Below are 55,731 nucleotides of genomic sequence, written 5' to 3'. Positions count from 1 at the left end.
AGCGACGGCGACGGCACGGTCAAGCTGGAGGAGTTCGTCGCCCTGGTGGGCCACGGCCGCCACGAGAAGGCTTGACCGCCGCCCACCCTGGGTAGGCCACCCGGCATTCCCCCTGATCACACGAGGGGGAATGCCGGTGCTCGACCGACTCTTCGAGCTGAGCGGCCGGGGCAGCGCCGTCGGCCGTGAGGTGCGCGGCGGAGTGACCACGTTCGTGGCGATGGCCTACATCATCCTGCTCAACCCGATCATCCTGGCCGGCGCCAAGGACGTCACCGGCGCCCGGCTCTCGATCGGCGAGCTGACCACCTCCACCGCGCTGGCCGCGGCGATCTCCACGCTGCTCATGGCCTTCGTCGGCAACGCCCCCTTCGGGCTGGCCGCGGGGCTCGGGCTGAACGCGGTCGTCGCCTACCAGGCCGCCCCGCACATGACGTGGGCGCAGGCCATGGGCCTGGTGGTGCTCGAAGGCGCCGTGATCATCCTGCTCGCGGTCACCGGCCTGCGCACGCTGATCATGAACGCGATCCCGCTGGCGCTCAAGCACGCGATCAGCGTCGGCATCGGGCTGTTCATCGCGCTGATCGGCCTGGTGGACGCCGGCTTCGTGGCGCGGGGCTCGGGCACGCCGGTGCAGCTCGGCGCGACCGGGCACCTCACCGGCTGGCCGGTCGCGGTGTTCTGCTTCGGCCTGCTGCTGATGATCCTCCTGTACGTCCGCGGGATCCCCGCCGCCATCCTCATCAGCATCGCCGTCACCGCGCTCCTGGCCATCCTGGTGAACTCGCTGACCGCCGTCGACCCCGCCGACTGGGGCGTGGTGGCCCCGCGCGTGCCCGAGTCGCTGGTCGCGGCGCCGGACTTCGGGCTGGTCGGCCAGTTCGACCTGTTCGGCGGCTTCGTGACGGCGGGGGCGCTGACGGCCACCGTGGTGCTGTTCACGCTGGTGCTGTCGGGCTTCTTCGACGCCATGGGCACGATCATCGGCGTCAGCGACGAGGCCGGTCTCGTGGATCAGGAGGGCCGGGTGCCCCGGCTGGGCCGGATCCTGACCGTGGACGGCGTGGCCGGCATGGTGGGCGGCGCGACGAGCTCCTCGGCCAACACCGTCTTCGTGGAGTCGGCCGCAGGCGTGGGCGAGGGCGCGCGTACCGGCCTGGCCAGCGTCGTGACGGGGGCGCTGCTGGGGCTGACGCTGCTGTTCACGCCGCTGGCGGCGGTGGTGCCCGCCGCCGCGGCCGCGCCCGCGCTGGTGCTGGTGGGGGCGCTGATGATGACGCAGAGCAAGAACGTGCCATGGAACGACCTGGACCTGGCCGTGCCGGCCTTCCTGACCATCTCGCTGATGCCGTTCACGTACTCGATCACGAACGGGGTGGGCGCGGGCGTGATCGTCTACACGCTGATCAAGGCGGTCAAGGGGCGCTTCGCGGAGATCCCCTGGCTGCTGTGGGTGGTCACGCTGGTCTTCCTGGCCTACTTCGGCATCGACTGGCTGGAGGAACTGTTCGCCTGACGGATGCCTCTAGCGGATGTCGGCGCTGTTGCAGGCCACGCCGTTGGCGTCGGCGTCGACGTACCAGGTGTACTCCTCGTGCGTGCCCCGGTAGTAGGGGCCGTCGCCGGCCGCCACGGCCTCCTTGCAGGAGGCGTAGCGCTTGTCGAGGGCGCGGCCGCCCGTCGCGGGCGAGGTGGTGCCGCCGGGCTGACCGGTCGCGGCCGGGCCGGTCGTCGCGGGGCCGGTCGGCTGCTGGGGCGTGCCGGTGCCGGGGGTGCCCACGTCGGGGCTGCCCGTGCCGGGGGTGCCCTGGTCGGGAGTGCCCTGGCTGGGGGTGCCCGCGTCGGCCGGGCTCGTGCCGGTCGGGTTCGCGCTCGGCGTGCCGCCCATCAGGCGGGTGACCAGCGCGTCGGCGTCCTCCTTGGTGAGGCCGGAGATGCTCACGCTGTCGCCGTTCATCTGCTGGGTGACGATGGGCGCGGCCAGCACGACCTTGGGCCGGTCAGCCTGCTCGGGCGCCAGCACGATCGCCACCGCCCGCTGGTCGGGCACCAGCTCGTCGATGAGCTCGACCAGCCGGTCCTTGAACGCGGGCGCGATCGCGATGCGCACGGAGTATTGGCCGTCGTTGCCGCGCACGGCCTCGATCCGCTGCACGGCGCCGACCGTGACGCCGTCTTCGAGCAGGTAACAGGTGCGCTGCTGCTCGTCGAGCACGGCCGGGTCGCCGGGGCAGGGCGCGACCTTGGTCTCCCTGACCGGCGCGAAGTGGATGGGCACGGCCAGGTGCTGCGGGGGTGTGCCGCCGAGCAGCGGCGTGTCAGGGCTCCTGGTCATGAGGACGGCGACCGTGCCGAGCACGCCTGCGACGAGCACGACGAGGACGAGCGAGACGATCAGCACGATGGTGGTGAGTCTGCTGGCCTTCGGCTCCCCCGGGTCCGCCAGCGGCGGCTCTTCCGGCTTGTCCATCGATGACGAATCCCATCCTGATGTTCGGGCTGCCGGTGAGCCTATCGAGGAGAAGCCGCACCGGGGTAATCAGCCGGGCAATCCTCACTGATCTGTGAGCTGAGGGGAAGAAACACAGCAGGAAGGCACGTCCGGCGAGAAGAGCTGTCCCATGAAGGTCGGAGTACCGCGCGAGGTCAAGAACAGCGAATATCGGGTGGCGCTCACGCCGGCCGGCGTGCACGAGCTCGTCCGGCACGGCCACCGCGTCTTCGTCGAGGCGGACGCCGGCGCGGGCTCCGCGATCCCCGACGCCGACTTCGCCGGGGCGGGCGCCGTCCTGGTCCCCGGCGCCGACGAGCTCTGGGGCACGGCCGACCTGGTGATGAAGGTCAAGGAGCCGGTCGCCGAGGAGTACCACCGGCTGCGCAAGGGCCAGGTGCTGTTCACCTACCTGCATCTGGCCGCCTCCGCCGCCTGTACGCGGGCGCTGCTGGATTCGGGCTGCACCGCGGTGGCCTACGAGACCGTCCAGACGCCCGGCGGCGCGCTGCCGCTGCTCGCGCCCATGTCGGAGGTGGCCGGGCGGCTGGCGGCGCAGGTGGGCGCCTACCACCTGATGCGTTCGCAGGGCGGCAGGGGCGTGCTGATGGGCGGCGTGTCGGGGGTGCGCGCGGCGCACGTCGTGGTGATCGGGGCCGGGGTGTCCGGCATGAACGCCGCCGCCATCGCGCTCGGCATGCAGGCCGAGGTGATGCTGCTGGACAGGAACATCGACAAGCTGCGCCAGGCCGACCTGATCTACCAGGGCCACTGCCAGACGATCGCCTCCAACATGCTGGAGATCGAGCGCGCGGTGCTGGAGGCCGACCTGGTCATCGGCGCGGTGCTGGTGCCCGGCGCCAAGGCTCCTGAGCTGGTGAGCAACGACCTGGTCAGCCGGATGAAGCCGGGCTCGGTGCTGGTGGACATCTCGATCGACCAGGGCGGCTGCTTCGCCGACTCGCGGCCGACCACGCACGAGCGGCCGACGTACCGGGTGCACGACTCGCTGTTCTACTGCGTGGCCAACATGCCCGGCGCCGTGCCGCACACCTCGACGTTCGCGCTGACGAACGTGACACTGCCGTACGCGCTGGCCATCGCCGACCTGGGCTGGCGGCGCGCCATGCGCGAGGACGCCAGCCTGGCCGCCGGCCTGAACACGCACGAGGGGCGGCTGACCAGCCGCCCCGTGGCCCAGGCGCACGATCTGGAGTGGACGCCGCCGCGGGAGATCCTCGGCTGAGCGACCGGTTCCCCCTGGGGTCTGTTCATCGAGCGCCCGAACAGTTACCGTAAGTAGTGATCAGCTACTTACGGTGACAACTCGGCATGAGAGCCGCGCAGGGCCCTGCGGGGGCGGGGCCCTGCGCTCAGGCCCGGCTACTGCTGGCTCTGGCTGGGCGACGGGGAGAGGGTCTCCATCGGCGTCTGCTGCTGGCCCGTGGGCTGCGGCGGGAGCGGCGCCTGGTCGGCCGTGGTGGTGATCGCGTCCTGGCCGCCGCAGGTGGCGCCGGGCTCAGGCGTGTCGGCGCCGTTCTGGTAGCGCTTGATGAACGCCCCGAGCTTCGGGTCGGCCGGGTCGGTCAGCTTGAGCTGGTGGCCCCAGGAGGAGACCACGATCGGGGCCGGCAGGTTGGGGAAGGGGCTCATCAGCATGTAGTCCTGCTGGCCGGTCGAGCCGGCGACCTCCTTCAGCTTGTCGACCTGCGCCTTGGCCAGATCGGGCCGGTAGGTGATCCAGACGGCGCCGTGTTCCAGCGAGTGCACGGCGTGCTCGCTGTGGATCGGCTTGTCGTAGATGGCGCACTGCTGCCAGTAGTTGTTGTGCTCACCGCCGACCGGCGGCGTCTCCTTGTACGAGACCGCGTTCCACACGTGCTGACCGGCGTCGTACTTGGCGCTCGTCACCGCGTCGAGCGAGGTCTGCCTGGCCTCGTTGATCAGATAGAAGCCGACCACGCCGACGAGCACCACGATGATGAGCCCTCCCGTGCCCCACATCAGCAGTGCGGCGCGGCGTTGTTTGCGCTGCTGCTCGGCCCGCATCTTCTGCAGATGCTCGCGCCGCGCCTGCGCCTTCTCCTTCGTCATCGTTCCTCCATCGGCGTGCCAACTCCGGGGTCACCCTATGCCCTCTGGGCGTATGCAGAGAATAAGAGCGACATAAGCGTCCGATCACGAGTCCGGCCGCAGGTGGGTACGCTGGACGGGCGATGGAAAAGCCCGTGAGAAAACCTCTTCTGCTCATCTGCGGCGTGCTGGTGCTCGCCGCGGCCGCGTTCCTGGTGTTCGGCCGCGACGGCACGCCCGGCGACGCCTCGCCCGAGGCCGGGTTCGCCCGCGACATGGCCACGCACCACGCGCAGGCCGTCGACATGGCGTTCATCGTCAGGGACAAGGGCCCCGCCAAAGAGATCAGGAGCCTGGCCTTCGACATCATCAACACCCAGGCCAACCAGCGCGGCATGTTCCAGGGCTGGCTGCAGCAGTGGCAGCTCACCCAGGCGACCGACCAGCGGCCGATGGCGTGGATGAGCGGCCACGGCCACGGCGCCGCCCCGGCCGCGACGGTCCCGGCGGGGACGATGCCCGGCATGGCCACCCCGGAGGAGCTGACCAAGCTCAAACAGGCCGAGGGCACGCAGGCCGAGGTGCTGTTCCTGCAGCTGATGATCCGCCATCATGAGGGCGGCGTGGAGATGGCCGAGGGGCTGCTCAAACTGTCCACCCGCAGCGAGGTGGTCAGCATGGCGCAGAAGATCGTCGACGGCCAGACCGGGGAGATCAAGCTCATGACGGAGTTGCTGAAGCAGCGGGGCGCCCAGCCCTACCCGTCGATACTGAAGACCTCATAGGGGCAGAACAGGGGCAGAGCGATGCGCGCCGACGCGGTCGTCGTGGGGTCGGGGCCCAACGGACTGGTCGCCGCCGTCACGCTGGCCCGCGCCGGGCGCGAGGTGCTGCTGCTGGAGGCGGCCGAACGGTTCGGCGGCGGGCTGAGGTCGGCCGAGCTGACCCTGCCCGGCCACGTGCACGATCTCGGCGCCACGGTGATGGCCATGGCGCTGGCCTCCCCCGCCTTTCGCGGGCTGGAGCTGAAGGGTGTCGAGTTCGCCCACTCCCCCGTGGCCGCGGCCCATCCGCTCGACGACCGGCCGGCCGTGCTCGTCCACCGCGACGTACGGCGCACCGCCGAAGGGCTCGGGCCCGACGCGGGCGCCTGGCTGGCCAGCGTCGGGGCACTGGTCAAGGCCGGATTGCCGCTGGTCGAACTGCTGCTCAAGCCGCTGGGCCCGTGGCCGGTCGCGCCGCGTGCCTTCGCGGGGGCGGCCTGGTTCGGGCCCATGGCGGCGCTGCCCGCGACGACCTTCGCCAAGGCCCTGCGGACCGTGGAGGCGCGGGCGCTGCTCGCCGGCATGGCCGCGCACTCGATGCTCGACCTGCGCTCCCCCCTCACCGCCGGCTACGGGCTGACGCTGGCGGGCCTGGCCCACCTGGTGGGCTGGCCGGTCGTGCGGGGCGGGTCGCAGGTGCTGGCCGACGCGCTGGTGGCCGAGCTGAGGTCGCTGGGCGGGCAGGCCGTGGCCGGGCATCGGGTACGCCGCCTGGCGGAGCTCGACGCGCCGATCGTCGTGCTCGACGTGACGCCCCGGCAGCTGCTCGCCCTGGCCGACCTGCCCGCGGGTTACCGCCGGCGGCTGGAGCGCTACCGCTACGGGCCCGGGGTGTTCAAGCTGGACTGGGCGCTCGACGGGCCGGTGCCGTGGCGCGATCCCGCGGTCGCCGGGGCGGCCACGGTGCACCTGGGCGGGACGTTCGAGGAGATCGTGCTCAGTGAGGCGGAGATGGCCGCCGGGCGGCACTCGCCCCGGCCGTACGTGCTGCTCGTGCAGCCGTACGCGGCCGATCCGACGCGGGGCGGGCACACGTTGTGGGCCTACTGCCACGTGCCCAACGGCTCGGCGTTCGACATGAGCGACGCGGTGGAGACCCAGATCGAGCGGTACGCGCCCGGCTTCCGCGATCGGGTGCTGGCCCGGCACGTGTCGGGGCCCGCCGAGTTGGAGGCGGGCAACCCCAACCTGGTGGGCGGCGACATCGGGGGCGGGCTGGCGAGTCTGGGGCAGTTCCTGCGCCGCCCGGTCTGGTCGCCCGCGCCGTGGCGGACGCCGCTGCCGGGGGTGTTCCTCTGCTCGTCCTCGACGCCGCCGGGGCCCGGTGCCCACGGGATGGGCGGCTGGCAGGCCGCCCGCCTGGCCCTGCGCACGTAGGCGGTCAGTGGTCGCCGTCGGTGGCCTGGAGTTCTTCGGCCAGGGCGGTGGCGAAGGCGTCCACGTCCTCCTCCGTCGTGTCGAACGCGCACATCCACCGCACCTCACCGGTGGACTCGTCCCAGGTGTAGAAGCGGAACCGCTTGCGCAGCCGCTCGGCGGCGTCGCGCGGCAGCACGGCGAAGACGGCGTTGGCCTCGACCGGCCGGGCCAGCTCCACGCCGGGGATCTCGCGCACGGCCTCGGCCAGCCGCCGCGCCATGGCGTTGGCCCGCCGGGCGTTGCGCAGCCACAGGTCGCCCGACAGCAGCGCCTCGAACTGCACGGAGACGAACCGCATCTTCGACGACAGCTGCATGAACGTCTTGCGCAGGTAGTCGACCCCGGTGGCCGCGTCCGGGTTGAGCACGACGACGGCCTCGCCGTACAGCAGGCCGATCTTCGTGCCGCCGAAGGAGAGCACGTCCACGCCCGCGTCGGTGCTCAGCGCGCGCAGCGGGACGTCGAGCGCGGCGGCGGCGTTGGTCAGCCGGGAGCCGTCGAGGTGGACGAGCAGGCCCAGGTCGTGGGCGTGCGCGCAGATCGCGGCGATCTCGGCGGCGGTGTAGAGGGTGCCCAGCTCGGTGGTGTTGGAGATCGACACCACCTTCGGCTGGGCGCGGTGCACGTCGCCGAAGCCCCACGCCTGCCGGTCGATCAGCTCGGGGGTGAGCTTGCCGTCCGGCGTGGGGACGGTCAGCAGCTTGATGCCGCCGGCCACCTCGGGGGCGCCGCCCTCGTCGGTGTTGATGTGGGCGCTCTCGGCGCAGATCACCGCTTCCCACTGGGCGGTCATGGAGCGCAGGGAGACGACGTTGGCGGCGGTGCCGTTGAACACCGGCCAAGCCCGCGCCGCCTGGCCGAAGTGCCGCTGGAAGACCTCCTGCATGGCCTCGGTGTAGACGTCCTCGCCGTAGGCGATCTGGTGGCCGCCGTTGGCCGCGGCGACGGCCTGGAGGATCTCGGGGTGCACCCCCGCGTAGTTGTCGCTGGCGAAGGCCTTGAGGCGGGGGTCGTGCCGGGGAGTCAAGAAGTGAGGTCCAATCTGGTGCCGTTGATCTCGGCGGCCGGGCGGTCGTAGAGGCCGCCGACGGCCGCCGCCAGGTCGTCGACGTGGGTGAAGCCGGGAAATTCCGCGTCGGGGTCGGCGGCGCGCATGGCGTCGTTGACCAGGGCCTTGACCACGAGGATGGCCGCGGCGGAGCCGGTGCCCCTGAGCGCGTCGGCCAGGGAGAGCGTCCAGGACTCCGCCGCCGCCTTGGCCGCCGCGTAGGGGGCGCCCTTGGCGCTCGGGGCCTCGGCGGCCTTGGCCGAGACGATCACGAAGCGGCCGTTGTCGCTGCGGCGCAGCAGCGGCTCGAAGGCCAGCGAGACGTGCTGGAGGGTGCGGATCAGCAGGTCGTGCAGGAGGTCCCAGTCGCCGAGGTCGGTCTCGGCGAATGAACGGGAGCCGCGCCAGCCGCCCACCAGGTGCACCACGCCGTCCACCCGGCCGTGCTCGCGCTCGACGCGGGCCGCCAGCTCGGCGACGGCCCCGCGGTCGAGCAGGTCGACGTCGTCCTTGTCGACGCCGATCACGGTGTCACCCTTTTTGCCGAAATATCCGCACACGGCGGCACCGGTGGGCCCGCCGGCCCCGGTCACCAGAATGATCATGCTCGGAGTCCCTTAGTCGATTCGACCACGTCGGCCAGCTTACGGCGCAGCGCCTCGTAGAACATGCTGAGGGGGAACTCGTCCGGCAGGACCGCGTCCACCTTGGCCTTCTGCTCCTCGGGCAGCGCCTGCACGCCCTCGGCCCAGACCGAGGCCGGATGCGGCGCCACGTACGCGCTGACCAGCTCGTGCGCCGCCAGCCAGTGGGCCAGCTTGGAGCGGTCGATGCTGTCGCGGTAGAGCTTCTCGACCTCCCCGCGCAGGTCGGCGACCCCGTCGGCGACCCGCTGCCAGTCGATCGTGAGCCGGTTGTCGGTCCAGCGCACGATGTCGTTGCGGTGCAGGTAGGCGAAGAGCAACTGCCCGCCGAGCCCGTCGTAGTTGCGCACCCGCTCGCCGGTGATCGGGAACCTGAACAGCCGGTCGAACAGGATCGCGTGCTGGACGTAGCGGGCGTGCGGCACCCCCTGGGCCTCCAGCTTCACGGCCTCGCCGAACGCGGTCAGGTCGCAGCGCAGCTCCTCCAGCGAGTACAGCCAGTACGGCATCCGCTGCTTGATCATGAACGGGTCGAACGGCAGGTCTCCGTGGCTGTGCGTCCGGTCGTGCACCAGGTCCCACAGCACGAACGTGTCCTGGGCCAGCCCCTGCGAGCGCAGCAGCCGGTCGGCGTCCGGCGGCAGGTCCAGCCTGAGCGTCTCGACGGCGGCCCTGGACACCCGCCTGAACCTGGCGGCCTCGCGGTCGGCGAAGATCCCGCCCCAGGTGAACCGCTCGGGCGCGCGGCGCACCGCGACCGTCTCGGGGAACAGCACGGCGGAGTGCGTGTCGTAGCCGGAGGTGAAGTCCTCGAACGCGATCGGCACGAACATCGGGTTGTCGTAGCCGCCCGCCTCCAGCTCGGCCAGCCAGCCGGGCCAGATGGTCCTGATCCAGACGGCCTCCAGGTTGCGGCTGGGATTGCCGTTCTGCGTGTACATGGGGAAGACCACGACGTGCTCCAGCCCGTCCACGCGCTGGGTGTCGGGGTGGAACAGGTCGAGCGAGTCGAGGAAGTCGGGCACGCCGAGGTCCTGGGCGGCCCACTTGAGCAGGTCGGCGCGGACGGCCGCGAGGTAGGCGGCGTCGTGCGGGAAGTGCGCCGGCAGCTCGCCCACGTGCCCGGCGATCTCCGCGACCAGCTCCCCGGCCCGCGCCCTGGACTCCTCCGGCACCGAGCCGTCCTTGGCCTGCAGCGGCCGCAGCTCCTCCACCGACGTCTTGAGCTTGGCGAACAGGGCGGCCTTCGCCTCGTCCCTGGCCCGGCCGCCCGTCTCGGCGTCGGGGACCCTGGCCGCCCAGGTGATCACGTTGCCCCAGAGCGTCCGGTGGTCGTGGTCGTCGATCGAGTCGTCGCCGAACAGGTCGGAGTCGGCGAACACGGCCACCCGCCCGCGCCCGTGACGCAGCGCGACGGCCAGCGGCGCGCCCGCCGGGTCGGCCGCCGCCGACGTGGCGAACAGCACCTCGGGCGCCTCGCGCGGCTCACCTTCCGTCGTGAGCGTGCCCGCGCGGTAGAAGCAGGCCGACCGGACCCCGGCCAGCAACCCCGAGTCGCTGGAACGTTCCCCCATCACCCAGGTGGCCACGCCCCTGAACGCGTGCGCCGGATCGCGTACGGTGCCGTGCACGACCCGCACCCCGAACCGGGCGAGCAGCTCGTTCAGGTTGTTGCCGTACTTGTCCTGCTCCTCCTCGGCCAGCACCACCAGCCCGCCGCCCCCGGCGACGAAGTCCTCGACGGCGTCCAGTTCGGCCGCGGAGAACAGGGGGCTGCCCTGCCCCGTGGTGCGCTCCCAGCGCTCACCCGACGGGTGCGCGATCACCAGGACGTCCTGGTCCGCGAGGGCTCCGGCGTCGAGCGGGCCCCGCGTGCGGGCCGTGACCGTGTGCCCCAGGTGCCGCAGCAGCCCGGCCGCGCGGGCGTAGCTGTTGTCGTCGGGATGGGCGGGGTTGATGGCCTCGGCCACCTCGCGCCGGACGGTCCACGACTCGCTGTGCGCTTCGTCGAACAGCACCCGAGGAAACGATGACATGAAAGATCTCCTGTATCTACCGCCTTATGACGGAAAATATACACACAAAGCGGGCATGCTCCGCCAAACCCTTCCGCATGGTGAGACGGCTCAGGCCGCGCCGGGGCTCACGACGCCGGTCTCGTACGCGAAGACCACGGCCTGCGCCCGGTCGCGCAGCGACAGTTTCATCAGCACCCTGGCCACGTGCGTCTTGACCGTGGCCTCGCCCACGTACAGCTCTCTGGCGATCTCCGCGTTGGTGCGGCCGCGCGCCAGCAGCCGCAGCACCTCCAGCTCGCGCGGCGTCAGCTCGGCCAGCGCGGGCGACGGCCTCGGCTCGGCCCGCCCGGCGAACGAGGCGATCACCCGCCTGGTCACGGCCGGGTCGAGCAGCGCGTCGCCGGCGTGCACCACCTTGATCGCCTCGATGAGCTGCTCCGGCGGCGAGACCTTGAGCAGGAACCCGCTGGTGCCGGCGCGCAGCGCGGCGTAGAGGTTCTCGTCGGTGTCGAACGTGGTCAGCGTGATGACCTTGGGCGGCGAGGGGACGCCGAGCAGCTCCCTGGCCGCCGCCAGGCCGTCGAGCCTGGGCATCGAGATGTCCATGAGGACGATGTCCGGCCGCGTGCGCCGGGCCACGGCGACCGCCTCACGGCCGTCGGCCGCCTCGCCGACGACCTCCATGCCGGGGTCGCTCTCGACGACCATGCGCAGCCCGGCCCTGACCATCGCCTGATCGTCGGCGATGACTATGCGAATGCCCACACGCCGGAGGGTAGACGCCGCGCGCCCGGCTGAACACCGCCGGGAGGCGGCGGCCAAGCCGGGCGCAAGTGAGTTCCAAGTCAGGACACGCGCACGCTCTGCCTGATCCTGGTCTGGGTGGCGTCGTCGCAGGTGGATTTGGCGCAGAAGTACATGACGAGCATGGTCTTGGGCTCGCGGTCGATCACGTAGCTGACGAACGCCAGCGTGGTGCCGCTGTCGGGGTCGTGCAGGTTGCCGTCGAAGCGGGTGGCCGGGCTGTCGCCCGCCTGGTCCTGGACGGGTTTGCCGACGTTGACCTGTCCGGGCAGGAGCACCTCCATCTTGGCCTTCATCAGTTCCGAGGTGCCGTTGGCGTCGAGGGTGTCGGAGACCTGGACGTAGACGCCGGAGGCGGCCTCGGGGTCGTCGGCGACGATCTGGGTGATCTTCGACCAGTCGGCGCCAGGACCGGCCACGAACAGCTGCTCGAAGTCGGTGGCGTGCGGGGAGACCACGGCGAAGAGGTCCTGGTGGGTGCGGACGGTCCAGTCGCCCGGATACTCGAACGTGAGCGGCGCGGCGGCGCTGGTCTTGTAGCGGGTCCAGGTCTCGCCCTGGTTGCTGAGGATGACGAACGCGACCAGCGCGAGCGCCGCGACGGCGGCCACCAGCGTGGCGGCCACGATCGGCAGCCGCCCCGGCCGCTTGGCCGCTCCCCTTCCCGCCGCACCGAACGGCGCGGCATGCCGGGGCCCCGTGCCAGGACCCGCGGAAGAGCCGGCAGAGCCTGCGGAAGGGCCCGCAGCAGGTCCGGCGGCAGGTCCCGCGGCGAGCCCCGGGACGGGCGCCGCGTGCGGCAGCGAGTGCGGCCCCGAGGACGGGCCGGGGGGCGGCTGCTGTACGGGGTACGGCCCCGAGTGCGGGCTCGCCCCTGGCGGGGGCACCAGGTGCGGCCCCGAGCCAGGCCCGCCGAACGGGTCGTACCTCGGCCCGCTGATCGCGTCGCGCAGCGCGGTCACGAACTCGGCGCAACTCGCGTAGCGCTGCTCGGGCGACTTGGCCAGCGCCCGCATCATCACGGCGTCGACCTGCGGCGGCAGCTCGGGCCTGATCTGCGACAGCGGTGTGGGCTGCTCGGCCAGGTGCGCCCAGAGCAGCGCGATGTCGTTCTCCCGCTGGAACGGCAGCCGCGCCGACAGCCCCTCGTAGACCACGCAGGCCAGGGCGTACTGGTCGCAGCGGCCGTCGATGTGCTCCTTGTTGATCTGCTCGGGCGACATGTAGCGGGGCGTGCCGATGAACTGGTCGGTCTGCGTCAGCCCGGAGATCGACGAGCGGTGCTTGGTGATGCCGAAGTCGGTCAGGTAGACGTGGTCGCCGGCCAGCAGGATGTTGGCCGGCTTGACGTCGCGGTGGATCAGGTCGTGGGCGTGGGCGGCGTCGAGCGCGGCGGCCACCTGGGCGAAGATCTGGTTCGCCTGGCCGATCGGCAGCGGCCCCCGGTCGTAGATGAGCCGGCGCATGTCGAGGCCGTCGACGTAGCGCATGGCGATGTAGAGGACGCCGTCGGCGTCGGCGTTGGCCTCGTAGATCGGGATGATGTTGGGGTGCTCGATGCTGGCGACCGTCCTGGACTCCAGGATGAAGCGCTGCCTGAACCGGTCGTCGACGCTCAGCACCGGGTTGAGGATCTTCAGCGCCACCCGGCGGCTCAACCTCGGGTCGAGTGCCAGGTAGACGACGGCCATGCCGCCCTTGCCGACGATGTCCTCGATGTAGTACCCGGCCACCTCCTGGCCGATGAGCGATCTTTCGTTCAATGGCATCACGTCTCGATGGGGTGGCCGCAGTAGCCGCAGAAGCGGTGTGCCGGTCCGAGCCTCATGCCGCACGACGTGCAGTACTTGATCGCCGGGTCCGGCGCGGTCATCACCTGCTGCTGCTGCGGGACCACTTGGAACGACTGGGACCGCCGGACGACCACGGTCTGGTTGGCGCCGTCGTCGAGCGGAGGACCGGCCGCCAGCGGCTCTGGCAGTTCTGTCGGTGTTTCAGGAGAGCGGCGACGCCACAGCAGATACGCTCCACCGGCCGCGGCTATGAAAAGTATCGCGGCCGCCAGGATGAAGGGCCACAGCGGCGTGGAGCGCACGGGCTCGCTCGCCGGCTGCTTGGTGCCCTGGTCCTCAGGCCCGCCGCGCTTGGCCAGCGAGGTCTTGAGCAGCCCGGCCGCGACCACGTTGCCGGGGTAGAGCTCCAGCACGCGCTGGAAGCCCGGCGCGGCCTCGGTGTAGTACTTGGTGTGGTAGCGGGTCAGCGCCGCCTCGAACGCCGTGTCGATCGCGCCTCTGCGCGGCACCACCTTGGCGGCGGCCAGGATGCCGGTGATCTCCCTGACCCCGATCATCCTGCCTTCCTTGCCGCCGCCGACGAGCATGCCGATGACGTGGCCGTCCTTGTCGCCGATGACGGGCGCGCCGACCAGGCCCTTGTCCGCGAGGCCGCCGAGCTTGACCGGCTCGTCCACCTTCTTCTCCGGGTCGGCGAACGGCCGGCCGCCCGATCCGGCCCCGCCGCCCGCGGCCAGGTGGGCGATCTCGACGCTGTGCGCGACGTTCGGGCCTGGACGGCCCAGGAAGCCGGCCACGTTCGTGGGTGAGCCCGCCTGCTCGGGCACCTTGCCGGCCAGCGGCGCGGTCGGCATGCCGACGCTGCCGGCGGCGGGGGTCAGCGGCACCAGCACGGCCGGGCTGTCGGGGTCGGGGCCGGCCTTGATGCACTTGACCTTGAACCCTTCCGCGCTGGCCGGCGAGACGTTGGGGAAGGCCGTGATCTCGGTGGTGACGTTGATGATGCAGGTGGCGGTGCTGCTCTTGGGCGGGTAGCAGTCCTGGAGGTGGCGGTTGAGCAGGTCGTCGGAGAGCTTGTGCTTCTTGTCGTCGTCGGGGATCTTGACGTCGTGGTGCTCGGCGAAGATCTTGTTGGCCGCGCGGACGGCCACGTCGTCCGGGTTCACCGCCAGCCGTCTCAGGGCGACGATCGTGCCGTCGGGGCTGACGACCGTACCGGTGCCCTGGGCGAACGGGAAGTCATAGGACCGCTCCACATGCTTCAGCTCGCTGACGTGATCGAGCAGCGTGATCTCCACGTGGGACACGGCTTCGAGTCGTACGACGGCGGGGCTCACCAGGTCGGTGATCCCGCTCGGGTGTTCGTGCGCCGCGACCGGCAGCGCGGTGAGCGCCAGTGCCGCCGCGACGCCGGTGACAAGAGCTGTGAGGCGCGCCATCTCTCCGCTCCAAACGCAGGACCTAGGACCAGCGTCCCAATCACCTGCCGTAAGTCAATAGACCACTTCATAGACAAGCGCTTGCTCGGGGACATAACGTACGTGAATGGGTTACACGATCGGCGTGGACGTCGGCGGTACCTTCACCGACGTCGTCGTTCGGGACACGTCCGGCGCGATCTCCGTGGCCAAATGTCTGAGCACCCACTACGACCCCATCGCGGGGATCGTCACCGGCGTTACGCGGGCGCTCGGCGGCCGGGACCCGGCGCAGGTCACGCGGGTGGTGCACGCGACGACGCTGGCCACCAACGCGGTGCTCGAACGTACCGGAGTACGTGTCGCCTATGTCACGACTCGGGGCTTTCGGGCGGCCATTCCGCTCGGCCGCTACGCCCGGGTCGAGGAGGACCGCTACGACCTGCGCTTCACCCCGCCCCCTCCTCCCGTGGCGCCCGGCGACTGCTTCGAGGTGGTGGAGCGCGTCTCGGCCCGCGGTGAGGTGCTGACCCCGCTCGACCCCGCCTCCGTGCGCCGGGCCGCCGCCGAGATCGCCGCCCGGGGCATCGGCTCGGCCGCGGTGTGCCTGCTGCACGCGTACGCCAACCCGGCCCACGAACGGCAGGTGGCCGCGATCCTGCGCGAGCGGATCCCCGATGTGGTGACCTCCTCGGAGATCTGGCCGGAGATCCGCGAGTACGAGCGCGCCACCACCACGATCATGTCCGCCTACATCGGCCCCCTGATGGCGTCCTACCTCACCCGGTTGCGCGAACGCCTCGCCGATGTCGGGATCCGCGCGCCCGTGCACGTCATGGAGTCCGGCGGCGGCGTCGTCTCCGCAGAACGGGCCGCCAGGCGGGCCGTGGCCACGATCGAGTCGGGCCCGGCCGCCGGGGTGCTGGCGGCGGCCTCGCTCGCGGCGTCGGCCGGGTTCGCGGACGCGATCTCGTTCGACATGGGCGGCACCACCGCCAAGGCGTGCGTCGTGCGCGGCGGGCGGCCGGAGATCACCCACGAGTTCCACGTGGGCGGCAAGGGCAGCTTCGGCGGGCGCAGGGCGGGCACCGGCGTGCCGGTCAAGACGCCCGCGATCGACCTGGCGGAGGTGGGCGCCGGCGGCGGCAGCGTGGCCTGGCTCGACCCGGCCGGCGCGCTGCGGGTCGGCCCGCGCTCGGCCGGCTCCTCCCCCGGGCCCGCCTGTTACTGCCTGGGCGGCTCCGAGCCGACCGTGACGGACGCGAACCTGGTGCTGGGCTACCTCTCCTCGGCCTCGATCCCGCTGTCGCCCGCGCTGGCGGACAAGGCGCTGGACCGGCTGGCGGGGCCGCTCGGGGTGACGCGCGAGGAGGCCGCGTACGCGGTGCACTCGATCGTCAGCGCCTCCATGGCCTCGGCCGTGCACGTGGTGACGGTGCAGCGGGGCATCGACCCCCGCGGCTTCGTCCTGGTGGCCTTCGGCGGGGCCGGGCCGATGCACGCGGCGCGGGTGGCGGAGCGGTTCGGGATCTCGACCGTGGTCGTGCCGCCGTACTGCGGGGTGGCCTCGGCGGCCGGGCTGCTGGCGGGCGAGCTGTGCGCGGACCGCGTCCTGTCCCGCCTGGACGCCCCCGACCCGGCCGCCCTGCTCGCCGGCCTGGCCTCGGACGCCGCCGCCGACCTCGGCGTCTCGCTCTCCGCGCCGGAGGTCCGGGTGCTGCGGTCGGTGGACGTGCGGTTCAAGGGGCAGTCGCACGATCTGACCGTGGAGTGGACGCCCGATCGGGGGGAGCTGGAGTCGCGGTTCTTCCTGCGGTACGCGCGGGTGTACGGGATCGAGCAGCGGGGGGAGATCGAGCTGGTGAGCTACCGCGTCCGCGTCACCACCCCGGCCGGCCAGCCGGAACCCACGCCCGGGATCGGCCGGTCCGACGCGCCGCAACCGGCTTCTGGCCCGCCACAACCCCGCGCGTCCGGCACGCCGCGGCCCACGCCGCCCGACGCGCCGCAGGCCGCTCCAGAGCCCGGCCTGTCCGGAGTGCCGCGCCCTGGTCCGGACCCGCGCCCGCCGGCCCCGGCTACGCGCCGGGCGTACTTCCCCGAGTGCGGTGGTTACGCCGAGGTGCCCGTGCACACCAGGGACACCCTGACCGGCGAGCTGCGCGGCCCGGCTGTGGTCGAGGACGCCGAGTCCACGATCGTCGTCCCGCCCGGCTGGACCGCGACGCTCGCCCCTGACCTGGCCGTCCACCTCACCAGGAGCGGAGGCGGCCGATGACCGATCCCCTGACCGCGGAGGTGCTGCGCAACGCGCTGGTCGTGGCGGCGGAGGAGGCCAGCATCGTGGTGGTGCGCTCGGCGTACTCGACGTTCATCGTGGAGGGCTCCGACGCCTCGGCCGCCGTGCTGGACGCGCGCGGCCGTCTGATCGCGCAGTCCATGGCCACGACGCTGATGAACAGCATGGCGCTCAGGGTCGCCCTGCCCGAGCTGCTCGCGGACTTCCCGCTCGGCACGATGCGCCCGGGCGAGGTGTACGCGCTCAACGACGCCTACCGCGGCGGCGTCCACACCAACGACCTGCTCGTCTTCCGCCCCGTCTTCGCGGAGTCCGGCGACGAGCCCGCGTACTTCACCGCCACCATGATCCACGTCTCCGACCTCGGCGGCCTGTCGGCGGGCGGCATGGCCCCGCTGGCCACCGACATCTTCCTGGAGGGCCTGCAACTGCCGCCGGTACTCCTGGCCACCGAACGAGGGCTCGAACCGGCCGTCGAGGCGATACTCAAGGCCAACAGCCGCACTCCCGACAAGGTGATGGGCGACGTCAGGGCCCTCGTGGCGGGCACGGCGGTGGCCGCCGCCCGGATGGAGGCGCTGATCGCCGAGTACGGCGTGCGCGGCCTGGCCGAAGGCGTCGACGACTACCTCGATCACACCGAGGCCAGGACCCGCGCCGCGCTGGCCGAGCTGCCCGAGGGCAGGTTCGCGGCGGCGTACCCGATCGACGACGACGGGATCGACCAGGACAGGGCGCACCACGTCCGGGTGGCCGTCACGCTCGGCGGCCGGTCGGCGGTGCTCGACTTCGCCGGCACGGACCCGCAGGTCCCGGCGGCGATCAACGCCTCGGCGTCGCAGTCGCTGGCCGCCGCCGTCTTCGCGATCCGCTGCTTCCTCGATCCGGCGATCCCCATGAACGAGGGCTGCCTGCGCGCCATCGACGTGCGCCTGCCGGAGGGCTCGCTGCTCAACGCCCGCTCCCCCTACCCGTGCGGCGGCCGGTACGTGCCCATCTACGCCGCCATGGAGGCCGTCTTCCAGGCCCTGTCGGACGCCGTGCCCGAGCGGGCCATCGCGGCCAGCGGGATCCTGCAGCCGTTCTCGATCGCGGCGGTGGGGGCGCCGTACTGGATCCACCTGTCGTACGACTTCGGCGGCGTCGGCGCCCGCAGGGACCTGGACGGGCCCGACGCGACGGGCGTGCACTTCGGCATCGGCCGCAACTCGGTGCCGCAGGTGGAGCCGGTGGAGAGCCGCTGCCCGCTGATCGTGGAGTCGATCGAGACGATCCAGGACTCCGGCGGGCCCGGGCGGCGGCGGGGCGGGCTGGGCTCGCGGACGGTCTACCGCTTCCTGGCGGACTGCCACGTCACGACCCGCGGCGACCGGCTGCGGCTGGCGCCTCCTGGGCGGGAGGGCGGCCTGCCGGGGCGGCTGGGCGGCTTCTACCGGCGGCGGCTCGACGGGACGGTGGAGCGGCTGGCGTCGAAGGTGAACAACGTGCGGTTCGCGGCCGGGGAGGCGTTCATCGTGGAGACGACGGGCGGGGGCGGGCTCGGGCCGCCCGGGGAACGGGAGCCCGAGGCGCTGCTGGCCGATCTCGACGCCGGCCACGTGTCAGCGGACGGCGCGGCCCGCGACTACGGGTAGGCGATCAAATCGGCGGGATCGAAGATGACCGGAAAGGGCCGTGAAAGACTGACCTTGGTCCCGGCCTCGTGGGCGCTAGGCCCCCGGTAGGAGTCGTCTTCGAGCTCGTAGACGTAGAGCTGCGGCCCCTCGTCGAGTTCTATCCGCCAGTAGGAGGGGATCCCCGCCGCGGCGTACGCGGCGGCCTTCGTCGCCCGGTCGCGGATCCTCGTGCTCGGGCTGACCACCTCCACCGCCAGGCACACGTCCTCGGGAGCGAACATGAGCTGCACCGACTGGCCCCTCTCCGTCGGCACCACCACAAGGTCGGGGATGTAGAAATCGCGGTCGGAGGCACGCACATTGACGGCGGAGTACACCAACAAGTGCGGCGGCGACGCACGATGGAGGATCATCTGCAGCTGGAAGATCGCGTGTTGGTGCAGGGGGGTTGGGGCAGGGCTCACCAGCAGGCTCCCGTTGAAGAGCTCGTAACGGTTCCCGTCGTCCGGGAACTCGAGCAGGTCGTCGACGGTGAACGACGCGCGGGAGGGAACCGTGCGCCTCGTCAGCGTCTCGTCGGCTTCCGTTCCGGTCTTCGGTTCGATCGTCGCCATTGCGGTCACCCACTCATCATCGGGAGTCTCGCTCTCGCCCACATGCTACTTCCCCGAAAAAACTCACTTTAAGTGGCCGGGCCGCCACGCCTCGGCTCCGCGGCGCACGGCGGTGTGCACCGCTCGTGCCACCCTGGCGCCCCACTCCGAGCGGGGGCCGCCGAAGACCTCCTGCGGGCCGGCCTCGGGGACGGCCACGCAGACCGCGTCGGACGCCGTGCCCGTGCCGGGGAAGCCGGTCTCGATCATGGCCTGGGATTTCGCCTCGGTGACCGTCATGACCGTGTTCACCAGCGCCGCGTCCGTCATGGCCACCGGCAGGACCACGACGATGTTGATCGTCCCGACCCTGATCGGGGCCAGCTCGGGATCGGTGTGCCCCTCGGGGGCGGCGGCCCAGGTGGGGACGCGCAGGCCCACGGTGGCGTACGCCTCGACGCCGCCGTCCGCGGCCCGTACGTACCGGTCCACGGAGGCGGCGGTCATCATCCCGACCCCTTCGCCGTGCGCCGGCCCGAGGGAGGCGAGGTGGTCGGCCGGGTCCATCCGCGCGTAGCCGGCCACCACCTGCGCGTTCAGCACCCACTCCCGCGCGCCGATGCCGCCGCCCAGCATCGCCGAGGAGATCATCCGCCAGCCGGGCCCGAACTCCCAGAGCAGCGACCCGAGCCGGGCCCCTTCCTCCGTCCGGTAGGTGAGCTTCACGGTCCTCCTCTGACCAGGTGCACGACGGGCCGCCCGTCGGGCCCGGGCTCGATCTTCACCCGCGCGTCGAAGTGCCGTCCCACGAGGTCCTCGGTCAGCACCTGGGCAGGCTCGCCGGCGGCGGCGGCGCGACCCTCGGCGAGCAGCAGGAGGCGGTCGGCGTACAGGCCGGCCACGGTGAGGTCGTGCAGGGTGGTGACGACGGTGAGGCCGTCGGCCCGCCGCAGGCGGTCGATCAGCTCCAGTGCCTGCTGCTGGTGCCCGAGGTCGAGCGCGGTGGTGGGCTCGTCGAGCAGCAGCACGGGCGCCTCCTGGGAGAGCGCCCTGGCGAGCACGACGCGCTGCCGTTCGCCGCCGGACAGTTCGCCCGCGCGGCGCATGGCCAGCTCCGTCAGGTCCAGCCGCTCCAGCACCGACTCCGTCACGGCCCGGTCGTGCCGGCTCTCCCGCCCCAGATAGGGGATGTACGGGGTGCGTCCCAGCAACGCGTAGTCGAAGACCGTCATGTCGGGCGGCAGGGCGGGCGTCTGCGGCGCGTACGCCACCAGCCTGGCCCGCTCGCGCGGCTTGAGCGCGGCGGCAGGCCGCGAGCCGAGCACGACCTCGCCCCGCCGCGCGACGAGCCCCATGACGGCCTTGAGCAGGGTGGACTTGCCGGCCCCGTTGGGCCCGATGACGGCGCACCACTCGCCGCGGCGCACGTCGAGGTCCACACCCGACAGCACCTCGCGCCCCCCGAGCCGTACGGACAGTCCATGAGCGCTGATCATGTGGCCGCCCGCCTGGTCACGCGCAGGACGGCGACGAAGAACGGCGCGCCGACGAACATCGTCACCACGCCGATAGGCAGCTCGGCCGGCGCGATCACGGTGCGGGCGACGAGGTCGCCCAGCACCAGGAACGCCGCCCCGCCGATCATCGACAGCGGCAGCACGACCCGGTACGAGCCGCCGGCCAGCCGCCGCACGACGTGCGGGATGACGATGCCGACGAACCCGATCAATCCACTCACCGCCACGGCGGCGGCGGTGGCCAGGGAGGCGGCCAGCAGCACGGTGAGGCGTACGCGGGCGGCCCGCACGCCGAGGCTGCCGGCCTCCTCGTCGCCCACGGACAGCACGTCGAGCATGCGCCCGTGCAGCAGGAGCAGCACGGAGGAGACGGCGGCGTACGGCAGGACCAGCCAGAGCTGGTCCCACCCGCCGCCGACGTCGCCGAGGATCCAGGAGTAGACCCGCTGGAGCTCCTCGACCTTGAACTGCTGGATGAACGTCTGGATCGCGGTCAGGAAGGACGTGACCGCGACCCCCGCGAGCACGAGGGTGGCCGTGCCGCCGGCCCGCCCGGCGGTGCTGCCCAGCGTGTACGCCAGGAACACGCCCCCCACCGCCCCGATGAAGGCGGCCACGGGGATGCTGCCCGACACGGACGGCAGCAGCACGATGGCCGCGGTCGTCGCGAGCCCGGCGCCGGCGGCGGCGCCGAGCAGGTAGGGGTCGGCCAGCGGGTTGCGGAAGACGCCCTGGTAGCCGGCGCCCGCCATGGCCAGCAACCCGCCGACCACGGCGGCGACCAGCACCCTGGGCAGGCGCAGCTCGAACAGCAGCCCCTGCTCGACCGGCGCCAGCCCCGAGTCCACGTGAACGAACGGCAGCCAGTCCGCCATCTGCAGCACGACCTGCCAGGGCGAGATGTCGGCCGCCCCGTCGAGCAGGCCGGCGATCATCGAGACGGCCAGCAGGCCCAGGGCGCACACCACCCACAGGGGTCTGGCCCTGGCCGGGCCCGCCTGCCTCACCACGTCAGTTCGAGCCCGCCTTGGAGGCGGCGGCCACGGACGCGCCGATGGACTCGGCGAGCTGGACCACGCGCGGGCCCCACCGGGAGGCGAGATCGTCGTCGAGCTGGACGACCCGGTCGTTCTTGATCGCGGACAGATTCTTCCAGCCGGGCCTGGCTGCGAGGGTCTCCTTGCTCTGCTGGCAGCACTTGACGTCGGCCAGGAAGATCAGGTCGGGGTCGGCCTGGGCCACGAACTCGGCCGACAGCTTGGGGTAGCCGCCGGCCGCGTCGGGCGCCTCGTCGGCGATGTTGGTCAGGCCGAACATGGCGTAGACCTGGCCGATGAAGGTCTTGGACGTGACGGCGTAGGGGGTCTGGTCGAGCTCGTGGTAGTAGCTGAGCTTGCCGTCCTTGGGCGCCTCGGCGGCCAGCTTGTCCAGGGCCGTCCTCATCCCGGAGACGACCTCGCCGGCCTTGGCCTGGTTGCCGGTGGCGGCGCCGATCTCGGTGATCTCCTCGTACGCCTCGTCCAGGTTCGTCGCGGCCGGCTGGTGCAGCACGGGCACGTTGAGCTTGCCCAGCTCGGCGACGACCTTGTCGAGGTCGTCGGAGACGATGACCAGGTCGGGCTTCTGGGCGACGATGGCCTCGATGTTCGGCTTGAAGCCGGACAGCGCGGTCTTGGGCGCCTCCGGCGGGTAGTTCGACCGGTCGTCCACCGCGACGACCTGGGGGCCGGCGCCGATGGCGAAGAGCGTCTCGGTGTGGGTGGCCGACAGCGAGACGATCCGCTTCGGCTTCCCGGCGATGGTGACCTTGCCGTTGGCCGCTTCGACGGTGACGGGGAAACCGGCGGCGGCGTCGGAGGTGGCGGAGGAGGTGGGGGCGGCGCTGGAGGGGGACGCGGACGGGGAGGCTGTGGTGCCGCCGCCCTGGCCGCAACCGGCCAGGAGGAGCGTTCCCAGCAGCGCGCCCGCGAAGGCCGTGCGTACGGGCCTCACGAGTGGTCCTTTCACACTGTTCGGAACCGAGAGACCCGCGATGAGCGACGGATCACCCTTTTCCACGAGGGTTGATGACGTCAGCGCGGAGGCAGGCGACCTGGCTATGACAGTTGCGGGACAGCGCCGGACTCGCACCGGACTTCGCTGCGCTCTGCGCGTCGGACGTACGCTATCAATCCTCCTGAAGCCGCCCGCGTCAAGGGGTGAGTTGGGCCTCCGCCTCGGCGATGATCCGCTGGATGCGCAGCCCGTGGGCGGCGTCGAGGGGGTGTCCGCCCTGGCGTACGGTCCTGGCGAACTCCTCGGCGACCGTCTCCAGGGGGTCCTCCTCGAAGTGCGGCAGGACGGCGCTGCCGGTGCGGCCGTAGACGGCGATGGTCTGCGGGGGCGCCTCGCCGGGCGTGGTCATGCACAGCGACACCTCGCTGACGGCCCCGCCCTCGTGTTCGAGCAGCAGGCCGGTCCAGCCGAGCGAGCGGCCGTGCGCGCGCACGCCGGTGACCCGGCCGAGCGCGGCGTCCAGCACGTCGATCACGTGCGGGCCGACGTCGAGCAGCGCGCCGCGCTCCAGCCGCCAGGGGGTGGCGAACGGGTGGTCGCCGAGGAGGGTGCCGGAGATGTTCACGGCGTGGCCGCCGAACGGCTCGATCTCGGCGCAGCGGGCCAGGAAGTCGCGGGTCTGGGCGGCGTAGCGCAGGGTGAGCACCATCTGGGAGGGCACGCCCGTCTCGGCGATGACGTCGGCCAGGCGGCGGGCGTTGTCGAGGGAGTCGGCCAGCGGCTTCTCCAGCAGCAGGGCCTTGCCCGCGCGGGCGGCGAGGGCGGCGTACTCGGCCTGGACGGCGGGCGGGACGCAGAAGGCCACGGCCTCGCAGTGGTCGAACAGCTCCTCGATCCTGGTGAACACGGGCGCGCCGAGCTCGGCCGCGCTCTCGGGGCGCCTGGCCCACACCCCGGCCAGCCGCGTGTGCGGCCCCTTGGCCAGCATCGGCCCGTGTGCCATCCGTGCCCACGGCCCCGCTCCGACCAGCCCGACCGCCACCGGCTCCATACGTCCTCCTAGATCAGCTCAAAGCCACCATAGGGGACGTTCCGGACGGGAGGCGCCGCCGGGTCACTGGTGGTCGCGCCACTGCTGGACGGCGTGCTGCGGCCGGTGCGCGAGGGTGCCCGAGTCGAGGACGAGGGTCTGGCCGGTGAGGCAGCGGGACTCGGCGCAGGCCAGGAAGGACACCAGGTCGGCCACGTCCTCGACCGTGCAGGCCCACGGCAGCAGGCGCTCGGCCGCCTTGTCGGCGAGCTGGGCGGGCGTCATCGCGCGCCGAGCGGTGTCGGTGAGGACCAGGGCGGGGGCCACCGCGTTGCAGCGGACGCCGCGTGGGCCGTACATCGTCGCCACGTAGCGGGTGAAACCGATCAGGGCCGCCTTCGAGGCGCCGTACGCGGCGTGCGCGACGTCCCCCACCAGCGCCGACACCGACGAGGTCAGCACGATGGCGCTGCCTTCGCCCATGGCGGGCACCGTGTGCTTGACCATGAGCATGGCCCCGCGCAGGTTGACCTCCATGGTGCGGTCCCAGACGGCGGTGTCGAGGTCCTCCAGGGCGCCGTCGCGGCCGTACACGTCGGGGTCGAGCGCGGCTGCGTTGGCGTGCAGCACGTCCAGCCGCCCGAACGAGGCCACCAGCGTCGCGACGGCCTCCTCCACCTGCTTCTCGTCGGAGACGTCGCAGGTCAGCGCCATCGCGGTGCCGCCGTGGGCGCGGATGGCGGCGGCGCAGGCCCGCGCGGCGGCGGCGCGCAGGTCGAGCACCCCGACGCAGGCCCCCTCGGCGGCCAGGCGGGCCGCGCAGGCCGCACCGATGCCGGACCCGGCGCCGGTCACGAGCGCCACGCGCCCGTCGAAGCGCCCGTTCACCACTCCACCGCCAGGGACGACAGGCCGCGGCCCACGATGGACCTGCGGTAGGCGATGTCCTGGCCGGGCACGAGCCGCAGGCCGGGCAGGCGGCGGCCGAGCACCTCCAGCGCCGTGCGCAGCTGCAGCCGGGCCAGCGCGGCCCCGACGCAGAAGTGGATGCCGTAGCCGAAGACCAGGTGCTCGGCGGCGTTCGGCCGGTCGATGACGAACCGCTCGGGATCGGGGAAGACGCTCTCGTCGTGGCCGGCCGAATCGGTGGACAGCAGCACCAGGGCGCCGGCCGGGATCGTCACGCCGCGCAGGGTGAGCTCGCGCGCCGCGTACCTGAACGAGCCCAGCGACGCGCCGTCGATGCGCATGCACTCCTCGGAGGCGTTCGCGAGGAGCGCGTCCGGCACCGGCCAGACCCCCTCGCGCAGCAGCCGCAGGACGGTGTTGCCGAGCTGGTTCGGGACGGTGTCGTTGCCGCCGAGCAGGATCGTGGAGATCAGCTCCACCACCTCGCGGTGGGTCAGCTCCGCGCCGATGAGCGCGGTCATCAGGGAGGTGAAGTCGTCGCGCGGGTCCTTGGCGCGGGCGGCGACCAGCCGGTCCACGTAGTCGAGGTAGTCCAGGAAGCTGCCGGCCAGCTCCAGTTGCCGTTCCGGCGGCTGGGGCGACAGGAAGAGCTGGAACCAGTCCTTGACGTGCGCCTGCACGAACGCCTCGTCCGCCTCGGGCACTCCGATGAAGCGGGCGGTCAGCTTGATCGACGGCTCGTGGCCGAGGTCGGTGATGAAGTCCGCGTGCCCGCGCGGCGCCACCCGGTCGAGCAGGTCCTCGTTGAGCCGGCGGAAGCGCTGTTCCAAGGCGGCGACCGCGCGCGGCGTGAACGCCCTGGACACCGACCGGCGCAGGCGGGTGTGGTCCGGCGGGTCCACGTTCGCCACGAAGCTGGACAGGAACGAGCCGTGCTCGCCCAGCTTCTCCCTGGTCTCGCGGGTCAGGCTGCGCGAGATCGTCAGCGAGCCCTTGGAGGAGAAGCTCTGGGGGTCGCCGTACGCGGCCCGCACGTCGGCGTGACGGGTCAGCACGTACGCGCCGAGGTGCTCGCTCTTGAACACCGGCGACGCGGCGCGCAGCCGCCGCAGGAAGGCGTAGGGGGCGGCGACGTGCCAGTCCGACGTGACGTCGAAGTCCTCGCTCATCCGAAGATCCTCCGCGGGTTGCCGACCATCATCTGATCGATCTGGTCGTCCGTGACGCCCCGCCGGCGCAGCTCGGGCAGCACGTCGCGGGAGATGTGGAGCAGGTGGTAGCGGGGGTGCCGGCGCCGGACCACGCCGGCGTCGAAGCGGTCGTTGAAGCAGTAGGAGTCGTGGCCGAGCACCATCCGGCCGGCGTGGCCGCGCGCGCACATCTCCGCCACGATCGCCACCCGGTCCTCGAACGGGCTGATCGTCTCGATGCCGAAGCGGTCCATGCCCAGGTACGAGCCGCGCGCGACCAGCTCCTCCAGGTAGGCCACGTCGGTCGAGTCGCCGGCGTGGCCGATGACCACCCGGCCGAGGTCCACGCCCAGCGACTCCAGCAGGTCCTGCTGCTCCAGGCCGCCCTTGGAGGCGCTGTGGGAGTGGGTGGTGATCGGCGCGCCGGTCTCCAGGTGGGCCTCGGCGACCGCCCTGAACACCCGTTCGCAGCCCTTGGTCATGCCCAGGTGGTCGGAGGCGCACTTGAGCATGGCGGCCTTGACGCCGGTGCGCCCGATGCCCTCGGTGAGGTCGCGGACGAAGAACTCGGCCAGCCGGTCAGGCCCGCCGAACAACGATCCGGGGCCCCGGTTGCCGAAGTAGGGCGGCAGCGCGTCGTAGGTGTAGAGGCCGGTGGCGGCCACGATGTTCACCTCGGTCAGCTCGGCCACCCGTTGCACGGCGGGGACGTAGCGCCCGAGCCCGACCACGGTGAGGTCCACGATCGTGTCGACGCCCTCGGCCTTGAGCGCGTCGAGCTTGCCCGCCGCCTCGCGGGCCCGCCGTTCCAGGTCCCAGCCCTCCGGAATGTCCGGCCAGTTCCACAGGATCTCCGGGCTCAGCCCGAAGACGTGCTCGTGCATGAGCGTCGCCCCGAGGCCGGCGACCGGGCCTCTCACGGTCTCGGGCACGGGAACCTCTCGTGCTCGAACGGCTGGTTGACCCGCAGCCCGAGCCCGTCGGTCTGCCGGTAGGGCAGGCCCGTGTAGAGGGCGTCGGCGTCGAAGTAGGTGACGGTGAACGACAGGCGCGGGCTGTCACGGCGGTTGGCGGGGGCGCCGTGCACGGTCAGCGCGTGGTGCACGGTCGCGTCGCCGGCCTTGAGGTCGAGCGGCGGCGACAGCTCCAGCTCCTTGAGCCAGGGGTGCTGGCTGAGCTGGTCGTCGCCCGGCCGGGTGAAGCTGCGGCCGAGCAGGCCGCAGCGGTGGGAGCCGCTGTAGAAGCGCAGCGACCCCATGTCGGCCGGCACGTCGGCCAGGGCCAGCCAGACGGTCAGCATGGCCGAGCGGTCCATCGGCATCCAGGGGAAATCCTGGTGGAACTCGGTCGCGCCGTGCTCACCCGCCTCCTTGACCAGCAGGTTGGTCACCTGGACGCGGACGGCGCGCACGCCGCGCAGCAGCCGTACGGCGGTGCGGCCCATCCCCTGGCTGAGGGCCAGCGCGCCGAACAGCTCGTCGCTCGCCGCGATGTCCCTGGACTGCCCGAACGCCTGGTCGACCAGCGTCTCGCGGCTCTTCGCGCGGGCGTCGAGATGGCGCATGGCCCGCTCGCGCAGCTCCGCGGCCAGGTCCGGCTCGATCAGCCGGTCGAGCCTGACCCATCCGTGCTCGTGGAAGAACGCCGCCTCGTCGTCGCTCGCCTGGCGCACGGGGATCTCCATGGGCCCAGTCTGACACCTAAAGCAAGCGCTTGGTAAGACGCGTCGCGATGATTGTGGTCCGGCCGGGGGCCTCCTTCAGCTCCAGGATGCCGTGCAGCGGGTTGGTGGCCTGCCGTACCTTGCGCTTGAGGTCGGCCACGGTCAGCACGCACACCGCGACCGCTCCGGTCATGACGGTGACGGCCAGGGGCACGTTCGTCAGGTCGCGCAGCGCGACGAAGGCGAGCACGCCCGCCGCCGTCAGCGCGGCGGCGTAGTGGATCGCGACGCCGGCGACGAAGGCCGACCGGAGCGTGAACAGCCCCGCCGAGGCCCGGGCGGTGAGCAGCCACAGCAGCCAGACTCCGGAGACGAGGCCCGCCCAGGCCAGCCAGGCGGGCGGCCCCGGCCACTCACCGGTCAGGACGACCACGCCGCGCACCACCGCGAGCAGCGGAAGCAGGGCGGACAGCACCACGCTGAACAGCCAGGGACCCGAATCCTCGCGCTCGGGCCCGGGAAGGACGGCCAGGAAAGTGGCGAAGCCCAGCACGACGGCCGCGATCGCCCAGTTCCAGCCGATCAGCTCAGCGAGCGTCACCAGCGCGAGCGATCCCGGGGCCGCGACCACTGCCGGCAGGAACAGCAGCACGCTGGTCACCACGGCGGGTTTGCAGCGCAGGACACTCCAGCCGATGGCGCCCTGCCTGGTGAGGTCGAGGACGAGCATGGCCGTGATCACGGCGATGGACGTCGCCGCGAGCAGGGCTCCCCAGGCGAGCCACGGCTCACCCCACGGCGCCCGCCCGTTGAGCACCAGCACGGCGCGCATCCAGGCGGCCAGGACGAGACCCGACGTCAAGGCGGCGATGAGCCCCACGTGCATGCCCTGCCGGAACTCGACGGGCGCCGTGACCCGCCGCCAATCGTCCTCCGTGGCCGCCCGCCCGGACGCACCGAAGAGGCGGGTCAGGAGCCTCATACGCTGTGCCGGGTTCAGGCTGTCCAGCAGCGTGTAGATCGCGGGATGCGACTCGAAAGTCCATCGCGACACGAGCGCGTCCAGTTGTTCGCTCAGCTCCTCCTCGGAAACGAGCGACAGACTCTCCCCAGGGGGTATGGCCAGGTGTGTCTGCGACTTCCCCAGAGCCATCGCGACCAGCGGGAGCGCCAACCGGCTGTCCACGCGCACGTGCGGCGACACGGTCTCCGCGTCCGAGTCCGCGAGCAGCCACGCGATGCGTTCCGCGACCGCGGTCAGGGCCGCGGGCGAACTCTGGGCGAACGGCGCCCACACCCACGCCAGCCCGGGCCCGCCGACCGGCTCCGCGTCCGGTGGCGGGTCGCCGAGTGCCGTCTCGATGTCGGCCGAGCGCAGCATGGCCCCCAGATGCCAGGCCGCCCTGGTCGCGACCGGCTTCTCGGCGGACAGCAGTCCGGCCAGCGTCCAGGCCGCCTCCGGCGTGCCGATCGCGGCCAGGTCGTCCACGGCCGCCGGATCGTGCGGCGCCCGGTTGCGCAGGGCGCCGATGGCGAGGTTGCCCATGTCGATCAGCGCCGTACGCACCTTCGGGTCGTCGGGGGCCAGCCCGGCCAGGACCTCGGCGGCGGCGGGCAGATTGGTGGCCGCCAGCGCGGCGATCGCGGCCTCCCGCCGCGCCCCCGAGCCCGTGCGCGCCGTACGGGACAGGAACGCGTAGACCTTCCGCCCCCGCTCCCCCGGCCCCGCGGCCACCAGGGCGAACGCGCCGATCGTCTGCTCGGCGTCGGCCGCCTGCCCCGGCTCCCCCAGGTGCCGCTCGAACCACGCGGTGATCTCCCCGGCCAGCTCCTCCTCCAGGTCCGCCGCCTCGGCCACGCAGGCGAACGCCAGCACCCGGTCCCGCCGGTAGATCTCGCGGACCACCCCGGACGCCGGCCGTCTGGTCACCCCGCACCACATCTTCACCACCTCGCGCCACACGTCCGGCGCCTCGGCGTGCGCGCGCAGCAGCTCGTCGGGGTCCTCGGCCAGCTCGCAGGCGGAGAAGTACTCCTGCAGCGTCTGGTGCGCGAAGCTGAACCCGCGCCCGCCGTCCACGGGCAGCAGCAGCCCGGTCCGCTCGACGATCTCGGTCAGCATCGGCTCGGCCGCCTCGGGCTTGCCGCCGAACCTGGTGGTGATCACCTTCTCCAGCTCCGCGAGCACGTTCTCGTACGGGAGCGTGAGCCGGTCCTCGCGCCCGATCGCGGTCCTGTGGGCCAGCAGGGCCAGGCGTTGCAGGGCGCGGCGGCGCTGCTGCTCCTTGAACCGGGTGGCGTGGGTGAGCTTGGTGCGCAGCAGGTAGTCGGTGGCGTGGGCGTAGAAGACGGTGCGCGAGTTGGGCAGCTTGATCTCGTCGTCGCCGTTGTAGAGGTAGGCGATCATCGTCAGGAGCAGCGGGTTGCGGGCCAGCTGCATGATCAGCGGCGCGTCGCGCAGGGTGGCCATGAGCTCGTCCACCCGCTCCCTCCTGGCGTGCGCGTCCTCCGGGGAGCCGCTTCCGTTCTGCCAGGGCCAGCTGGTCAGGAAGCGCCGCATCTGCGCCTCGTCGAACGGGGCCACCTCCACCGTGCACGTGGCCACCTCGGCGAGCCGGCGGTCGTAGACGGCCGAGCGGCAGGTGACCACCATCTGGTTGCCGTCGGGATGGTCCCTGGCCCACGCCTGCAGCTCGGTCACCACCCGCTCCTGGTCGGCCATGGCGACCTCGTCCAGCCCGTCGAAGAGCACGGTGAGGCAGCCGCGTTCGAGCAGCCGGTCGAGGTAGGCCCCCGCGTCGCCGACCCGCTTGAGCGCGCCGGCCACGTGCGCGTGGAGCGGCCTGGGATCGCCGCTGCACGCGCGTAAGCGGACGAGGACGGCCACCCGCCGGGTGCGTCCCTCGCCCAGAACGGTCTTGGCCCACTGCAGCATGGAGTGCCGCAGCAACATCGACTTGCCGGCGCCCGGCGGCCCGAGCACGACCGTGCACGGCTCGTCCCTGACCCGGGCGTACATGTCGTCGGAGCCGGGCTGCAGCCGGTCGTCGTCGTGGCGCAGCGGCACGTAGACGCCGTCCATGCGCAGCTTCATGCCCTCGGTGAACGGCACGTGGAAGGTGGCGAACTCGTCGCGGACCCTGGTGGCGTAGCGGCGCAGCCCGCGCCGGTTCCACCGGCCGCTGCCCAGCGTCCTGGCGGCCAGCTCGTCGCCGACGTGCTCCGACAGCCGCCCCCACCAGCGCGCCAGTGCCTTCCTGGACAGCAGGACGAGCAGCACGAGCACGACGAACCAGACCGGGTGCTGGAAGAACCTGACGAGCTCGTCGAGCGAGGGCAGCTTCATGGGCGCTCCACCGGGGCGGTCCCCGAATTCTAACGGCGTTCCCCCGTCCGAGCCCTGCGATTAGTATCCCAAGCAAGCATTTGGTCCAACGAAAGGGCGCGCCGATGCGGCGGTTCAGGTTCGGGGCGGTCGTACGGGAGGCGGCGTCGGCGAAGGAGTGGGCGGACAAGGCCAGGCGGCTGGAGGAGACCGGGTTCGACGTGCTACTCGTGCCCGACCACCTGGTGGGGCCGAGGTTCGCCCCCATCGCCGCCCTGACCGCCGCCGCCTGCGCCACCACCCGGCTGCGGGTCGGCACGCTGGTGTTCGCCAACGACTTCCGGCATCCGGCCGTGCTGGCCAAGGAGACGGCCACGCTCGACGTGCTGTCCGGCGGGCGGCTGGAGGTCGGCATCGGCACCGGCTGGATGGCCGGCGACTACGCGGGGGCCGGGCTGGAGCTGGCACCGCCGGGGGTCAGGATCGAACGGCTGCGGGAGGCGCTGGCCGTGCTCAGGGGCCTCTGGGGCGAGGGCCCGTTCCACTTCGAGGGCCGGCACTACCGGATCTCCGGGCTCGACCAGCGGCCCAAGCCCGTGCAGCGGCCGGGACCTCCGCTGGTGATCGGCGCGGGCGGGGCCAGGATGTTGCGGCTGGCGGCCGAGGAGGCGGACGTGGTGAACATCGGCACGCGGGTGCTGCCTGACGGAAGCGGGCCCGACGCGGCGGACGGCGGGCGGCCCGCGCTGCTGGCCAAGCTCGCCGCCGTACGGGAGGCGGCGGGCGACCGGTACCCGCGCCTGGAGCTGGGCACGAGCGTCATGCAGGCGGGCGAGCTGAAGCCGGAGGAGACGTGGAGCGCGGCCGACAGCTCCGCCCTGGACGGGACGCCCCAGGTCCTCCTGGGCACCCGTCACGACATAGCCGACAAGCTCCGCTATTGGCGGGATGAGCACGATATTTCGTATTTCGTAGTGCATCATGAGCGCGACCTTGCCGCGTTCGAGCCCGTCGTCGAGGAACTGGCCACCTGACGCGACCGCACGACCCGCCGTGCCCGATGATGGGAACCATGGACGAGATGCTGCTGCTCCGGCACGGTGAGACCGAGTGGAGCAAGGCGGGCAGGCATACAGGCCGCACGGACCTGCCTTTGACGGAGCACGGCGAGGAGCAGGCCAGGGCGCTGGCGCCGCTGGCGAAGGAGCCGTTCGGCCTGGTGCTGGTCTCCCCGGCCCAGCGGGCCAGGCGCACGGCCGACCTGGCGGGTCTGACCGGCTACGAGATCGACCCCGACCTGTGGGAGTGGGACTACGGCGGCTACGAGGGCATCACCACACCCGACATCCGCCAGGGCCGGCCCGGCTGGTACCTGTGGCGCGACGGCGTGATCCCCGGCGACGCCGACCATCCGGGCGAGAGCGCCGCGCAGGTGGCCGCCCGTGCCGACCGGGTGATCGCGCGGGCGCGGAAGGCCGGCGGACGGGTGGCGGTGGTGGCGCACGGCCACTTCCTGCGCGTGCTGGCCGCCCGCTGGCTGGGCCTGGCGCCCGAGGAGGGCCGGCTGCTCAAGCTCGACACCGGCACCTACTCGCGGCTCGGCTTCGAGCACGCGGAACCCGTCCTCACCACCTGGAACGCCCCGGTCGGCTGAGCCGCCGACCGGGCGCGCAACCCGCCGAAACGGGCAGGCCGGGCAGTCTGTTCAGCCGACCTTCGCGCGCAGGGCCGACTCGTGCAGGGCCCGGCTCACCAGCCAGCCGCGCAGCGACCCCAGCCCTGGATCGTAGGACTGCGGGCCCTCCCAGAGCGCGACGAAGACGTTCTGGGTGATCTCCTCGGCGTACGCCTGGCTGCCGGTGACCTTGGCCGCCACCCCGAACACGTACGAGCCGTGCAGGTCGTACGCCTCGGCCAGGGCGTCGAGGTCGCCGGCCGTCAGCCGTGCGCACAGGTCCATGTCGCTCATCAGTCGCATCCCAGCGTGGCGGCGGCGCGGATCAGGTCACGGGCGAGGGCGGGGTCGCCCTCGGCGGCGTACGGGAACGAGCCCGGCGGCCACCGGTCGGCCAGCAGGCGGCAGAAGCCGACCGCGTCCGCCGAGATGAGCACGGCGACGTGGTCGGAGGCGGGCGAGAGCGGGATCGTCCAGGTGCCGCCGCCCGGGCCGGTGAGCACGATGGTGGCGGAGACGTCACGGCGCGGGCCCTTCATCGCGCGCGGCAGCAGCGCGAGCCCGAACTCGGCGATCATGTGCACGTGCTCGGGACGCGGCGCGGCGCGGGAGCGGTCGGTGGCGGCCCTGATGTCGTCGGCGTGCGTCCAGGTCTCGAACGTGCGCTGGATCATGGCCTGGCGCAGCGGCGCGCGGGCCGGGCGGGTGCCGGCCAGCGAGACCTCCACGCCCATGAGCACCTCGCTGCTGGCCGAGACCCGTTCGAGCAGGGTTCCGGCCTGCTCACGCCAGCGCCGGTGCGCGGGCGCGCCCTCGTCGCGGCCCGGCAGCCCCATGAACGCCGCCACGGTCGCGTCGTTGGCGGTCAGGTGCTCGACCAGCCCCCTGACGGTGCCGTGCCGGGCGATCGGGGCCTCCCACTGCGGCGCGCTCAGCTCCGCGAGCAGTTCGTCCATGACGGCGACCTGCTCGGCGTAGGGGGTGGCCACGCCGGCCACGCCCACCGCGGCGGGGCTGCGGCGGCGCCGGGCCATGGACAGCACGGCCGCGCGCAATGACGGTGGCGGCTCGACGGCCGTGCCGGGCTGGTCGAGCAGGGCGACGGCGGCGCCGCAGTCGGGGCACGAGGCGACATGATCGTCCGGCCGCTGCCCGTTGTAGAGGTATGAGTCTGACATGACCACCTCCGCGGCCGACGCTAGGCCGGCGGTTCTCCCGGAGCCAGGCGGCAACCGGGGAAGGGTGCCAGAAGCGTCTCACGCCAGCGGCCTTCTAGGTAGTCGCGAGCCCGTTTTCCCCAGTCCAGCAGCCGGGAGTCGGGCGCCACCTCGTCGTCGAGGCCGAGCGCCGCGTCCCTGGCGCGCTGGGTGGCCAGGTGGTCGTCCAGGGAGACGGCCCACAGGGTGACCGCCTCGGTGTCGCAGAAGAGCACCTCGTACAGACCGGCCAGGGTGTGGCCGTGCTCGGCGAGGACGGGCGCGCGCTCGGTGCGTACGGCGTGCAGGTAGTCGAGGGCGGCGCCGGGGCGGACGCGGGCGCTCTCGAAGAGGTAGAGCTCGGCGGCGGGGGCCGCGGACAGCGGCGGGCAGCCGGGGGCGGCGCCGAGCGGCCGGGAGAAGGCGGAGAAGCGCAGGTCGTCGATGTCGGACAGGAACAGGCGCTCGTCCACGCCCTGATAGATCTCCATCATCTGCCGCCAGCCGCCGTCCCAGCCGCCGTGGCAGTCCCAGAGCGTGACGACCTTGAACTGCGGATGGCCGGTGATGCCGACCGCGTAGAAGGCCCCGACGAGGTCGATCTCGCGGGACCTGATGGACATGCCGGAGGTGAGCGACGGCGCGGTACGCGTCTCGTCCTCGCGCTTGTAGCGGGTCAGCCAGGTGAGGTATTCCAGGGGGCGCCTGGAGTTCATCGGCCGGAAGTCGACCTCCTCGATCAGGTGGATCGCTCGCCGCACCACGCCTCCTCTACCAAGCGGTTGCTTGGCCCGAGGATAGCGATCAGGCGGGCGTCTGGGAAGGTTGCGGTCCTCGGCCGGTCAGCCACTCCAGCACCCTGCGGTGCCCGGAGGCGGCGTCCTCGAAGTGGCCCCAGTGCCAGTAGCGGGGCTGGTCGCGCAGGCCGGTCACCCAGGTCCGGTAGGAGACGGTCGCCCCCGCGGTGGCCGGCGCCACGCCGTAAGTGCGGATCACGACCTTGCCGCCCGGCGCGAACAGCACGTCGTCGGCGATCGGATACAGGGTCATCTGGTCGAGCATGACTCCGATCCTGACCGCAGGACGAGGCCGGGCGGTTACGCCTCCGGCGCGCCGCCGTTAAGCGGGCGCGCCGGAGGTTACAACGCTGTTAAACGAGGAGGCCGTCGAACTCTCCGTCCTTCACCCCGAGCACCAGGGCCCGGATCTCGTCGCGGGTATAGATGAGCGCGGGGCCGTCGGGGAAGCGCGAGTTGCGCACCGCGATGCCGCCGTCGGGCAGCTCCGCGAGTTCCACGCAGTTGCCCTGCGAGTTGCTGTAGCGACTCTTACGCCAGGCGACCTGGGTCAGGTCCGCCGCGGGCATGCCGTTGTAGGTCTGGTTCATCTACATCTTTCTGAGAAGACCGCCGATGAGCTCGACGGTGCCCCCTGGCGTGGTGCTCTCCACGCACAGCTGCTCCATGGCCGTGAGGTACGGGTCGATGTCCTCACGTTTGTCCAGGTACAGGGCACCCCAGAGCTGCTCGACATAGACAACGTCCGACAAGTCGGACTCGGGAAACCGCAAGATGCTGAACGCGCCCCCTTCGGCGGCATGTTTGCCGAACCTGAAGGGCATCACCTGGAGGGTGATGTTGGGAAGGGCGGCGACTTCTAGCAGATGCTGGAGCTGCTCGGCCATGACTTCCCGCCCGCCGATGGTCCGCTTGAGCGCCGCCTCGTCGATGACGGCCCACAGACGGGGGCCGTCCTTCTGGGTGAAGCGCTCCTGGCGCTGCATACGCATGTGCACGCGCCGCTCGATTCTCTCCGGACTCGCATCGGGATTACCCAGCTGGAAGACCGATCGCGCATACGAGGCCGTCTGCAGCAGGCCGGGCACGAACTGCACCTCATAGGTGCGGATCACGCTGGCTGCCTCCTCCAGGCCGATGTACGTGGTGAACCACGACGGCAGTTCGGCGGAGTACTTGTGCCACCACCCGGGGGTGTTGGCCTCGCGCACCATCTCCAGCAGGGAACGGCGTTCGGCATCGTCGACGACGCCGTACAAGGTGAGAAGGTCTTCTACGTCACGTGTCTTGAAACCGACGCGGCCGAGCTCCATCCGGCTGATCTTGGACTCGGACGCCCGGATGTGGAATCCGGCCTGTGCCCGGTCGAGCCCGCTGGCCTCGCGGAGACGCCTGAGGCTCGCCCCCAGCATGATGCGCCTTACGGTCGAACCGGAACCGGGCGGATCAATCGACACGTGCTGCTCCTTGGTCGTTTCCTTGCGACACAGTCTGTCACTTCACGGCCGAAAGATCATGGGCCGCGGACAAGATCCCCTTTCCCCCAAATTGACCATTTGAGGGCAACCGTAGCGTGTGCACGAGTTGTCTGCACGTGCATTCGCTCTTGCACCTGCACGAGAGTTTGGCGCAGAATGATCAACGTGCAACAAACCACGGCACACGGCCAGTGGACCACGTTCGATTGGTGGCCCCCAATCGGTTGGTGGCCGGAGGCGGCCGGCGATCTGCTGGTGCCCGGACCTTCCGCGAGCGCCACGTTCGTACTCCCGCCCACCGCGTCCTCGGTTCACGCCGCCCGGAGCTTCACCGCCGGCGCCCTGTCGGGCTGGGGCCTGGGTGAGGAGCTCGCCGACAACCTCGAACTGGTGGTCTCCGAGCTCGCCACCAACGCGCTGCGCCACGGCCTGTGCCTCGACGACCCGCGCCGCGAGCGCACGGTCCACATGTCACTCGTCCGCCGCGGGCCGCTCATCACCTGCGCCTTCACCGATCCAGGCTCCTCGGTGCCGGTGCTGCGATACCCTGGGCCTCTCGACACCGGCGGCCTCGGACTCCACATCGTCGAATCACTCAGCCTCCGCTGGGGCTGGTCCGCACTCGCGCCTCACGGAAAGATCGTCTGGGCAGTCCTCTCCTGACCGGGGGTGATCTGCATTACCGTGGATGGTCATGGCTCACGGTGAGTCCGGCGCGCGACCCCATGAGAGTGCTGACAGATGGAAGATCACCTGCTCGGCTGGCTGCGAAAACTAGACGAAGAACGGCTTGGCCGCATCCTGGCGAACAGGCCCGACGCCATCGCCGCGCCCTGGCCCAGGCGGCTCGACACCCTGGCCCAGCGGCTCGGCAACGGCTTCGCCGTGATGGAGACCCTGCGCGGGCTGCCCCTGCCCTGCCTGCAGCTCGCCGAGGCCGCGCTGGCCATGACGCGGCCCACCCTGGAGACGCTGGCGCGCTTCGTCGACGCGCGCCCCGAGGACGTCACCCCCTGGCTGGAGCACCTCTACGATCACGCCCTGGCCTGGCCGGGCGACGACGGGGTGATCCACCTCGCCGAGGGCGTCACCCGCTACTGGTCCGCGCCCCTGAGCCTGGGCGAGCCGCTCGATCACTACCTCAACTCCTGGTCCATCAGCAACGACGCGCTGCACGCGCTCGCCCGCGCGCTCGGCCTGCCCGCCCACGGCAACAAGCGCCGCATGATCGCCCGCGTCATCGACACGCTCGGTGACCTCGCTCACGTCAAGGCGCTGATGCGCAAGGCGCCCGAGGGCACCGTGGCGCTGCTCGACCGGTTCGCCTGGGAGGGGCCCGCGCTCGACGTCGACGGCGGCAGGTTCGTCGTGCCGGGCACGCCCGAGAAGTGGTGCGCCGACCACGGGCTGCTCTTCCGGCCGAGCTGGCACGTCGCGGAGATCCCCCGCGAGGTGGCGATCTGCCTGCGCGGCCCCGCCTACCATCCGGCCTACCGGCCGGAGGCGCCCGAGGTGGCCACCATCCCGGTCGATCCGGAAGAGGTCGACCATCTGATGACGCTGGCCGCACCCCACGTGGTCGAGCGGTGCGCCGCCCTGCTCGACAACACCTCCAAGACGCCGCTGCCGCTGCTCAAGACCGGCGGCGTGGGCGTGCGTGAGGTCCGCAGGGTGGCCAAGGAGACCGGCTGCGACGAGGACGAGACCCGGCTGCTGCTGGAAGTGTGCACGGTGGCCAGGCTGCTGGCCTGGGACGAGCCGTCCGGCGGCATGATCCCCACCGAGCGCTTCGACCGGTGGCGGCTCGACGAGGGCGCGGCCCGGCTGCGGGTGCTGCTCGCGGCCTGGTGGCGAATGGAACGATCTTCCCTGCGCAAGATCGACGGCAAGTACGGCACCGTGCTCGGCGACGACCCCGCCGGCAGCGCGCTGGCCCGCATCCGCAGGGCGGTGCTGTCGGTGCTGGCCCACCTGCCCTCCGGCACGGCCTTCGCCGACCGCGACAGCCTGATGAGCAGCGTCCACTGGCACGCGCCGCTGATCGACGTGCCGCTGCTGCGCGAGTGCGCGCCCGCGGTGCTCGACGAGGCCAGGCTGCTCGGCCTGCTGGCCAACAACGCGCTCACCGACCTCGGCCGCGCGCTGGCGGGCCTGGGCGCGAAGGCCGGCGACGAGAACGACGACGCCGTCCCCGTGGTCGAGCACGATCCGGTCCTGGCAGAGGCGGCCACCCGGGCGCTGGCCAGCGTACGCAGGAGCGCCCTGTTCGGGCCCGACCTGACCGCGGTCGTCACCGGGCCGCCGTCGGCGGAGCTGGCGGCGCTGCTCGACCGGACCGCCGAGCGCGAGTCCAGGGGCGCGGCCTCGGTGTGGCGCTTCACCACCGAGAGCGTGCGGCGGGCGCTCGACCGCGGCTACGAGGCCGACGACCTGCTCGACGAGCTGGCCACGGTCGGCACCATCCCGCAGCCGCTCGAATACCTCGTCCGTGACACCGCCCGCAGGCACGGCGAGGTCACGGTCAGCACGGTCGGCTGCGTCGTGCAGGCGCCCGACCCGGCGTTGCTGGCCGAGATCGCCGCGCACCGGCGGCTCGGACGGCTCGGCCTGCGGCTGCTGGCGCCCACGGTGCTGGTGAGCGGGGCGCCGGCCGATCGCACGCTGGCGGCGCTGCGCGAGGTCGGCTACTCCCCCGTGCCCGTCTCCGATACCGGCGAGATCACCATCCACCGGGTCAGGTCGGAAGAGCCGGCCAACGGCAAGCTCATCCTGCTGCCCGGCGGGCAGGTGGCCGAGCTGTCGGAGTTCCCCGGCCTGACGGAGCTGGAGGCGCCCGCCCACATGCTCGCCGAGCCGGCACCCGACCCCTACGAGCACGCCCGCCGCCTCGTCGCCGCCGGCCGCAGCGAGGACGCCAAGAACGGGCGCACCTGGGCCATCATCGGCCGGATGGCGACCAGGCTGCCGACGGCGCAGCAGTCGCTGCTCGGGTTCGTCGTCGACCGGGGCGTGCGGGCCGGCATCACGCTCACCGACGGGCTGACCGCCACGATCAGCCACGGCGAGCTCAAGGGCGCCGCGCTGGACGCCTGGTGCGAGGAGGCGGGCGACTACCTGGAGTTCCCCCTAGCCGAGATCGTCGAGGTCCGCGGCGCCTACTGAGGCCGGCGGCCTACGTGAGCTGGGCGGGCGGGCCTACGTGAGCGGCCCTACTTGAGCGGCTTCGCCTTCTTCAGGTTCGCGACCAGGCCCTCCAGGAAGGCCGCGTAGCCCTGGTAGCTGTAGGGCGCCTCGGCGTTCCACGGGTAGAGCTGGCCCGCCTCGACCGCGGGGAGCTTGGCGAAGGTGGGCTTCTTCATCATCTCCTCGGGCTTGAGCGCCTGCGTACGGGTGTCGTAGAGGATCACGTCGGCCTCGTACTCGTCGGCGTTCTCCCAGCTCAGCGTCTGGAAGAAGCCGCCCTCGTCCACCTTCGACGGGGTCACCACGTTGAGACCGGCGTTCTTCAGGTGCACGATGTCGGGATATTCCGGCGGGTTGACGATCCAGAACGCGTCCGCGCCGCCCGACACCATGAGGATCTTGAGGTCACCGAACGCGGCGAGCTCCTTGGTGGCCGCCTCCATGCGGGCCTTGGCCTCGGGCACCCCCTGCATGTCCGCGCCGAGTGACTTGGCCAGCGCCTCGTAGGTGCCGATCACCTCGGTGGCGCTCTTGCCGGTGAGCATGACGCCCACGCTGGGGGCGACCTGCTCGATGGTCTCCTTGGACTTCTCGGGCACGTACCAGAGGGTGTCCTTGACGTACATGCTGCTGACCAGGAGGTCGGGCTGGAGGCCGATGTACTGCTCGACGTTGAACTCGTCCCAGACGTTGCCGAGGCCGGTGACCTTGGTGATGTCGACGTTGCCGACCTGCGGGTCCTTGCTGCCGTCCTTGAGCTTGTGCGGGCCGAAGACGGCGATGGGGCGCACGCCGAAGTCCCAGAGGGCGGCGGCCGAGCCGACCTGGGCCACGATCCTGCTGGGGGCCTTGGGCTGCTCCAGCCTCTTGCCGCGGTCGTCGGTGAAGGTCCAGCTCTGGGCAGCGGAGGCCGCGCCGTCCGAGGGGGACGCGCCGCCTGACGGGGCCGCCGTCCCGGTGCCGCCGTCGCCGCACGCCGTGAGTGTCAGGGCCACCGCGAGGCCTGCCGCGCCCGACAGGAAGCCCCGGCGAGCCAGTACCGGTCCTGACATGTGGATCTCCTTGGTTAGGGTTGCCTTGTTATCCGCCCATTAGATTAGCCTTGCCTAAGTTTGACGTGCGACGAGAGGGGGTCGGGTGCGCCCGGCTGATGACACGGCCCCAGCGACGGCCCCAGGGAGCGCTGTGAGCGCTCCGGAGAAGGACGGGCCGCGGACGGTGAAGGGCCGACCGCCGGTGCTGGTGGCCGGACTGCTCGTCACGTTCGCCGTGCTCGTCCTGGTCGCTCTGGCCAGTGTGGCGCTGGGCGCGCGGTCGGTGTCGTTCGGCACCGTCATCGACGCCTTCGCGGCCCCCGACGGCTCCAGCGACCACACGGTCATCCGCGAGCTGCGCGTCCCGCGTACGCTGCTCGGCCTGGGCGTGGGCGCCACGCTGGGCCTGGCGGGGGCGCTCATGCAGAGCCTGACCCGCAACCCGCTGGCCGACCCGGGCCTGCTCGGCATCAACGAGGGCGCGGCGCTGGGCGTCACGCTGGCGCTCGGCCTGTTCGGGCTCAGCGACCCGGCCGTCTACGTGTGGTTCGCCTTTGGCGGGGCGGCGCTGGCCTCCGCCGCCGTGTACGCCCTGGCCTCCTCGGGCCGCTCGGGTTCGAGCCCGGTACGCCTGGCGCTGGCCGGGGTCGCCTTCGGCATGGTGTGCACGGCGGTCGCCTCGGCCATCCTGCGCATGGACCAGCAGACCTTCGACCGGATGCGGTTCTGGCTGACCGGCTCGCTGGCCGGGCAGACGGCGGACACGCTGGTGCGGCTGGCGCCGTTCATGGTCGCGGGGCTGGTGCTGGGCCTGCTGCTGGCCAGGCCGCTCAACATGCTGGCGCTCGGCGACGACGCGGGCAAGGCGCTGGGCGTGGCGGTGAACCGGACCAGGATCCTCACCGGCGTGGCCGTCACGCTGCTGTGCGGCGCGGCCACCGCGGCCGCCGGGCCCCTGTGGTTCGTCGGGCTGATCGTGCCGCACGCCGTGCGGGCCCTGGTGGGGCCCGACCAGCGGTGGGTGCTGCCGTACTCGGCGCTGGCCGCGCCGGTGCTGCTCCTGGGGGCCGACGTGGCAGGCCGGCTCATCGCCCGGCCGGGAGAGGTGCAGGTGGGGATCGTGTGGGCGGTGATCGGCGCGCCGATCTTCATCATGCTGGCCAGGCGGAAGCGGGTGGCGGCGCTGTGAACGTGCACGCCGGACGCTGTTCCGTACGGCCGAGGCGGGTGGCGCTGTGAACGTCCGTGTCGGCCCCTGGTCCCTGCGGCTGGCGCCGCGCGCCCTGCTCGTCACCGCGCTGCTCGTCCTGACCGGCTCCTGCGTCGCCGTGGCGGCGCTGTCCACGGGCGAGTTCACCGTGCCCGTGCCCGACATCCTCGGCGCCCTCTTCGGCCAGGGCACCCCGGTCGCCGAGCTGATCGTGGGCAGGCTGCGCGCCCCGCGCGTGGTGACGGGCCTGCTGGTCGGGGCCGCGTTCGGGGTCAGCGGCGCCATCTTCCAGAGCCTGACCAGGAACCCGCTGGGCAGCCCCGACTTCATCGGTTTCACCGCCGGCGCCTCCACCGGCGGCATCATCGCCGTGGTCTCGGGCGGCTCGGCCGCGATGATCGCGGGTGGCGCGCTGACAGGCTGCGTGGTCACGGCGGTGCTGGTGTACGCGCTGGCCTACCGGGGCGGCGTGCAGGGCTACCGGCTGGTCCTGGTCGGTATCGGGGCGAACGCGCTGCTGGTGGCGCTCAACTCGTACCTGCTGACCAGGGCCAACATCAACGACGCGGCCACGGCGGGAGCCTGGCTCACCGGCAGCCTCAGCGGGCGCGGGTGGGACCACGCCCTGCCGGTCGCGCTGGCGCTGGTGGTGCTGCTGCCGGTGTGCGCGTACGTCTCCCGGCCGATGCGCATGATCGAGATGGGCGACGACGCGGCCAGGGCCATGGGCATCAGGGTCGAGGTCGTGCGCGGCGCGGCGCTGACGGCCGGCGTGCTGCTGTCCGGGGTGGCCACGGCCGCCGCCGGGCCCGTCGTCTTCGTCGCCCTGGCCGCGCCGCAGCTCGCCCGGCGGCTCACCCGCTCGCCCGGCGTGACCATGGGCGCCTCCGCGCTCATGGGCGCCGTGCTCCTGACCGGCGCCGACCTGGCCGCGCAGCGGCTGCTCGCCCCCACCCAACTGCCCGTCGGCGTGCTGACCGCCGCGATCGGCGGCACGTACCTCGTCCTGCTCCTGCGAAAGGACCGCCATTGATGGCCACCTCCGCGCGCCTGTCCGGCACCGGGCTCACCCTCGCCTACGACCAGCGGATCGTGGCCACCGGCCTGGACGTGACGATCCCCGACGAGTCCTTCACCGTGATCATCGGGCCGAACGCCTGCGGCAAGTCCACCCTGCTGCGGGCGCTGGCCAGGATGCTGAAGCCGAGGACGGGCGCGGTGCACCTGGACGGGAGCGTGATCACGTCGCTGCCGTCGAAGGAGGTGGCGCGGCGGCTCGGGCTGCTGCCGCAGAGCTCGCTCGTGCCCGACGGCATCACGGTGGCCGACCTGGTGGCCAGGGGCCGCTATCCGCACCAGCGGCTCATGCGGCAGTGGTCCAGGGCCGACGAGACGGCGGTGGCGGAGGCCATGCGCGCCACCGACGTGACCGACTTGGCGAACCGGATCGTGGACGAGCTCTCGGGCGGGCAGCGGCAGCGGGTGTGGCTGGCCATGGCGCTGGCGCAGGAGACCCCGATCCTGCTGCTGGACGAGCCGACCACGTTCCTGGACATCTCCCACCAGATCGAGGTGCTCGACCTCTGCGCGGACCTGCACGAGGAGGGGCGGACGATGGTGGCCGTGCTGCACGACCTGAACCAGGCGTGCCGGTACGCCACCCACCTGATCGTGATGCGCGACGGGCGGATCGTGGCCGAGGGCGACCCGGCGGAGATCGTCACGCCCGACCTGGTGCACCAGGTGTTCGACCTGCGGTGCGAGATCATCCCGGACCCGCAGTCGGGCACGCCGCTCATCGTCCCCGAAGCCCGCCGCCGCGTACCGGCCTGACACCCCCGGCCGAGCGGCAGCGCTGTACCGAACGTTTCTCCTGGAACGCGCCAAAAGACATGGAGCGGCGAGCCACCTCGGGAGACCCTCTGCGCGACACGCAGAGAACTCTCCCAGGGGGGAACAGATGGACCACGCCGTCGTCATCGGCGCCAGCATGTCGGGATTACTGTCCGCGGCGGCACTGCACCGGCGCTTCGCCCGGGTCACGGTGCTCGACCGCGACATCCTGCCGGCCGTGGACGCCCACCGCAGGGGCGTCGGGCAGAGCCGCCACGCGCACGGCCTGCTCGCCAGGGGCCGGGAAGTCATGGAAGAACTGCTGCCCGGCATCACCGGGGAGCTCGTCGCCCAGGGCGCGATGCTGGGCGACATGCAGGAGCGGGGCCGCCACGTGCACGCCGGGGTCCGGCTGGCCCGGGGGACCTGCGGCCTGGACGGGCTGCTGGTCAGCCGGCCGCTGCTGGAGGGCCAGATCCGGCGCAGGACGAGCGCGCTGCCGGGGGTGCGGGTGCTGTCCGAGCGGATCGTCACCGGCCTGCTGTCCGAGAAGGGCCGGGTCACGGGGGTGTGGCCGGCCGACGGGGAGCCGATCCCGGCCGATCTCGTCATGGACGCGGCCGGCCGGGGCTCGCGCACGCCGTCCTGGCTGGGCGAGCTGGGCTACGAGCCGCCGCGCGAGGACCGGGTGGAGATCGACGTACGGTACGCGACGTGGGAGTTCGTGCGCCGCCACGACCACCTCGACGGAGACCAGGTCGTGATCATCGGGCCCACGCCGGAGACGCCGCGCGCGGGCGTGGCGCTGGCGCTGGAGGACGACCGCTGGATCGTCACCCTGGTGGGGTACGGCGAGAGCGCGCCGCTCGACCTGCCCGGCTTCGCCGCCTACGCCGCCACCCTGCCCGTCCCCGACCTGTACGAGCTGGTCACGACGGCCGAGCCGATCGGGCAGCCGCGCGCGTACCGTACGCCGGCGGCCGTCCGGCGCCGCTACGAGCGGCTGGCCCGCTTCCCCGAGGGCCTGCTGGTCACCGGCGACGCGGTCTGCGCCTTCAACCCCCTGTACGGCCAGGGCATGACGGTCGCCGCCATGGAGGCGGGCGCGCTGCTCGACCCGGACCTGAACCCGCGCTCGTTCTTCCGGCGGATCGCCGGCGTCGTGGACATCCCCTGGGAGATCACGGTCGGCGGCGACCTGCGGATGCCCGGCGTCCAGGGCGACCCGACGCCGAAGATGCGGCTCGTGCACGCCTACCTCGACCGCTTCCACGCCGCCGCCGCGCACGACCCCGAGCTGACGCGGCGATTCCTGCGGGTGACGAACCTCTACGATCCGCCGCCCGCGCTCATGAGCCCCGCCGCGCTGATCAGAGTACTGCGCAGCGGCGGACAGCGAGCAGTGCCAGTGCCCGCGTGACCTCGTGCAGCTCCTTCAGCCGCACCTGCTCCCTGGGCGCGTGCGCGAACCGCACGTCGCCGGGGCCGTAGTGCAGCGTGGGGATGCCGCCCGCCGCGTACAGGCGCAGGTCGCTCCCGTACGGCGCCGCCGACTCGACCGGCCGCACCCCGGTCGTGTCCGCCACCGCCCGGCCCACCTGGTCGAGCAGCTCGTGCCCCGCGGGCAGCCGGCCGCTGGCGAACTGGCCGCCCGGCCACGTCACCACCGGCGGGTTCTCCCGCAGCCAGGGGTGCGCCACCTCCGCGACCGCCTGCTCGAACGCCGCCCTGGCCGCGGCCGGGTCCTCGTCCAGCCGCACTCCCAGGCGGCCCTCGGCCACCAGCAGGTCCGGCACGGTGCTGGCCCAGTCGCCCGCCCGCACGGTGCCGACCTCGATCGGGTACGGCGTCGCGGTGGCCGTGAAGAGCGCGGGCGCGTCCCGGTTCCGCTCGGCCTCCAGGCGCCTGATCGCCGCGAACACCGGCCAGAACACCTCGATGGCGTTGATCCCCTCGTGCCGCGTGGCGCCGTGCGCCGCCCGCCCGGCGATCTCCAGCCGGAACGTCAGCGCGCCCGCGTTCGCCGTGATCACCGCGCCGCTGGTGGGCTCGCTGATCACCGCGGCCTCGGCCGTGTGCCCTCTGGCCAGGGTGGCGAAGGCGCCGAGCCCGCCGTCCTCCTCGCTGATCACGCACTGCACGGCCAGCGGCCTGGCCAGCCTGACGCCTGATTTGGCGATGGCCCGCGCCACGGCCAGGTTCGCGACCAGGCCCGCCTTCATGTCGCACGCGCCCCTGCCGTGCAACGCGCCGCCCTCGATCCGGGCGGCGAACGGGTCGCTGCCCGCCCACTTGGCCAGGTCGCCGATCGGCACCACGTCCACGTGGCCCTGCAGTGCGAGCGCGGGCGGGCCCTCGCCGCCCGGGGTGACGGCGGCCACGCCGTAGCCCTCGGTCCTGGGCGCCTCCGTACCGGGGAAGCCGGGGCGGGCGGTCAGGTCGGGGAGGTCCAGCTTCCAGACGTCGACGTCCATGCCCGCCTCGGTGAGCAGGCCCGCCAGATGGTGCTGCAGTTCGGACTCGGCGTCGGTGCCGGTCACGCTGGGGACCCTGACGGTCTCGGCCAGCAGATTCACGGTCTCGGGCTCGTCGATGGCGTCGAGTACCCGGGCTTCCACGTCGTGCATGGGGCACACCTTCTCACTTCTGGTGGCGCCCATGAACCTTTCTGGGGCTTCGTGGCGATACAGGGCGTGCGGACATGGATGAGCTGGATCGTGGTGGTGCCCTTCGGCCTGTGGGCCGTGGTCAGATTGAGCGGGTTCGAGCCGGACTTCCCGTGGGTGCCGGTGGTGTCGTACACGCCGTACGCGCTGGGCGCGGCCGTGCTCGCGCTGATCCTGGCCTGCGTGCTGCGGCGGTGGGCGGCGGGCACGGTCGCGCTGGTGTCGGTGCTGGCCATGACGCCCGTCGTACTGCCCCGCGCGCTCGCCGACGGCAACCCCGGGGCGAAGGGGCCCGCGCTGCGCGTGCTGGCGGCCAACCTGCTGGTGGGCGGCGCGGACACGGACGAGCTGATGGCCCTGGTGACCAGGCTGAAGCCGGACGTCCTGACGCTGCAGGAGTTCACGCCGGCCGCGATGCGCCGGCTGGAGGCGGCCGGGCTGCGGCGCGCGCTGCCCCACGCCGTCGCCCGTCCCCTGGAAGGGGTGGGCGGGTCCGCGATCTACGCCCGGCATCCGCTCGACGCCGTACCGATGATCAAGATCGGCGGGTTCGGGCAGGCCAGGGCCTGGCTGACGCACTCCGGCGGCACCCGGGTGGAGATCGTCTCCGTGCACCCGTGTGCGCCCAAGCGGACCCGCAGCACGCCGTGCTGGGCGGCCGGCCTCCAGGCGCTGCCGCGCGGCGACGGCAAGCTGCGGGTGCTGGCCGGCGACTTCAACGCCACGCTCGACCACCTGCCGATGCGCGACCTGCTGGCGGCCGGCTACCGGGACGCGGCCGACGTGATGGGACGCGGGCTGCGAGCCACCTGGCCGCAGGGTGACTCACCGGTGCACCTGCCCGGGGTGACGATCGATCACGTGCTGGCGGACTCGCGGATGGCGGTGCGGGCGTTCGAGGTGCTGTCACTCAAGCGCACCGACCACCGGCCCGTCTTCGCCGAGCTCCGGCTCCCGCGCTGACCCCTTCGTTCCTGGTTGTGGAGTTCCCGGGCTTGCCCTGCTCTTAGACTTGTGCCTGTGGTAGAGCCCAAGTTCGAGATTCAGATGCTGCACGACCGAGTCATGATCAGGTTGGAGCAGGAGGCCGAGGAGCGGCGCAGCGGCTCCGGGATCGTCATCCCCGCGACGGTCAAGATGGCCAACCGCCTGGCATGGGGCGAGGTCTGCGGCGTCGGCACGAACGTGCGCTCGGTCAAGGTCGGCGACAAGGTGCTGTTCAACCCCGAGGAGCAGTTCGAGGTCGAGGTGCACGCGAAGGTCTACCTCGTCATGCGCGAACGCGACCTGCACGCCGTCGCCACCCAGGAGACCGACCACGGCACGGGCCTCTACCTCTGACTCCTTAGATAAAGCGGGTGGCGATGGCGATGACGTCCACGCCGAGCGTCAGCAGCCCGAAGTACACGATCACGCCCGCGGCGGCGACCGTCACGATGAGCACGAGGATGCGGACGGTCCAGCCCTGCCGCTTGTACCACTCGGTCCAGGCGCGCAGGGTCTGCTTGCCGAACTCCAGCAGCTTGTGCGCCCAGTGGAACTCCGTGGCCAGCACGGCCAGCCCGGCGAAGACGACCAGCCAGCCCGGCCCGGGGAACGGCACCATGATCAGCCCGCCCGCCACCATGACGGTCCCGATCAGGCCGATCACGATCTTCAGGGTGAGCGCTCCTGTGCGGGTGGAGCGGATGCCGTCCAGCCATCCCTGGAGGCCGGTACGGCGCTCGGGCATGCTGGAACGATCGGCGGCCTCGTCCTTGATCACGTCGGCTCCGCCGGTTTCGGCGTTCTGAAACGGCACGATTACCCCCCGGCAGTCGGTGTGCTCCCCAGGATACGGCTCCGGCTCCGTGCCCACTTGCAGCTCAGTTGCAAGGACTCAAACCCCACACGAAGTAAAATTTCCTGCCAGCCCCGGCTTTGCCCGGCAAACATCGGTTAATGTCTGTTATGCCCGACGTTCTGCTCCGTACCGTCACCGGACCTGTACGCGCCGCCGCCATCGAGGGCGCCGTACTCCCCCACGAGCACCTGCGCACCGACATGCGCTGGGCGGTCGGCATCGGCTCCGACCCGCACCGCTGGCTCGACGAGGAGAGCACCGTCACCGCCGAGCTCAGGGAGCTGCGCCAGTCGGATCACGGGCTCGGCCTGGTGGTGGAACTGACCTGCCTGGGCATGGGCCGCGACGCCGCCGCCCTGGCCAGGATCGCGGCCGGGAGCCGGGTGCCGGTGATCGCCTCGACCGGCCTGTTCGCGGAGCCGTTCACGAACGTGGGCGAACAGGACGTGGACACCCTCACCGGCCTGCTCATGGAGGAGATCGTCAGCGGCGTGGACGGGACCGGTGTGTTCCCCGGCGTCATCGGCGAGGTCGGCTCCTGGGGCGCCGAGCCGACGCCGCGCGAGGAACGCTGCCTGGTCGCCGCCGCCCGCGCCGCGCTGCGCACGCGCCTGCCGGTCGCCACGCACGGGCGAAACGCCCCCGCCCTGCTGGAGATCCTGCTCGGCCAGGGCCTGCCCGGGGCGCGGGTGGCCGTCGGCTACGCGGGCGGCGACCTGGGCGCGGCCAGGAAGATCGCCGAGGCGGGCGCGTACGTGAGCCTCGGCTCCCTGGGCCTCGGCCACGAGCAGGTGGCCAGGATCGCGCTCGGCCTCATCGAGGACGGCCACGCCGACCGGCTCCTGATCAGCACGGGGGTGAACCGGGTGGCGCAGGTCGCCAAGTACGGCGGCCCCGGCTACGCCCACCTCTTCGACGCCCTGCTGCCGCGCCTGCGCGAGGCCGGGACGGACGAGGACGTCCTCCGCCTGATCACCCACACCAACCCGCTCCGCTGGCTGACCCAGGGCCTTTCCTGATCACGGGGGCCGATGCCTTCGTGATCACCTTGACCTCCACTGAGGTTAAGGTTGCACACTGAGGCGCATGACCTTCACAACCACGGAACTCGACTACCTCGCGACCCAGCGCCTCGGCCGCCTGGCCACGGTGACGCCCGGCGGGCAGACGCAGAACAACCCGGTGGGCTTCTTCCTGGACGCCGGGAGCGGCACGATCGTCATCGGTGGGCACGCCATGGGGAAGTCGAGAAAGTTCAGGAACGTCCAGCAGGGCAGCACGGTGGCACTCGTCGTGGACGACCTGGCCTCCGTCGACCCGTGGGTGGCGCGGGGCATCGAGATCCGGGGGACGGCGGAGGCACTGACGGACGCCGAGCCGCCGGTCCCGTTCTTCTCCCGGGAGATCATCCGTATCACCCCCACCAAGATCATCTCCTGGGGCCTGGACGGGCCGCGGGAGAGCCGCACGGTGTGAAAGCTCGCTAGGATCGGGACTACACGAGCCTGAGTCGGGGCCGCAGGAGCCTGAGCGGGTGGGGGATGGCGACCGAGGAGACGCGAGGGGACACGCACCCGCGCCGACTGCCCACCGCCTGGGCTCGCCTACGCCGCTCCCCCACCGCCCTCCTGCGCCCGCGCCGGTCATCCGCCGCTCTGTCGGGGCTGAGCCGGCTGGGCGACGTGCCGGTCGTGGTGATGCTGGCGTGGGCCGGATGGCTGGCGGTGCCGTGGTCGTTCAGCGGCCTGGCCCAGGCCCGCGCGGCCGCCGCCGCGAACACCGAACCACCCCGCCTCCACTCCTCAACCACCACCGCGGACGCCGAGCCACCGAGCCGCCATTCCCGTGCCACGGACCGCCCACACTCCCCCGCCACGGCGACCGCGCATCACCCAGCGCTCGCTGAACCATCACGGGCGACATGGGGTGTCCCTAGCGTCCACAAATCGCCATTCGCCACCATTCGCCCGGGGCAACCCGACACGACCCCGCACGTCGGCAGCCCGGTGGCACCACCAGCACTGCCGCAGGCGGATGATGCATCGGCCCAGGTGGACGTGGTGGCGCTGGAGCGGGCCAGGATCGCCGGCGAGGTGCATGACGTGGCCGGACACGGGCTCGCCGCCATCGCCATGCAGGCCGGCATCGCGCTCGTCTTCCTCGACGAAGACCCCGAACAGGCCAGAGCCTCACTGCAGGCGATCAGACAGACCAGCACGACGGCTCTCGCGCAGTTGCGGGCGGCACTCGACGGCATCGACCCACCGGACGGCGACCTGGCCGCACTCATCGACGGCGTCCGAGCGGCGGGACTGCCGGTGGACGTCGAACCCGCCACCCTCACCGAATCCGCCGCCCTGACCGATCCCACCGTTCTCACCGTCCCCGACCACCTCCGGGAGACCGTCTACCGGGTGGTGCGCGAGTCGCTTACCAACGTGCTGCGCCACGCCGGCCCGACCAGAGCCCTCGTCCGCGCGACCGAGGACCGGCAGGAGTTCGTACTGGAGGTGGCCGACCGAGGCGCCGGCCACGCGGGAGCCCCCGAAGGGCGGGGCTTGGCAGGAATGCGCGCCCGAGTCACCGAGGCAGGCGGCCACCTCACGGCCGGCGCCAGAGAAGGCGGCGGCTTCCAGGTCGTAGCCAGATTCCCGCAGGTGCAGGCATGACCGACACCAGTAGCGCCGCCCGGGCAGACAGGTGAAGGTGTGACCGACACCGGCGACACCTCCCACCAGGCGTGCAAGGACGTGATCAGGGTCGCCATCGCCGATGATCAGGCGGTCGTCCGGATGGGGCTGCGGGCGCTGCTGGAGCGGGAGCCGGGCATCGAGTACGCCGGAGAGGCCGGCGACGGGCAGGCCGCGCTCGCGCTACTTCGCCGGGCCCGCCCCGACGTCCTGCTGCTCGACATCCGCATGCCCGGCATGGACGGCCTGACCGCCCTGCGCGCCATCGCCGCCGACCCCGCCCTGCGCGCCACCAGGATCGTCGTGGTGACGACCTTCGCCGTGGACGAGTACGTCTTCGCCGCCCTCCAAGCCGGGGCCAGCGGCTTCCTGCTGAAGGACAGCGACCCCGCGGAGCTGGTCAACGCCGTACGCGTAGTGGCCGCCGGCGAAGCGCTGCTGTCACCGGCGATCACACGGAAGGTGATCGGCCTGTTCGGAAGGGCAGGCGCGGAGCCGGTCGAGGGGCTGGAGACACTGACGCCCCGGGAGCGGGAGATGGTGGCGTGGGTGGCCACCGGCCGTTCGAACGACGAGATCGCCGCCGCGCTGACGATCAGCCCTGACACCGTACGCACCCACGTCAGCCGCGCCCAGGTGAAACTGCATGCCAGAGACCGCGCCCAGCTCGTGGTGTTCGCCATCCGAGCCGGCCTCGCCCTCCCCACCTGACCCCGATCAAGCCCGCCAAATCCGGCTATTTCAGGAACCCTTCGTAGTTGCGCTGCTGAAGCTGGGATTCGATCTGCTTCACCGTGTCCAGCCCCACACCCACCATGATCAACACACTCGTCCCCCCGAACGGAAAGTTCTGCTGCGTTCCCGGATCCCGCAGGATCGCGAACGCCACCAGCGGCAACAACGCCAACACCCCCAGGTACAAGGCCCCAGGCGCGGTCAACCGCGACAGCACGAACGCCAGATACTCCGCCGTCGGCCGCCCAGGCCGGATCCCCGGCACAAACCCCCCGTACCGCCGGATGTTGTCCGCCACCTCCACCGGATTGAATGTGATCGCCACGTAGAAGTAAGCGAACGCCGCGATGAGCAGCACGTACACGGTCATGTAGAGCGGATGCGACCCCGCGGTCAGGTTGAGCTCCACCCACGCCCGCGCCTCCGCCCCGAGCAGCGGCGCGGCGAGCGTCGGCAGGTACAGCAGGGACGAGGTGAAGATGACCGGGACGATTCCCGCCTGATTCACCTTCATCGGGATGTACGTGCCCCGCCCCCCGTACATCCGCCGCCCCACCATCCGCTTGGCGTAACTCACCGGGACCCGCCGCTGCGCCTGCTCGACGAACACCACGGCCGCCACCAGGCAGAGCCCGGACCCGACCATCACCGCGAAGCTGAACGGGCTGAGCACGAAGATCTTCGACATGTACGCCGGAAAGACGGCCACGACCTGGGTGAACATCAGCAGGGACATGCCGTTCCCGATCCCGCGTTCGGTGATCAGCTCGCCCAGCCACATGACCGCGCAGGTCCCGGCCACCATGGTCAGCACGATCACCGCCACGGCGAACAGCCCGTCGTCCCGCAGCAGCGGCCGGGCGCAGCCGGGCAGGAGCTGTCCCGCGCGGGCCAGCGCGACGACCGTGCCGGCGTTGAGCACGGCCAGGCCGACGGTCAGGTAGCGGGTGTACTCGGTGATCTTGGCCTGCCCGCGCGAGCCCTCCTTCCTGAGCGCGTCCAGGCGGGGCACCACGACGGCTAGGAGCTGCATGACGATGCTGGCGGTGATGTACGGCATGACGCCGAGCGCGAACACCGACAGGTGCAGCATGGCGCCCCCGCTGAGCAGCTGCACCATGTCGAACAGCCCGCCGGAGGCCGATCCCGCGCACTCGCGCACGGCCACCACGTCGACGCCCGGCGCGGGCATCACCTGCCCCAGCCGGAACAGCCCGATGAGTGCGAGCGTGAACAGCAGTTTCCCGCGCAGTTCCGGCACCCGGAACGCCCTGGTCAAGACGGTCAGCATGAGCAAGGAGTCTGACCGCCGCGCGGGCCGGGGTCGTCCGCCGGAACGAGGCATCGGCGTACGCAGATCCGCGTACCCGCATCCGCGCGGCCCGGGCTACGGTGATCGCGTGAGCACTGTGTGGGTGATCAGCGGGCCGCCGGGCGCGGGCAAGTCCACGGTCGCGGCCGAGCTGCTCGCCCGCCTGTCCCCCGTACCGGCCCTGCTCGACAAGGACACCGTGTACGGCGGCCTGGTGGCGGAGGTGCTGCGCGCCCACGGCCGTCCGGACGGCGAGCGCGAGGGCCCCTGGTACGACGAGCACGTCAAACACCACGAATACGCGGGGCTGACCGCGATCGCCCGCCAGATCCGCGGCCACGGCTGCCCGGTCGCGCTGGACGGCCCGTTCACCACGCAGGTGCACGACGCGGCCCGGTGGGAGCGGTGGGTGGAGGAACTGGGCGGCCCGCCCGTCCGTCTGTTGTGGGTTCGTTCCGATGGCCCGTCCCTGCGCGAACGCCTGACGGCCAGGGGCCTGAGCAGAGACACGGGCAAACTGTCCGCGTTCGATGATTATCTACGCGCCATCCGGGTGAACGAGCCGCCGGTCGTACCGCACCTGGAGATCGACAACCGACGCGGCGCGCCGCCGATCGGGCAGCAGCTCACGGCGGCGGGCATCCCGCCGCGAGCATGTGCGGCGGCCGAGTGAAACGGCCAGGTGCCAGCAGGTGTACCGCGAAGCGTACGACGCCTGCGAGAGGCACTTGCGGCGAAATATCGCGCTAAATCACCAAATAGTCATCGTCCCGAGCATCCGTGATCGCCATATGCCCCGGCAGATGCCCGATCGCGTACTCGACGCCGCTGGCCAGCACCGCCGCCTGCGGCGTCACCCCGCACGCCCAGAACAGCGGCACCTCCCCCGCCCGTACCTCCACCGGATCCCCGTAGTCGGGCTTGCTCAGATCGCGGATCCCGATCGCGGCCGGGTCGCCCACGTGGACGGGCGCGCCGTGCACCATCGGATAGCGTCCGCTCACCTCGACCGCGGTCGGCACCAGCGCCTCCGGCACCGGCCGCATCGACACGACCAGCGGGCCCGACAGGCTGCCGGTCGCCTCGCAGGGCAGGCTGGTGACGTACATCGGCACGTTCGTCCCCGCCTCCAGATGCCGCACCGGCACTCCGGCCGCGAGCAGCGCCCGCTCGAAGGTGAAGCTGCAGCCGATGAGGAACGGCACCAGGTCATCGCGCCACTCCGCCACCACGTCACCGAGGTCGGCCACCGCCACGCCGTCCCGGTAGAGGCGGTAGCCGGGCAGGTCGGTACGCAGGTCGCCGGAGAACAGGTCAGTCGACCAGGCCCCCGGCTCCCCCACGTCGAGCACCGGGCACGCCTGGGGGTTGCGATGGGCGAACAGCAGCAGCTCGTACCGCAGCCGCTTCGGCACCGCGATGAGGTTGGCCTGCGCGTAGCCCCGGCACCAGCCGGCGGTGGGCACTCGCTCACCACCGCGGAAGCGCTCCCGCGCCTGCGCCGGGCTCAGTTCGGCGACGTCCACCTTCTGACATTAAGAGCCCGGCGTGCGCCGGTCCACCACCTGGGAGCGGGTCGCGTAGCCGTCTTGACGCCTGGCTCCAGGCCGAGTGGATCTTAGTATTCGACCTCGAACGTGTGATGGCCGAGCGCGTACCCGTCGCCCCGCGGGACCACGTACCCATGCCCGACCAGCCGCTCCAGGCTCTCGCGCACTTCCTCCTCCGTCAGCCCGCACGCGCGGACCACCGCGCCGAGCCCCGTGCCACCGGACTCCACCACCTGAGACGCCACAGCCTCGTAGACGTGAATATCCACATCCGACAGTGCCTGCACATCATGACGCTGAACGTCATGGTCCTGCACATCATGAGCCTTACTCATCATCGCTGCCTCGCTCCCTCCCTCAGCCGCGCGGGGTCGACCTCGCGATCCGGGACACGGCGCAGGTATTCGGCTTCGAGCTCGTTCGTCCGCGACGTGTGGTGGGTCAGCGCGTCGTCCGAACCGTGGAAAAAGGTATCGCTCCGCGTGGCGTGCAAATGGCGCAGCTCACGCACCAGATCATCGTCGCTGAGCTGGGCCGGATCTATTCCCATCGTCGTCATGGGCTCCCCCTACCCCAGGAAGCTCCGAACAATATCTGTCACATTTCCTGACATAGAGGCATTGTCTGTAAGACATCGCCGCCTTACCTTCCCGTTATGGACCTCGAGCTCAGGCACCTCAGGATCGTCCGCGCGGTCGCGGACGCGGGAAGTGTGAGCAAGGCCGCGTCCCTGCTCGGGCTGGCACAACCGGCCTTAACCGCACAGCTCAAGCGCATCGAGAGGCTGCTCGGCGGCACCCTCTTCGAACGCGACCGCCACGGCGCCAGGCCCACCCGCCTCGGCGAACTCGTGCTCGCCAGGGCGCGCGTGCTCCTCCCCGCCGCCAAGGAGCTGCAGGAGGAAGCCGTACGCTTCGCGCACGCCCCCTCTCCCGGCTTCCGCATAGGCGCCACCAACGGGCCGATACTCGGCGGCCTCGTCGACCGGCTCGCCACGGAGCGCAAGGTCAGCACGTACACGTCCTGGTCGGCCCGCGAACTCAACGGCATGGTCGAAATGGGCCGCCTCGACTACGTACTGACCGGCGCCTGCGGCGACTCCGGCACCCCCACCGGCACCCTGCTGTGGGAGACGATCAGCCTCGACCCGGTCTTCTGCCTGGTCCGAGACGCCCATCCGGTGGCCAAGGAGAAAGAGGTCGAACTGGCGGACCTCGCCGACGAACAGTGGGCGGTGACGCCCGGCGACGGCTGCTTCGCCGACTGCTTCGCGATGGCCTGCGCCCGATCCGGCTTCACCCCCGGCACCATCTACGAGACCGACGTACCGACCTGCGTCCACCTCGCCCAGGTCGGCCGCGCCGTCGTCCTCTGCCAGGCCACCCACCAGGCGGCCCCCGGCCTCACCATGATCCCTTTGGCCGGCGCCCCGCTCCGCTGGCGCCAACTCCTCGGCCGCCACCCCACCGCCCCCGAAGCCGCCTGGGTCGTCGCCCAGGCCAAACAGGCCCACATGGACGCCGTACGCCGCAGCCCGATCTACTCGGACTGGCTGGTCCGCAACCCCGGCTACGGCACCGCCCCCTGACCCTCCACCTCCCTACTTTCACCAGCACCGGAACCGGCACGCACACCCTGGGCCCGAACCACCTCATAGCCCCACTTTCGCGGCGAGTGCGAGCCGCGCCCCCGTACTCGCCGCCCCTCCCCGACCCGCCCCCGGAGCTCCCAGCCCCCGACTATGATCGACTTACGCTCCACCGACAACGACAGACGTGGAATGATGTCGGCGGAGACCTGTCACCCATCCAGCGGGCGCCGCTATCGCATCCGATGCTCTAGCCTTAGCTTGCGCGGGGT

General features: G+C 71.9%; 55 protein-coding genes (1 of these 55 cut by a window edge). 23 read left to right on the top strand and 32 right to left on the bottom strand.

Annotated elements, in window-relative coordinates:
- Window positions 1–75: the end of an EF-hand domain-containing protein gene (locus tag AB0C28_RS24815; protein WP_357851596.1), read on the top strand. Its footprint begins 159 nt before the window's first position; 75 of the gene's 234 nt are visible here — the last part of the coding sequence; its start codon lies off the left edge, out of view; its stop codon occupies window positions 73–75.
- Window positions 76–130: 55 nt separating this feature from the next.
- Window positions 131–1,516, top strand: coding sequence for an NCS2 family permease (locus tag AB0C28_RS24810; protein WP_357851593.1), 1,386 nt, complete (start codon window positions 131–133; stop codon window positions 1,514–1,516).
- A gap of 9 nt (window positions 1,517–1,525) precedes the next feature.
- On the opposite strand, the gene AB0C28_RS24805 is transcribed toward AB0C28_RS24810, so the two are convergent.
- Window positions 1,526–2,470, bottom strand: coding sequence for an excalibur calcium-binding domain-containing protein (locus AB0C28_RS24805; RefSeq protein ID WP_357851590.1), 945 nt, complete (start codon window positions 2,468–2,470; stop codon window positions 1,526–1,528).
- Window positions 2,471–2,621: 151 nt separating this feature from the next.
- Between AB0C28_RS24805 and ald the strand changes: the two genes are divergently transcribed.
- Window positions 2,622–3,737: an alanine dehydrogenase gene (ald, locus tag AB0C28_RS24800; RefSeq protein WP_358077749.1), complete on the top strand. Its 1,116-nt coding sequence runs from the start codon at window positions 2,622–2,624 to the stop codon at window positions 3,735–3,737.
- Window positions 3,738–3,874: 137 nt separating this feature from the next.
- Here the strand turns inward: ald and AB0C28_RS24795 are convergent, their stop codons facing one another.
- A complete protein-coding gene (locus AB0C28_RS24795) occupies window positions 3,875–4,585 on the bottom strand; it encodes a DUF3105 domain-containing protein (protein ID WP_357851584.1) in 711 nt (236 codons plus the stop codon).
- Window positions 4,586–4,719: 134 nt separating this feature from the next.
- Here AB0C28_RS24795 and AB0C28_RS24790 point away from each other — a divergent pair, with 134 nt between their 5' ends.
- Window positions 4,720–5,349: a DUF305 domain-containing protein gene (locus AB0C28_RS24790; RefSeq protein WP_357851582.1), complete on the top strand. Its 630-nt coding sequence runs from the start codon at window positions 4,720–4,722 to the stop codon at window positions 5,347–5,349.
- 21 nt (window positions 5,350–5,370) lie between these two features.
- Complete coding sequence (locus tag AB0C28_RS24785) at window positions 5,371–6,765, top strand: NAD(P)/FAD-dependent oxidoreductase (protein WP_358077745.1); 1,395 nt, start codon at window positions 5,371–5,373, stop codon at window positions 6,763–6,765.
- A gap of 4 nt (window positions 6,766–6,769) precedes the next feature.
- Here AB0C28_RS24785 and AB0C28_RS24780 read toward each other — a convergent pair whose 3' ends face one another.
- The 6 genes from AB0C28_RS24780 to AB0C28_RS24755 form a co-directional block, all read right to left on the bottom strand.
- A complete protein-coding gene (locus AB0C28_RS24780; RefSeq protein WP_358077743.1) occupies window positions 6,770–7,834 on the bottom strand; it encodes a low specificity L-threonine aldolase in 1,065 nt (354 codons plus the stop codon).
- Window positions 7,831–8,460 carry an SDR family NAD(P)-dependent oxidoreductase gene (locus AB0C28_RS24775; protein ID WP_357851574.1) on the bottom strand — a complete coding sequence of 210 codons (630 nt, stop codon included), beginning with the start codon at window positions 8,458–8,460 and terminating at the stop codon, window positions 7,831–7,833. The genes AB0C28_RS24780 and AB0C28_RS24775 overlap by 4 nt, the downstream gene beginning before the upstream one ends.
- Window positions 8,457–10,535, bottom strand: coding sequence for a DUF6421 family protein (locus tag AB0C28_RS24770; RefSeq protein ID WP_358077740.1), 2,079 nt, complete (start codon window positions 10,533–10,535; stop codon window positions 8,457–8,459). The genes AB0C28_RS24775 and AB0C28_RS24770 overlap by 4 nt, the downstream gene beginning before the upstream one ends.
- Before the next feature lie 90 nt (window positions 10,536–10,625).
- Window positions 10,626–11,282: a response regulator transcription factor gene (locus AB0C28_RS24765; RefSeq protein ID WP_357851568.1), complete on the bottom strand. Its 657-nt coding sequence runs from the start codon at window positions 11,280–11,282 to the stop codon at window positions 10,626–10,628.
- Between the two features lie 80 nt (window positions 11,283–11,362).
- Complete coding sequence (locus tag AB0C28_RS24760) at window positions 11,363–13,090, bottom strand: serine/threonine-protein kinase (protein WP_358077737.1); 1,728 nt, start codon at window positions 13,088–13,090, stop codon at window positions 11,363–11,365.
- Window positions 13,090–14,553, bottom strand: coding sequence for a zinc ribbon domain-containing protein (locus tag AB0C28_RS24755; RefSeq protein WP_358077734.1), 1,464 nt, complete (start codon window positions 14,551–14,553; stop codon window positions 13,090–13,092). The genes AB0C28_RS24760 and AB0C28_RS24755 overlap by 1 nt, the downstream gene beginning before the upstream one ends.
- Before the next feature lie 106 nt (window positions 14,554–14,659).
- Here AB0C28_RS24755 and AB0C28_RS24750 point away from each other — a divergent pair, with 106 nt between their 5' ends.
- Both AB0C28_RS24750 and AB0C28_RS24745 read left to right on the top strand, forming a co-directional pair.
- Entirely contained in the window at window positions 14,660–16,810 is a 2,151-nt protein-coding gene (locus AB0C28_RS24750; RefSeq protein ID WP_358077731.1) for a hydantoinase/oxoprolinase family protein, read from the top strand.
- Window positions 16,807–18,465: a hydantoinase B/oxoprolinase family protein gene (locus AB0C28_RS24745; RefSeq protein ID WP_357851557.1), complete on the top strand. Its 1,659-nt coding sequence runs from the start codon at window positions 16,807–16,809 to the stop codon at window positions 18,463–18,465. The genes AB0C28_RS24750 and AB0C28_RS24745 overlap by 4 nt, the downstream gene beginning before the upstream one ends.
- On the opposite strand, the gene AB0C28_RS24740 is transcribed toward AB0C28_RS24745, so the two are convergent.
- From AB0C28_RS24740 to AB0C28_RS24690, 11 genes are all read right to left on the bottom strand, one after another.
- A complete protein-coding gene (locus AB0C28_RS24740; RefSeq protein ID WP_357851555.1) occupies window positions 18,456–19,061 on the bottom strand; it encodes a Uma2 family endonuclease in 606 nt (201 codons plus the stop codon). The genes AB0C28_RS24745 and AB0C28_RS24740 overlap by 10 nt on opposite strands.
- 63 nt (window positions 19,062–19,124) lie before the next feature.
- Window positions 19,125–19,766, bottom strand: a complete 642-nt coding sequence (locus AB0C28_RS24735) for an adenosylcobinamide amidohydrolase (protein WP_358077728.1) — start codon at window positions 19,764–19,766, stop codon at window positions 19,125–19,127.
- Window positions 19,763–20,536, bottom strand: coding sequence for an ABC transporter ATP-binding protein (locus AB0C28_RS24730; RefSeq protein ID WP_357851549.1), 774 nt, complete (start codon window positions 20,534–20,536; stop codon window positions 19,763–19,765). The genes AB0C28_RS24735 and AB0C28_RS24730 overlap by 4 nt, the downstream gene beginning before the upstream one ends.
- Window positions 20,533–21,564 (bottom strand): iron ABC transporter permease, encoded by a 1,032-nt coding sequence (locus tag AB0C28_RS24725; RefSeq protein WP_357852477.1) that lies wholly within the window; start codon window positions 21,562–21,564, stop codon window positions 20,533–20,535. The genes AB0C28_RS24730 and AB0C28_RS24725 overlap by 4 nt, the downstream gene beginning before the upstream one ends.
- A gap of 4 nt (window positions 21,565–21,568) precedes the next feature.
- Complete coding sequence (locus AB0C28_RS24720; protein WP_357851546.1) at window positions 21,569–22,549, bottom strand: ABC transporter substrate-binding protein; 981 nt, start codon at window positions 22,547–22,549, stop codon at window positions 21,569–21,571.
- A 199-nt stretch (window positions 22,550–22,748) separates the two neighbouring features.
- Complete coding sequence (locus AB0C28_RS24715; RefSeq protein WP_358077725.1) at window positions 22,749–23,603, bottom strand: Gfo/Idh/MocA family oxidoreductase; 855 nt, start codon at window positions 23,601–23,603, stop codon at window positions 22,749–22,751.
- A 63-nt stretch (window positions 23,604–23,666) separates the two neighbouring features.
- A complete protein-coding gene (locus AB0C28_RS24710; RefSeq protein WP_357851540.1) occupies window positions 23,667–24,470 on the bottom strand; it encodes an SDR family oxidoreductase in 804 nt (267 codons plus the stop codon).
- The gene (locus AB0C28_RS24705) at window positions 24,467–25,660 is read right to left on the bottom strand and encodes a cytochrome P450 (RefSeq protein WP_358077722.1); all 1,194 of its coding nucleotides are present in this window, start codon (window positions 25,658–25,660) and stop codon (window positions 24,467–24,469) included. The genes AB0C28_RS24710 and AB0C28_RS24705 overlap by 4 nt, the downstream gene beginning before the upstream one ends.
- Window positions 25,657–26,613: a phosphotriesterase-related protein gene (locus tag AB0C28_RS24700; protein WP_358077719.1), complete on the bottom strand. Its 957-nt coding sequence runs from the start codon at window positions 26,611–26,613 to the stop codon at window positions 25,657–25,659. Before AB0C28_RS24700 ends, AB0C28_RS24705 begins: the two co-directional genes overlap by 4 nt.
- On the bottom strand, window positions 26,598–27,365 hold the full coding sequence (locus AB0C28_RS24695; RefSeq protein WP_357851531.1) for a phytanoyl-CoA dioxygenase family protein: 768 nt from the start codon (window positions 27,363–27,365) through the stop codon (window positions 26,598–26,600). The genes AB0C28_RS24700 and AB0C28_RS24695 overlap by 16 nt, the downstream gene beginning before the upstream one ends.
- A 16-nt stretch (window positions 27,366–27,381) precedes the next feature.
- On the bottom strand, window positions 27,382–30,690 hold the full coding sequence (locus tag AB0C28_RS24690) for an NACHT domain-containing protein (protein ID WP_358077716.1): 3,309 nt from the start codon (window positions 30,688–30,690) through the stop codon (window positions 27,382–27,384).
- 104 nt (window positions 30,691–30,794) lie between these two features.
- Between AB0C28_RS24690 and AB0C28_RS24685 the strand changes: the two genes are divergently transcribed.
- Together AB0C28_RS24685 and AB0C28_RS24680 are read left to right on the top strand one after the other, a co-directional pair.
- Entirely contained in the window at window positions 30,795–31,703 is a 909-nt protein-coding gene (locus AB0C28_RS24685) for a TIGR03621 family F420-dependent LLM class oxidoreductase (protein WP_357851525.1), read from the top strand.
- Between the two features lie 38 nt (window positions 31,704–31,741).
- Window positions 31,742–32,323, top strand: a complete 582-nt coding sequence (locus AB0C28_RS24680) for a histidine phosphatase family protein (protein ID WP_357851521.1) — start codon at window positions 31,742–31,744, stop codon at window positions 32,321–32,323.
- A 51-nt stretch (window positions 32,324–32,374) separates the two neighbouring features.
- On the opposite strand, the gene AB0C28_RS24675 is transcribed toward AB0C28_RS24680, so the two are convergent.
- The 6 genes from AB0C28_RS24675 to AB0C28_RS24650 all read right to left on the bottom strand — a co-directional run bounded on the left by AB0C28_RS24675 (window position 32,375) and on the right by AB0C28_RS24650 (window position 35,749).
- On the bottom strand, window positions 32,375–32,638 hold the full coding sequence (locus AB0C28_RS24675; RefSeq protein ID WP_358077714.1) for a sigma factor: 264 nt from the start codon (window positions 32,636–32,638) through the stop codon (window positions 32,375–32,377).
- The gene (locus AB0C28_RS24670; protein ID WP_357851515.1) at window positions 32,638–33,522 is read right to left on the bottom strand and encodes a maleylpyruvate isomerase family mycothiol-dependent enzyme; all 885 of its coding nucleotides are present in this window, start codon (window positions 33,520–33,522) and stop codon (window positions 32,638–32,640) included. The genes AB0C28_RS24675 and AB0C28_RS24670 overlap by 1 nt, the downstream gene beginning before the upstream one ends.
- Before the next feature lie 20 nt (window positions 33,523–33,542).
- On the bottom strand, window positions 33,543–34,301 hold the full coding sequence (locus AB0C28_RS24665) for a hypothetical protein (protein ID WP_357851512.1): 759 nt from the start codon (window positions 34,299–34,301) through the stop codon (window positions 33,543–33,545).
- Window positions 34,302–34,344: 43 nt separating this feature from the next.
- On the bottom strand, window positions 34,345–34,602 hold the full coding sequence (locus tag AB0C28_RS24660) for a hypothetical protein (protein ID WP_106242400.1): 258 nt from the start codon (window positions 34,600–34,602) through the stop codon (window positions 34,345–34,347).
- 88 nt (window positions 34,603–34,690) lie between these two features.
- Complete coding sequence (locus tag AB0C28_RS24655; protein ID WP_043632079.1) at window positions 34,691–34,927, bottom strand: DUF397 domain-containing protein; 237 nt, start codon at window positions 34,925–34,927, stop codon at window positions 34,691–34,693.
- Window positions 34,928–35,749, bottom strand: a complete 822-nt coding sequence (locus AB0C28_RS24650; protein WP_357852474.1) for a helix-turn-helix transcriptional regulator — start codon at window positions 35,747–35,749, stop codon at window positions 34,928–34,930.
- Between the two features lie 222 nt (window positions 35,750–35,971).
- Here AB0C28_RS24650 and AB0C28_RS24645 point away from each other — a divergent pair, with 222 nt between their 5' ends.
- Together AB0C28_RS24645 and AB0C28_RS24640 are read left to right on the top strand one after the other, a co-directional pair.
- The gene (locus AB0C28_RS24645) at window positions 35,972–36,478 is read left to right on the top strand and encodes an ATP-binding protein (RefSeq protein ID WP_357851508.1); all 507 of its coding nucleotides are present in this window, start codon (window positions 35,972–35,974) and stop codon (window positions 36,476–36,478) included.
- Window positions 36,479–36,556: 78 nt separating this feature from the next.
- Window positions 36,557–38,977: a helicase-associated domain-containing protein gene (locus AB0C28_RS24640; protein ID WP_358077710.1), complete on the top strand. Its 2,421-nt coding sequence runs from the start codon at window positions 36,557–36,559 to the stop codon at window positions 38,975–38,977.
- A 47-nt stretch (window positions 38,978–39,024) separates the two neighbouring features.
- Here AB0C28_RS24640 and AB0C28_RS24635 read toward each other — a convergent pair whose 3' ends face one another.
- The gene (locus AB0C28_RS24635; RefSeq protein ID WP_358077707.1) at window positions 39,025–40,050 is read right to left on the bottom strand and encodes an ABC transporter substrate-binding protein; all 1,026 of its coding nucleotides are present in this window, start codon (window positions 40,048–40,050) and stop codon (window positions 39,025–39,027) included.
- A 133-nt stretch (window positions 40,051–40,183) separates the two neighbouring features.
- Between AB0C28_RS24635 and AB0C28_RS24630 the strand changes: the two genes are divergently transcribed.
- The 4 genes from AB0C28_RS24630 (at window position 40,184) to AB0C28_RS24615 (ending at window position 44,495) form a co-directional block, all read left to right on the top strand.
- On the top strand, window positions 40,184–41,221 hold the full coding sequence (locus AB0C28_RS24630) for an iron chelate uptake ABC transporter family permease subunit (protein ID WP_357851499.1): 1,038 nt from the start codon (window positions 40,184–40,186) through the stop codon (window positions 41,219–41,221).
- A 46-nt stretch (window positions 41,222–41,267) separates the two neighbouring features.
- The gene (locus AB0C28_RS24625; RefSeq protein ID WP_358077705.1) at window positions 41,268–42,275 is read left to right on the top strand and encodes an iron chelate uptake ABC transporter family permease subunit; all 1,008 of its coding nucleotides are present in this window, start codon (window positions 41,268–41,270) and stop codon (window positions 42,273–42,275) included.
- Window positions 42,275–43,075, top strand: a complete 801-nt coding sequence (locus AB0C28_RS24620) for an ABC transporter ATP-binding protein (RefSeq protein ID WP_357851494.1) — start codon at window positions 42,275–42,277, stop codon at window positions 43,073–43,075. The genes AB0C28_RS24625 and AB0C28_RS24620 overlap by 1 nt, the downstream gene beginning before the upstream one ends.
- Window positions 43,076–43,202: 127 nt before the next feature.
- Window positions 43,203–44,495: an FAD-binding monooxygenase gene (locus AB0C28_RS24615; protein WP_358077702.1), complete on the top strand. Its 1,293-nt coding sequence runs from the start codon at window positions 43,203–43,205 to the stop codon at window positions 44,493–44,495.
- Here AB0C28_RS24615 and AB0C28_RS24610 read toward each other — a convergent pair.
- Window positions 44,446–45,702 (bottom strand): ArgE/DapE family deacylase, encoded by a 1,257-nt coding sequence (locus AB0C28_RS24610; protein WP_358077699.1) that lies wholly within the window; start codon window positions 45,700–45,702, stop codon window positions 44,446–44,448. The two genes, AB0C28_RS24615 and AB0C28_RS24610, sit on opposite strands and share 50 nt — an antisense overlap.
- A 78-nt stretch (window positions 45,703–45,780) precedes the next feature.
- On the opposite strand from AB0C28_RS24610, the gene AB0C28_RS24605 reads away from it, so the two are divergent.
- The gene (locus AB0C28_RS24605) at window positions 45,781–46,704 is read left to right on the top strand and encodes an endonuclease/exonuclease/phosphatase family protein (protein ID WP_357851485.1); all 924 of its coding nucleotides are present in this window, start codon (window positions 45,781–45,783) and stop codon (window positions 46,702–46,704) included.
- 57 nt (window positions 46,705–46,761) lie between these two features.
- Entirely contained in the window at window positions 46,762–47,082 is a 321-nt protein-coding gene (locus AB0C28_RS24600; RefSeq protein WP_103957875.1) for a co-chaperone GroES, read from the top strand.
- A gap of 4 nt (window positions 47,083–47,086) precedes the next feature.
- On the opposite strand, the gene AB0C28_RS24595 is transcribed toward AB0C28_RS24600, so the two are convergent.
- Window positions 47,087–47,542: a TIGR02611 family protein gene (locus tag AB0C28_RS24595; protein ID WP_357851482.1), complete on the bottom strand. Its 456-nt coding sequence runs from the start codon at window positions 47,540–47,542 to the stop codon at window positions 47,087–47,089.
- A gap of 149 nt (window positions 47,543–47,691) precedes the next feature.
- Here AB0C28_RS24595 and AB0C28_RS24590 point away from each other — a divergent pair, with 149 nt between their 5' ends.
- From AB0C28_RS24590 to AB0C28_RS24575, 4 genes are all read left to right on the top strand, one after another.
- Window positions 47,692–48,603 (top strand): aryldialkylphosphatase, encoded by a 912-nt coding sequence (locus AB0C28_RS24590; protein WP_358077696.1) that lies wholly within the window; start codon window positions 47,692–47,694, stop codon window positions 48,601–48,603.
- Between the two features lie 67 nt (window positions 48,604–48,670).
- Window positions 48,671–49,060: a PPOX class F420-dependent oxidoreductase gene (locus AB0C28_RS24585; protein ID WP_357851476.1), complete on the top strand. Its 390-nt coding sequence runs from the start codon at window positions 48,671–48,673 to the stop codon at window positions 49,058–49,060.
- Between the two features lie 530 nt (window positions 49,061–49,590).
- Window positions 49,591–50,253: a histidine kinase gene (locus AB0C28_RS24580; protein WP_358077693.1), complete on the top strand. Its 663-nt coding sequence runs from the start codon at window positions 49,591–49,593 to the stop codon at window positions 50,251–50,253.
- 39 nt (window positions 50,254–50,292) lie between these two features.
- Complete coding sequence (locus tag AB0C28_RS24575) at window positions 50,293–50,985, top strand: response regulator transcription factor (protein WP_358077690.1); 693 nt, start codon at window positions 50,293–50,295, stop codon at window positions 50,983–50,985.
- 25 nt (window positions 50,986–51,010) lie between these two features.
- On the opposite strand, the gene secY is transcribed toward AB0C28_RS24575, so the two are convergent.
- Window positions 51,011–52,300, bottom strand: a complete 1,290-nt coding sequence (gene secY / locus AB0C28_RS24570; RefSeq protein WP_357851467.1) for a preprotein translocase subunit SecY — start codon at window positions 52,298–52,300, stop codon at window positions 51,011–51,013.
- Between the two features lie 109 nt (window positions 52,301–52,409).
- On the opposite strand from secY, the gene AB0C28_RS24565 reads away from it, so the two are divergent.
- Window positions 52,410–52,994, top strand: a complete 585-nt coding sequence (locus AB0C28_RS24565) for an AAA family ATPase (RefSeq protein WP_358077687.1) — start codon at window positions 52,410–52,412, stop codon at window positions 52,992–52,994.
- 73 nt (window positions 52,995–53,067) lie between these two features.
- Here AB0C28_RS24565 and AB0C28_RS24560 read toward each other — a convergent pair whose 3' ends face one another.
- The 3 genes from AB0C28_RS24560 to AB0C28_RS24550 all read right to left on the bottom strand — a co-directional run bounded on the left by AB0C28_RS24560 (window position 53,068) and on the right by AB0C28_RS24550 (window position 54,430).
- The gene (locus AB0C28_RS24560) at window positions 53,068–53,847 is read right to left on the bottom strand and encodes a putative hydro-lyase (protein ID WP_358077684.1); all 780 of its coding nucleotides are present in this window, start codon (window positions 53,845–53,847) and stop codon (window positions 53,068–53,070) included.
- Window positions 53,848–53,939: 92 nt separating this feature from the next.
- Entirely contained in the window at window positions 53,940–54,158 is a 219-nt protein-coding gene (locus AB0C28_RS24555) for a hypothetical protein (RefSeq protein WP_357851459.1), read from the bottom strand.
- A 47-nt stretch (window positions 54,159–54,205) separates the two neighbouring features.
- On the bottom strand, window positions 54,206–54,430 hold the full coding sequence (locus AB0C28_RS24550; protein WP_357851456.1) for a DUF6158 family protein: 225 nt from the start codon (window positions 54,428–54,430) through the stop codon (window positions 54,206–54,208).
- A gap of 96 nt (window positions 54,431–54,526) precedes the next feature.
- Here AB0C28_RS24550 and AB0C28_RS24545 point away from each other — a divergent pair, with 96 nt between their 5' ends.
- Window positions 54,527–55,459 (top strand): LysR family transcriptional regulator, encoded by a 933-nt coding sequence (locus tag AB0C28_RS24545; protein ID WP_357851453.1) that lies wholly within the window; start codon window positions 54,527–54,529, stop codon window positions 55,457–55,459.
- Window positions 55,460–55,731: the final 272 nt, after the last annotated feature.

Origin of the sequence: Nonomuraea sp. NPDC048892 (assembly GCF_040649735.1) — a bacterium.
GTDB classification, from domain to species: Bacteria; Actinomycetota; Actinomycetes; order Streptosporangiales; family Streptosporangiaceae; genus Nonomuraea; species Nonomuraea maheshkhaliensis.
Note: the sequence above shows the minus strand (reverse complement) of the source record. Positions and strands in the feature narration are given on the sequence as shown.

Excerpts from the sequence above, each read along its gene's own strand:
- AB0C28_RS24545 (WP_357851453.1), top strand. The coding sequence starts at position 54,527 with ATGGACCTCGAGCTCAGGCACCTCAGGATCGTCCGCGCGGTCGCGGAC.
- AB0C28_RS24795 (WP_357851584.1), bottom strand. The coding sequence starts at position 4,585 with ATGACGAAGGAGAAGGCGCAGGCGCGGCGCGAGCATCTGCAGAAGATG.
- AB0C28_RS24755 (WP_358077734.1), bottom strand. The coding sequence starts at position 14,553 with ATGGCGCGCCTCACAGCTCTTGTCACCGGCGTCGCGGCGGCACTGGCG.
- AB0C28_RS24610 (WP_358077699.1), bottom strand. The coding sequence starts at position 45,702 with ATGCACGACGTGGAAGCCCGGGTACTCGACGCCATCGACGAGCCCGAG.
- ald (WP_358077749.1), top strand. The coding sequence starts at position 2,622 with ATGAAGGTCGGAGTACCGCGCGAGGTCAAGAACAGCGAATATCGGGTG.
- AB0C28_RS24740 (WP_357851555.1), bottom strand. The coding sequence starts at position 19,061 with ATGGCGACGATCGAACCGAAGACCGGAACGGAAGCCGACGAGACGCTG.
- AB0C28_RS24770 (WP_358077740.1), bottom strand. The coding sequence starts at position 10,535 with ATGTCATCGTTTCCTCGGGTGCTGTTCGACGAAGCGCACAGCGAGTCG.
- AB0C28_RS24660 (WP_106242400.1), bottom strand. The coding sequence starts at position 34,602 with ATGCTCGACCAGATGACCCTGTATCCGATCGCCGACGACGTGCTGTTC.
- AB0C28_RS24615 (WP_358077702.1), top strand. The coding sequence starts at position 43,203 with ATGGACCACGCCGTCGTCATCGGCGCCAGCATGTCGGGATTACTGTCC.
- AB0C28_RS24690 (WP_358077716.1), bottom strand. The coding sequence starts at position 30,690 with ATGAAGCTGCCCTCGCTCGACGAGCTCGTCAGGTTCTTCCAGCACCCG.
- AB0C28_RS24685 (WP_357851525.1), top strand. The coding sequence starts at position 30,795 with ATGCGGCGGTTCAGGTTCGGGGCGGTCGTACGGGAGGCGGCGTCGGCG.
- AB0C28_RS24760 (WP_358077737.1), bottom strand. The coding sequence starts at position 13,090 with ATGCCATTGAACGAAAGATCGCTCATCGGCCAGGAGGTGGCCGGGTAC.
- AB0C28_RS24605 (WP_357851485.1), top strand. The coding sequence starts at position 45,781 with ATGAGCTGGATCGTGGTGGTGCCCTTCGGCCTGTGGGCCGTGGTCAGA.
- AB0C28_RS24805 (WP_357851590.1), bottom strand. The coding sequence starts at position 2,470 with ATGGACAAGCCGGAAGAGCCGCCGCTGGCGGACCCGGGGGAGCCGAAG.
- AB0C28_RS24645 (WP_357851508.1), top strand. The coding sequence starts at position 35,972 with ATGATCAACGTGCAACAAACCACGGCACACGGCCAGTGGACCACGTTC.
- AB0C28_RS24635 (WP_358077707.1), bottom strand. The coding sequence starts at position 40,050 with ATGTCAGGACCGGTACTGGCTCGCCGGGGCTTCCTGTCGGGCGCGGCA.
- AB0C28_RS24775 (WP_357851574.1), bottom strand. The coding sequence starts at position 8,460 with ATGATCATTCTGGTGACCGGGGCCGGCGGGCCCACCGGTGCCGCCGTG.
- AB0C28_RS24750 (WP_358077731.1), top strand. The coding sequence starts at position 14,660 with ATGGGTTACACGATCGGCGTGGACGTCGGCGGTACCTTCACCGACGTC.
- AB0C28_RS24705 (WP_358077722.1), bottom strand. The coding sequence starts at position 25,660 with ATGAGCGAGGACTTCGACGTCACGTCGGACTGGCACGTCGCCGCCCCC.
- AB0C28_RS24675 (WP_358077714.1), bottom strand. The coding sequence starts at position 32,638 with ATGAGCGACATGGACCTGTGCGCACGGCTGACGGCCGGCGACCTCGAC.
- AB0C28_RS24730 (WP_357851549.1), bottom strand. The coding sequence starts at position 20,536 with ATGATCAGCGCTCATGGACTGTCCGTACGGCTCGGGGGGCGCGAGGTG.
- AB0C28_RS24650 (WP_357852474.1), bottom strand. The coding sequence starts at position 35,749 with ATGCTGGGGGCGAGCCTCAGGCGTCTCCGCGAGGCCAGCGGGCTCGAC.
- AB0C28_RS24695 (WP_357851531.1), bottom strand. The coding sequence starts at position 27,365 with ATGGAGATCCCCGTGCGCCAGGCGAGCGACGACGAGGCGGCGTTCTTC.
- AB0C28_RS24585 (WP_357851476.1), top strand. The coding sequence starts at position 48,671 with ATGACCTTCACAACCACGGAACTCGACTACCTCGCGACCCAGCGCCTC.
- AB0C28_RS24715 (WP_358077725.1), bottom strand. The coding sequence starts at position 23,603 with ATGGAGCCGGTGGCGGTCGGGCTGGTCGGAGCGGGGCCGTGGGCACGG.
- secY (WP_357851467.1), bottom strand. The coding sequence starts at position 52,300 with ATGCTGACCGTCTTGACCAGGGCGTTCCGGGTGCCGGAACTGCGCGGG.
- AB0C28_RS24550 (WP_357851456.1), bottom strand. The coding sequence starts at position 54,430 with ATGACGACGATGGGAATAGATCCGGCCCAGCTCAGCGACGATGATCTG.
- AB0C28_RS24670 (WP_357851515.1), bottom strand. The coding sequence starts at position 33,522 with ATGTCAGACTCATACCTCTACAACGGGCAGCGGCCGGACGATCATGTC.
- AB0C28_RS24810 (WP_357851593.1), top strand. The coding sequence starts at position 131 with ATGCCGGTGCTCGACCGACTCTTCGAGCTGAGCGGCCGGGGCAGCGCC.
- AB0C28_RS24640 (WP_358077710.1), top strand. The coding sequence starts at position 36,557 with ATGGAAGATCACCTGCTCGGCTGGCTGCGAAAACTAGACGAAGAACGG.
- AB0C28_RS24745 (WP_357851557.1), top strand. The coding sequence starts at position 16,807 with ATGACCGATCCCCTGACCGCGGAGGTGCTGCGCAACGCGCTGGTCGTG.
- AB0C28_RS24655 (WP_043632079.1), bottom strand. The coding sequence starts at position 34,927 with ATGAACCAGACCTACAACGGCATGCCCGCGGCGGACCTGACCCAGGTC.
- AB0C28_RS24590 (WP_358077696.1), top strand. The coding sequence starts at position 47,692 with ATGCCCGACGTTCTGCTCCGTACCGTCACCGGACCTGTACGCGCCGCC.
- AB0C28_RS24680 (WP_357851521.1), top strand. The coding sequence starts at position 31,742 with ATGGACGAGATGCTGCTGCTCCGGCACGGTGAGACCGAGTGGAGCAAG.
- AB0C28_RS24620 (WP_357851494.1), top strand. The coding sequence starts at position 42,275 with ATGGCCACCTCCGCGCGCCTGTCCGGCACCGGGCTCACCCTCGCCTAC.
- AB0C28_RS24785 (WP_358077745.1), top strand. The coding sequence starts at position 5,371 with ATGCGCGCCGACGCGGTCGTCGTGGGGTCGGGGCCCAACGGACTGGTC.